The 48,776-nt window shown below is 38.1% G+C and carries 41 protein-coding genes and 8 tRNA genes; 16 read left to right on the top strand and 33 right to left on the bottom strand.

All coding sequences use genetic code 11. The features are described 5' to 3' along the window. Nucleotides 1–113: 113 nt before the first annotated feature. The 24 genes from BUA76_RS19420 to BUA76_RS18105 form a co-directional block, all read right to left on the bottom strand. On the bottom strand, nt 114–776 hold the full coding sequence (locus BUA76_RS19420) for a slipin family protein (protein WP_262484284.1): 663 nt from the start codon (nt 774–776) through the stop codon (nt 114–116). A 95-nt stretch (nt 777–871) separates the two neighbouring features. Then, complete coding sequence (locus BUA76_RS19425; protein ID WP_228408506.1) at nt 872–1,210, bottom strand: hypothetical protein; 339 nt, start codon at nt 1,208–1,210, stop codon at nt 872–874. A 135-nt stretch (nt 1,211–1,345) separates the two neighbouring features. Further along, nucleotides 1,346–1,564 (bottom strand): hypothetical protein, encoded by a 219-nt coding sequence (locus tag BUA76_RS18005; RefSeq protein ID WP_143149942.1) that lies wholly within the window; start codon nt 1,562–1,564, stop codon nt 1,346–1,348. 143 nt (nt 1,565–1,707) lie between these two features. After that, nucleotides 1,708–1,774: transfer RNA gene (locus tag BUA76_RS19325), tRNA-OTHER, on the bottom strand. A gap of 445 nt (nt 1,775–2,219) precedes the next feature. Then, entirely contained in the window at nt 2,220–2,672 is a 453-nt protein-coding gene (locus BUA76_RS18010) for a metallophosphoesterase family protein (protein WP_228408507.1), read from the bottom strand. Nucleotides 2,673–2,728: 56 nt separating this feature from the next. Then, nucleotides 2,729–3,745: an RNA ligase, Rnl2 family gene (locus BUA76_RS18015; protein ID WP_072886198.1), complete on the bottom strand. Its 1,017-nt coding sequence runs from the start codon at nt 3,743–3,745 to the stop codon at nt 2,729–2,731. A gap of 76 nt (nt 3,746–3,821) precedes the next feature. Next, nucleotides 3,822–4,379, bottom strand: coding sequence for a DinB family protein (locus tag BUA76_RS18020; protein WP_072886199.1), 558 nt, complete (start codon nt 4,377–4,379; stop codon nt 3,822–3,824). Beyond that, nucleotides 4,380–4,481 carry a hypothetical protein gene (locus BUA76_RS19520; RefSeq protein ID WP_317041302.1) on the bottom strand — a complete coding sequence of 34 codons (102 nt, stop codon included), beginning with the start codon at nt 4,479–4,481 and terminating at the stop codon, nt 4,380–4,382. A gap of 8 nt (nt 4,482–4,489) precedes the next feature. Further along, nucleotides 4,490–4,750: a cyclic-phosphate processing receiver domain-containing protein gene (locus BUA76_RS18025; protein WP_317041303.1), complete on the bottom strand. Its 261-nt coding sequence runs from the start codon at nt 4,748–4,750 to the stop codon at nt 4,490–4,492. A gap of 115 nt (nt 4,751–4,865) precedes the next feature. Then, nucleotides 4,866–5,351, bottom strand: coding sequence for a ribonuclease H-like YkuK family protein (locus BUA76_RS18030; RefSeq protein WP_072886200.1), 486 nt, complete (start codon nt 5,349–5,351; stop codon nt 4,866–4,868). A 129-nt stretch (nt 5,352–5,480) separates the two neighbouring features. Further along, nucleotides 5,481–5,551: transfer RNA gene (locus BUA76_RS18035), tRNA-Trp, on the bottom strand. 5 nt (nt 5,552–5,556) lie between these two features. Further along, nucleotides 5,557–5,628 (bottom strand) — tRNA-Gln (locus BUA76_RS18040). A 118-nt stretch (nt 5,629–5,746) separates the two neighbouring features. Next, nucleotides 5,747–5,819, bottom strand: a tRNA-Leu gene (locus tag BUA76_RS18045). Nucleotides 5,820–6,478: 659 nt separating this feature from the next. Continuing rightward, nucleotides 6,479–6,550, bottom strand: a tRNA-Glu gene (locus BUA76_RS18050). 6 nt (nt 6,551–6,556) lie between these two features. Further along, nucleotides 6,557–6,628 (bottom strand) — tRNA-Pro (locus tag BUA76_RS18055). Between the two features lie 112 nt (nt 6,629–6,740). Beyond that, nucleotides 6,741–6,814, bottom strand: a tRNA-Lys gene (locus tag BUA76_RS18060). Between the two features lie 94 nt (nt 6,815–6,908). Further along, a tRNA-His gene (locus BUA76_RS18065) sits at nt 6,909–6,981 on the bottom strand. Between the two features lie 739 nt (nt 6,982–7,720). Further along, the gene (locus BUA76_RS18075; RefSeq protein ID WP_072886202.1) at nt 7,721–8,743 is read right to left on the bottom strand and encodes a tetratricopeptide repeat protein; all 1,023 of its coding nucleotides are present in this window, start codon (nt 8,741–8,743) and stop codon (nt 7,721–7,723) included. Next, nucleotides 8,736–10,430, bottom strand: a complete 1,695-nt coding sequence (locus BUA76_RS18080; RefSeq protein WP_072886229.1) for a hypothetical protein — start codon at nt 10,428–10,430, stop codon at nt 8,736–8,738. The genes BUA76_RS18075 and BUA76_RS18080 overlap by 8 nt, the downstream gene beginning before the upstream one ends. Next, nucleotides 10,420–12,807, bottom strand: coding sequence for a hypothetical protein (locus BUA76_RS18085; RefSeq protein WP_072886203.1), 2,388 nt, complete (start codon nt 12,805–12,807; stop codon nt 10,420–10,422). Before BUA76_RS18085 ends, BUA76_RS18080 begins: the two co-directional genes overlap by 11 nt. Beyond that, entirely contained in the window at nt 12,798–13,541 is a 744-nt protein-coding gene (locus BUA76_RS18090) for a hypothetical protein (RefSeq protein WP_072886204.1), read from the bottom strand. Before BUA76_RS18090 ends, BUA76_RS18085 begins: the two co-directional genes overlap by 10 nt. Further along, the gene (locus BUA76_RS18095; RefSeq protein WP_072886205.1) at nt 13,514–14,647 is read right to left on the bottom strand and encodes an AAA family ATPase; all 1,134 of its coding nucleotides are present in this window, start codon (nt 14,645–14,647) and stop codon (nt 13,514–13,516) included. The genes BUA76_RS18090 and BUA76_RS18095 overlap by 28 nt, the downstream gene beginning before the upstream one ends. A gap of 171 nt (nt 14,648–14,818) precedes the next feature. Further along, complete coding sequence (locus tag BUA76_RS18100) at nt 14,819–15,460, bottom strand: hypothetical protein (RefSeq protein ID WP_228408508.1); 642 nt, start codon at nt 15,458–15,460, stop codon at nt 14,819–14,821. 35 nt (nt 15,461–15,495) lie between these two features. Then, complete coding sequence (locus tag BUA76_RS18105) at nt 15,496–16,524, bottom strand: LacI family DNA-binding transcriptional regulator (protein ID WP_072886207.1); 1,029 nt, start codon at nt 16,522–16,524, stop codon at nt 15,496–15,498. Between the two features lie 106 nt (nt 16,525–16,630). On the opposite strand from BUA76_RS18105, the gene BUA76_RS18110 reads away from it, so the two are divergent. Further along, nucleotides 16,631–17,350: a DUF434 domain-containing protein gene (locus BUA76_RS18110; protein WP_072886208.1), complete on the top strand. Its 720-nt coding sequence runs from the start codon at nt 16,631–16,633 to the stop codon at nt 17,348–17,350. 143 nt (nt 17,351–17,493) lie between these two features. On the opposite strand, the gene deoD is transcribed toward BUA76_RS18110, so the two are convergent. Beyond that, nucleotides 17,494–18,204 carry a purine-nucleoside phosphorylase gene (gene deoD, locus BUA76_RS18115; protein ID WP_072886209.1) on the bottom strand — a complete coding sequence of 237 codons (711 nt, stop codon included), beginning with the start codon at nt 18,202–18,204 and terminating at the stop codon, nt 17,494–17,496. Nucleotides 18,205–18,589: 385 nt separating this feature from the next. Between deoD and BUA76_RS18120 the strand changes: the two genes are divergently transcribed. After that, nucleotides 18,590–18,916: a hypothetical protein gene (locus BUA76_RS18120; RefSeq protein ID WP_072886210.1), complete on the top strand. Its 327-nt coding sequence runs from the start codon at nt 18,590–18,592 to the stop codon at nt 18,914–18,916. A gap of 356 nt (nt 18,917–19,272) precedes the next feature. Then, nucleotides 19,273–19,716, top strand: coding sequence for a hypothetical protein (locus BUA76_RS18125; protein ID WP_083573261.1), 444 nt, complete (start codon nt 19,273–19,275; stop codon nt 19,714–19,716). 181 nt (nt 19,717–19,897) lie between these two features. On the opposite strand, the gene BUA76_RS18130 is transcribed toward BUA76_RS18125, so the two are convergent. The 8 genes from BUA76_RS18130 to kduI all read right to left on the bottom strand — a co-directional run bounded on the left by BUA76_RS18130 (nt 19,898) and on the right by kduI (nt 29,948). Further along, nucleotides 19,898–21,514 carry a UxaA family hydrolase gene (locus BUA76_RS18130; RefSeq protein WP_072886211.1) on the bottom strand — a complete coding sequence of 539 codons (1,617 nt, stop codon included), beginning with the start codon at nt 21,512–21,514 and terminating at the stop codon, nt 19,898–19,900. Between the two features lie 5 nt (nt 21,515–21,519). Further along, nucleotides 21,520–22,983: a tagaturonate reductase gene (locus tag BUA76_RS18135; RefSeq protein ID WP_072886212.1), complete on the bottom strand. Its 1,464-nt coding sequence runs from the start codon at nt 22,981–22,983 to the stop codon at nt 21,520–21,522. A 156-nt stretch (nt 22,984–23,139) separates the two neighbouring features. Continuing rightward, entirely contained in the window at nt 23,140–24,672 is a 1,533-nt protein-coding gene (locus tag BUA76_RS18140) for an MFS transporter (RefSeq protein ID WP_072886213.1), read from the bottom strand. Between the two features lie 153 nt (nt 24,673–24,825). Next, nucleotides 24,826–25,485 carry a beta/alpha barrel domain-containing protein gene (locus tag BUA76_RS18145; protein WP_072886214.1) on the bottom strand — a complete coding sequence of 220 codons (660 nt, stop codon included), beginning with the start codon at nt 25,483–25,485 and terminating at the stop codon, nt 24,826–24,828. Nucleotides 25,486–25,554: 69 nt separating this feature from the next. After that, nucleotides 25,555–26,559: a sugar kinase gene (locus tag BUA76_RS18150; RefSeq protein WP_072886215.1), complete on the bottom strand. Its 1,005-nt coding sequence runs from the start codon at nt 26,557–26,559 to the stop codon at nt 25,555–25,557. 345 nt (nt 26,560–26,904) lie between these two features. Then, nucleotides 26,905–28,302 (bottom strand): glucuronate isomerase, encoded by a 1,398-nt coding sequence (uxaC, locus tag BUA76_RS18155; protein WP_072886216.1) that lies wholly within the window; start codon nt 28,300–28,302, stop codon nt 26,905–26,907. Nucleotides 28,303–28,320: 18 nt separating this feature from the next. After that, a complete protein-coding gene (locus tag BUA76_RS18160) occupies nt 28,321–29,103 on the bottom strand; it encodes a gluconate 5-dehydrogenase (RefSeq protein ID WP_072886217.1) in 783 nt (260 codons plus the stop codon). A gap of 8 nt (nt 29,104–29,111) precedes the next feature. Continuing rightward, a complete protein-coding gene (gene kduI, locus BUA76_RS18165) occupies nt 29,112–29,948 on the bottom strand; it encodes a 5-dehydro-4-deoxy-D-glucuronate isomerase (RefSeq protein ID WP_072886218.1) in 837 nt (278 codons plus the stop codon). 848 nt (nt 29,949–30,796) lie between these two features. Between kduI and BUA76_RS18170 the strand changes: the two genes are divergently transcribed. From BUA76_RS18170 to BUA76_RS18230, 13 genes are all read left to right on the top strand, one after another. After that, nucleotides 30,797–33,814: a SusC/RagA family TonB-linked outer membrane protein gene (locus BUA76_RS18170; protein WP_072886219.1), complete on the top strand. Its 3,018-nt coding sequence runs from the start codon at nt 30,797–30,799 to the stop codon at nt 33,812–33,814. Nucleotides 33,815–33,824: 10 nt separating this feature from the next. After that, nucleotides 33,825–35,660 (top strand): RagB/SusD family nutrient uptake outer membrane protein, encoded by a 1,836-nt coding sequence (locus BUA76_RS18175; protein ID WP_072886231.1) that lies wholly within the window; start codon nt 33,825–33,827, stop codon nt 35,658–35,660. Between the two features lie 75 nt (nt 35,661–35,735). Then, nucleotides 35,736–36,755: a pectinesterase family protein gene (locus BUA76_RS18180; protein ID WP_072886220.1), complete on the top strand. Its 1,020-nt coding sequence runs from the start codon at nt 35,736–35,738 to the stop codon at nt 36,753–36,755. A 31-nt stretch (nt 36,756–36,786) separates the two neighbouring features. Then, a complete protein-coding gene (locus BUA76_RS18185; RefSeq protein ID WP_072886221.1) occupies nt 36,787–38,199 on the top strand; it encodes a pectate lyase family protein in 1,413 nt (470 codons plus the stop codon). Between the two features lie 113 nt (nt 38,200–38,312). Beyond that, the gene (locus tag BUA76_RS18190) at nt 38,313–39,566 is read left to right on the top strand and encodes a glycoside hydrolase family 88/105 protein (protein WP_072886222.1); all 1,254 of its coding nucleotides are present in this window, start codon (nt 38,313–38,315) and stop codon (nt 39,564–39,566) included. A 59-nt stretch (nt 39,567–39,625) separates the two neighbouring features. Continuing rightward, nucleotides 39,626–41,269 (top strand): glycoside hydrolase family 43 protein, encoded by a 1,644-nt coding sequence (locus BUA76_RS18195; protein WP_072886232.1) that lies wholly within the window; start codon nt 39,626–39,628, stop codon nt 41,267–41,269. Nucleotides 41,270–41,448: 179 nt separating this feature from the next. Beyond that, nucleotides 41,449–42,294 (top strand): rhamnogalacturonan acetylesterase, encoded by an 846-nt coding sequence (locus BUA76_RS18200; RefSeq protein WP_072886223.1) that lies wholly within the window; start codon nt 41,449–41,451, stop codon nt 42,292–42,294. Nucleotide 42,295: 1 nt separating this feature from the next. Continuing rightward, nucleotides 42,296–43,963 (top strand): glycoside hydrolase family 28 protein, encoded by a 1,668-nt coding sequence (locus BUA76_RS18205; RefSeq protein WP_072886224.1) that lies wholly within the window; start codon nt 42,296–42,298, stop codon nt 43,961–43,963. A 145-nt stretch (nt 43,964–44,108) separates the two neighbouring features. Beyond that, a complete protein-coding gene (locus BUA76_RS18210) occupies nt 44,109–45,017 on the top strand; it encodes an alpha/beta hydrolase (protein WP_072886225.1) in 909 nt (302 codons plus the stop codon). Between the two features lie 179 nt (nt 45,018–45,196). After that, complete coding sequence (locus BUA76_RS18215; RefSeq protein ID WP_072886233.1) at nt 45,197–46,168, top strand: pectinesterase family protein; 972 nt, start codon at nt 45,197–45,199, stop codon at nt 46,166–46,168. A 45-nt stretch (nt 46,169–46,213) separates the two neighbouring features. Beyond that, entirely contained in the window at nt 46,214–46,951 is a 738-nt protein-coding gene (locus BUA76_RS18220) for a rhamnogalacturonan acetylesterase (protein WP_072886226.1), read from the top strand. 24 nt (nt 46,952–46,975) lie between these two features. Further along, a complete protein-coding gene (locus tag BUA76_RS18225) occupies nt 46,976–47,314 on the top strand; it encodes a cupin domain-containing protein (RefSeq protein WP_072886227.1) in 339 nt (112 codons plus the stop codon). A 233-nt stretch (nt 47,315–47,547) separates the two neighbouring features. Then, entirely contained in the window at nt 47,548–48,657 is a 1,110-nt protein-coding gene (locus BUA76_RS18230; RefSeq protein ID WP_072886228.1) for a pectate lyase family protein, read from the top strand. Nucleotides 48,658–48,776 lie beyond the last annotated feature (119 nt).

Genomic DNA, 48,776 nt, shown 5'->3' on the forward strand with positions numbered 1-48,776 from the left:
AGCCATTTTCAATGATCGCAAAGAAAATTTCCAAAATAATTTGAATAACAATAATATCAAAAAATGAAGCCGACTCGTGAAATGAGACGGCTTCTATGAAGACAGGTATTAGTTTATTTGGTAAAGATATCTTTCAGTTGGGAAACAATATTATGGTTTCGGGATACGGTGATATCTCCGATTTTATCCGCAATCTTCTCCATATATTCCATTTCTTTCAGCTTCCAGAGTACTTCATTTTCTTCCATCAGCTTGGCAGTGTTCAACAAACTTCTTGTGGAAGCCGTTTCTTCACGTCTCATGATGGTGTTGGCCTGGGCTTTCTTCTCCGCAATTAGAACCTGGTTCATGATTTCTTTCATTTCCCCTGTTAAAATGACATCCCGAATTCCGGCGTCGGCAGCTTTCAGGCCTAGATCTTCAGCCTTATTTCCCAGATTCTCCAGGATTTCTTTTCCTACGGAATCTTTTTTCACCAGCAGCTCATCAAGGGTTAACGCGCCTACGAATTCTCTCAACGCCAACTGCATTAGAATGTACAATTGCTTGTCGTATTCTTTATTCTCCATGAGCGCTTTTACAATATTTCCCACCTGGAAACGAACGTAAAAATTAATTCTGAGCATCGCTTTATCCTTTGTAAGCAACTCCTGCCCTGCAATTTCCATTTGCTGCATTCTGGTATCGATGGCTTTCACCTCTACAGAAGTTTCATTGTTCCAGAAATAGTATGTTCCGGCTTCCAGGACGCGGTCCAACTTTCCGTCAATCAGCAAAAGACCTTTATACTGGTTGGTGATGGTAAATTTTCTTACAAAACTTTTAAGCTTTGCATTTTCCAGAATACTCTTGGAAATATGTTCGGTTATCTCTACTTCGTTAAATCGATTTTTTGAAATTCTCTGTTGAACATACCTTTCCAGAAAGCATACTGTCCTACATTCAATACTTCTTTGAAAATCCCGTTTTCGTAAACAAGGACGATTTCACCGTCTTTTACTTCAACCAGATCCAGCATTGCTTTCAACGCTTCGTTTTTCAGCAAAAGAGTTAGGTCTGTATTGCTTTTAAAAGAATATTTCATATCGTAGATTTCTACAAATTTATTCCCGAAAATCCAGAAGCTTCCTTCTTTCAGGATGTCGATCAGGTTTCCGTTTCTGAAAACAAGACCTCTCTCGTATGCTTTAATGTGTACATTTTTTATCATGATTTTTATTTTTTAACTGTTATTATTTAATAAAAAGGAAATCCGTGATCTCTTCTTCTGAAAAATGCGGAAGTAAGGTGTTTTACAAAAAATTCACAGGTTTTTACAACTCAATTTTCAGATTTATCCTGAATTTCAGATCTTGGGCGTGTCCCTCGCTGCCGCATTCCCTGCGGCCCGGGTCGCTACGTTCACTTCTATCTTTTTTGCAAGCAAAAAAGGATATCCGTTACCATCGCTCACGTGGAAAACCGTCCTTTCAGCATTTGTCTGAAGATAATAAGCTCTTCCATACCGTTTCAATTTTAGAAAATCTCTTTTCTTGCAGGCTTTTTCAGAGTGTTGATTCAACAACCGAAAACATCCCGGATTTTCCAGTGCGGATATTTTTATTGAGAATACCCAAAACTCGCGAAAAAAATAGATTTTGAGTCTATTTCAAATTTAACTACAACCTTAATGTAGTGCGTATACCATTTCCGCCATACCATCTTAATTGGTAGTGGGACTCGAACCCACACGTTAAATAATGCTATTACTCTAACCGGACTGAGTTATATCCCCTTTTAGGAAATAGGAGGATTCGAACCTCCGACCCATAGCGCATGGTAGAAGTTTTTGGAAACTCCTGAAACCTTCAGGTCAAGCTGAACAGAACGAAATCATGTTTCTCAACAAATCATTCTGCAATGGTGATATACCGAAACACCCAACAAGACCTGCCTGATATTTTGACTAAAATCTGTTTTTCAAAATTTTAGTTGTTGCCATTTTGATGAAGCAAAATAAAATCCTGATTGCGCAGTGTTTTTGCGCAGAAAAAAATTATTTTTAAACTTAAGGAAGAAAAGCTTTAACACAGGCCTTACTTCACGTTTCATCCTCCTTCCTCCATCGCTTTAATTTCTCGGCGCAAAAGGCGGTGTCCATTTTTTCTTCTTCATAAGTTCCTTTACTTCTTCGTAGGAAACCGGATAGAAATTATGACAGTCCACCCCTACATCGAAACTTAATGCCATTCATCATCCGGCAATGTTCCGTGCGAATGGCCGTATAACTGCCAGGTTCCGCGATGGGAGCCGTTCCATGTTCTAAGGGAGTAATGAAAAAGAATGATTTTTTGTTTGCCGTTGCTGTTTTCGGCCTCATCAATTCTTAACTCGTGGTAATCCCTGATTGATGCAAATCGTTTGGGATATGTTAATGCCGCACCCTCATGATTCCCTTTTATCAGATGGATATTTCCGTTTAGTCGATCCAGGGTTTCTTTCGTGAAATCCGGTTTGCCTAAACTGAAGTCTCCTAAATGGTAAACGGTATCCTCTTTTTCTATTTTCTCGTTCCATCGTTTGATGAGTTCTTCATTCATATGCTCCAACGACTCAAAAGGCCTTTCGGAGAATTTTATAATATTGGCATGACCGAAATGATGGTCTGCCGTAAAAAATATATTTTGTTTCATTATTTCTTTAACTACAAAGTTTATTATTTTAATTGTCGTTAAAATATTCCGGTAATCTATACCTTCGGAATTATTAACTTTTCTTTTATCAAGTCAATGACTAAAGAATTTAGTTTTTTGTTGATTCTCTTCTGTTCTTCTTTTTCTATGATGGTGAAGCCTTTAGGGAAATCTTTTTCAAAATCTTCTAAAATATCCTTAGCAAAAAGACCTATCACTTTTCCAACCTTGTGGTGTTCAAATTCTCCAAGTTTGCTGACAACATTGTTTAGCCTGTTTACAGTTGCATATTTCTGAATTTCGTTCCAGATATTCTGAGCTTTTTCGCTAAAGTTGATTTGTTTTTGAAAAGCCTTATCCTGTTTCCTCATCACTTTAGATTTTTCGAGCCATTTTTCATTTTTGTTTTTTAGAATAACTCTTGAGCCATTGCCAAAATATCTGGTTTTTAAAGTTTTTACAATCGTTCCTTCACACATATTATTCTCAATTTCAGGAAGTCCTAACCATCCCGGAATTTTAGAATCGAAAGCATTTGGAAATTTTAAAGCCTCTTCCAAAGTTCCCTGAAAAAGGATTTTTGCGTAGAAAAAACCGGTTTCTGAAAAAATTTGGTTCACTAAATCTGTATCCAGATAAGTAGTTCCGTTCAGTTTGATGTCGAAAGCATAATATTCGTTTTGTGGAGCATATTCAATACCCTTCTGCACTTTTATCGCATCTTTTACCGGCTCTACTTGTTTGTGTTTATAACCGCCACCAAACAATTCACCGTAAATAATTATCGTTTCTACATCCGGATGAATATTTTTAACTTTTTCAAATACTTCAATAACATTCTTTCTGTAGTTTTCTAAAACTTGATGTGCATTAAAGAATTTTTCATTCTTTTCTATGAAAGCGGTTCTCTTGCCTATTTTAATCTCTTTTCCGTCGGTAAAAAAAGAGAAATTCGCACCATGAACTTTCTCTTGTACAATGAAAACCTCATCCACAAAACCCTGAATTCTGATCTGATCAATAATGCGGGTGTGGTATGCATTTTCTATAGAGTTATATGTTTTGAAAATCATTTTTTTAATTTTTAATTTCTATTTAAACCTCACAGGTTTTGAAAACCTGCGAGGTTTCCTTACCTACATGAAGGGATTAAACTATTTGTAATTCATTATTTTTCATCTGAGTAAGATGTCTCTGAGCATGAAGTGAAAGGAAGTAAATGTATTCATACACATTAATCTTTCCCAATTCATTCACTGTCATTGTTGTTTTGCAGAGAAGACCTTCACCATTTTTCATTAAATCCAAATAATGTAAACATTGCTGATATTGCTGAGCAATTAACCCTCTGATTTCATCTGAATTTAAACTTCCTTTCGGATCCATGTGCTCCGGTCTTATCCACTCAAAAGCGCTATATTCTCCTACTTTTTCAAACTTTCCCTGATTGAAACTGTAATTTTTTATCTCCAGATTCAAGTCAAGATTCAGATAATTCCGCATTGCTTTTTTTGATCCTTTTTCAATAAGTATCAACAGATAAAAGTTCGTGAGATAAATATGTTCTAAAATCTGCTGAACGGTCCAACCTCTGTTTGCAGGCTGATAATTCAACGTTTTATTATCTTTATCAAACCATCGGTCAACCTGATCGAAAGTGAGTTTCAAATGCGTTTGTATAAATTGTATACATCTAAATATGTCCATTTACAATTTTTTAAAGTTTTTTAAAAGGCTTTCAATATTTTCCTTTCCTACAGGATTCATGGAATGACAGTAAGATTCCGGTAAATCGGCACCATTATCCATGCAGTATTCTACAAGCCACTTCGCACAGTCGTACCCTGTTCTTTCGACAATTCCTGAGAGTCCGGTTTCAAATAATGTTCGTCTGCAAGGTCATGGTCAAAAGAAATCATATTCGGTAAGCCGTTTTCCAAAATTCTTTCGATAAACTGTTTGTAATTCCGAACGATATACCAATCGTTTCTTAGGAAAATATCCTGTTTGGTGTAGTGATACGCTTCAATAGGATATCGTATATCGTCCAGAAACAATAATCTTTTTGTCAATTCCATTTTTTAAATTTTATTCTTTTGTTTAAACCTCACAGGTTTTGAAAACCTGTGAGGTTTCCGTACTAAAACGTAAGTTGAAATTATTTGTACTGTCTTATTGCTTTGCTTCCGACTATCACACCATGATATCCGCACAATTGGAGCTTGCAAATGCATAAGGTTTTGCTTTAAATACATAACCCATTCCGAGAATATATCCCATTGCGTCTCTTAAGGCAACGTTGGATTTGAAATCCGGGTCGGTGTTTATGTCTGCGTGTACCTCCATTTCTACTCCGTAAGCATCAAGTACTGCGCAGATGGCATAGGCGATTTCTACGGATTTGTTTACCTCGTTCAGCATTCGTTCTTTGATACTGATCGTCTGTATTTCCCTTTCTTTTCTGATAAAGGTAAACGCTCCTTTTCCTTCACGAATAAAGACTACTGCCGTAGCATAATTAATGGCATCCCCGTAAACATGGGAATCTGATCCCACACATACTTTCAGTCGGTGTCCATTAGCCTGTTCGCGGATGATGGCTTCTTCTACCAGCTCTGTGATAGAATTCCGAAAGATTTTTCCGGTCATGTTCTGCCATGTTTGTTGTTGCGTTTCCATTTTTCTACATGTTTTTGTTTTGTTTAAATTTTAATAATTATGTCCTCAATTGTAAATCGTTAATCCATTGTATTGTCAATTTAAAACTCACTTGCGAAGCAAATTCACCATTGACCATTAACATTCTTGCACTCCGAACCGGATTCGAACCAGTACCATCAGTTTTGGAGACTGAGATGCTGCCATTACATCATCGGAGTATTTGCTGATTCATCAGGGTTTGAACCTGAACAACAAGAGTCAAAGTCTTGTGAGCTGCCAATTACACCATGAATCAGTTTAATTAGTATTGATAAGTGATGATTGATAATTGATTCTATTTCCCGGATTATTCATTTATTATTTATTATTGATGATTTATCAATTATCATTCATATTTCATCACTCATATTTTGTACGGGAAGAGGGATTCGAACCCCCAAAATCTTGAGCCTAAATCAAGTGTGTCTGCCATTCCACCATTCCCGCAGATTAAGCAATCGGTAATGAGTAATTCACCAGCGCTTATTATTTGAAGAAAACAAAGCCTGTCTTAATTTTTAGTTTGATGTAAGAACTTCTGCGCTCGACAAACTTTTTTTTCTTCGGAACAACCTCATTTTAGTTATTTGAGATGGTTATGGGGTTGTTCATAACCGTTTTTATTCTTTTTTTATCTGAATTCACGAATGCTTCGCATTTTGAACCCACTCAGCTTACGCAACGGTTTTGCAGATCGCCCCGACTCTCCTGCTTCGGCGAACCATCGTTTTTATGAGTAATCAGTAATGGGCAATGAGTGCTTTTCCTATATTGTGATTATTCTTTCAATTTAAATTTTATAAAAAAATAAAGTCTGTCTTAATTTTTGTTTGATATAAGAACTTCTGCGCTTTGACAGACTTTATTTGATCTAAAATTTATATTATGTTTAAAACTTTCATTATCGCGCTTCAAACCGAGTTGAGAAAAAGCCTGTCTATTTAATATCGTGTTTTTGGCTAAAGATCTTCTGCTCTCGACAAGCCTTTTCTTTTCTCTTTTGAAACAATTTTTTAATGTGAATTGTGAATGGTCAATTCGCTTTGCTGTCAACTTTTAAAAATTCACTTATAAAATAAAATTCACTCTTGACCATTCACTTTTTGTACTCCATAAGGGAATCGAACCCTTGTCGTTCGGTAGAAAGCCGAATGCACTAACCGCTATGCTAATGGAGCAAATCGTCTGGAAAGCAGGACTTGAACCTGCGACCTCCCGCGTCCAAGGCGGGTAAACAACCACCGTTATCTTTCCAGTTTTAGATTCACTTCAATTTTCTTTTCCGAGAGACAGTCGGATTGGAAATTTCCGTGAATCTTGTGTTGTATGCGAAATTCTTTATGATCGCATAAATTCTTTTATTTTTTGTAATCCCAGAAGGACTCGAACCTTCAACCTCCGGTTTAAAAGACCGGAGCTCTAACCTGTTGAGCTATGAGATTGTTTTTTAGTGTGAATGGTCAGCGGTCAATTCGCTTTGCTGTCAATTTTAATTCACTTATGAAATAAATTCACTATTGACCCTTCACATTTTTTGGGTATCTCCGGGGATCGAACCCTGTTCTCCGGTGCCACAAACCGGTGCTTTACCAAATAAGCTAGAGAAACCATACATAAAAAAGCGCCTCTTTTCGGGAGGCGCTCTATATTTCGGGACGTGTCATTACATTAGCTGACCCATTTATATAAGCACCTTTTTATCACAAATTCACTATCAAGCAGATTCATACAAGCATATCCTTTCTCCATCGGTTTTGCACCGCATTGTCCTGAATGTAAATCTGATATGTTATGTAATTGTTTCATTTTATTTTTTGTTTAATATTTTGAAAAGCTGAAAACCTGTTACTTTCAATTTTCGGTTGCAAAGTAAATATGATTTTTTCAAACTCACAAATTTATTTTTCATTTAACTATTTGAAAATCAATTAATTAAAATTAAAATTTAGAATAGAAAATCTCTGTCCGCAATAACTTGCAGATACCTATATACCTAAATGACTGTCTCTCACCGGCTTATCGATCACCTTTTATTTTCTTATTAATTGTTCATTGCTGATTAAAAAATTTTCACTTTTATGGTTATTTTTTTTCATTCTAAATAATTTCTCTCTAAAAACACAAAAAACGCCCCGAAAATCGAGGCGTTCCTACACTATTTTGATAAAATTTTTACGGGTTTACGGTAAACAATTTTCAAAGAAAGCACATTTCGCCTCATTCAACATCATCCATTCATATCCAAACGATCCCTTTGCTATAGGGAGATCGCATAGATTTAAACTGATATGTGCTCTTTGTATTGTCATAATTTTTGTGGTGCAAAGATAATTGTTTTTTTGAAAAGTTTAGTTCATGAACATTTTATTCCTGCCCGTTTTATATCGTGAAATATCTTTTAAAATGACCTCATCATCGGGATTGAAATGTTTTAGTTCATTCACGATTTCCGAATGGGTAACCACTTTTTCCGCAATGATTTCATAAGCAATATTTCTTATGATGTCTTGAAGTAACGGATCTTTTTTAAATTCATATTTCATCGCTTCCAGATAGATGATCTTTTTATCGGAAGGTGTTTTTTGATATAATTCCTGGATTTTATGTTCAAGATTTTTAGCATCAAAGATATTTGCAAAATAATTATTCAGACAATTAAAGGCATCTTTACCTTCTTCCCATCCTTTCAGCAAAATTTTCTGGGCTTGTTCAGGCATATCCATTTTTTTCCGGCAGATCAGCGAGCCTTTTACCATCTGATTGTTATTGATATAATCATCCACTACCATCTGATAATAAATATTTGCATTTTTAGGATCATTTATTTTCCTGTACAAATCTCCTACTTTTTCTTTGTGCTCCAGTTCTTTATAGAGTTCTATTGCTTTGCGATACTGCTTTGCATTTTCATAACAATGGGCTGCCTCGGATTTGTTATTCAGTTTTTTAAGGTAAATAACTGCAGCTTCATTGTAAAGTCCGCCCTCTTCCAGTGTTTTTGCTCCACGGTAATGATCGCGAAGGAGGTTGATATACACTTTGGCAGCTTTCTGATAATTGTTTTCACGGATATAACTTTTAGCAAGTTCTTCATATTTATTCCTGATTTTATCAAAAAGAGAACTTTCAACATAAAAATTCCCGCCGGCTGCCGCACCTCTTCTTCCGTTCGCATTCTTTTCTTTTTCTTTATCTTCCAGTCTGGTGATAACAATAAAAATGATAAAAGCAACAATAATGAAGATAACGAGAGTTCCCACAACATTCCAGAAACTCTTATGAAACAGCTGTGCTAATATGGCGATGATTTTAATGATCACTAGAATAAAAAACGCCGCACTGAATTTGTTGATAAACTTCTGGCTATTCATCTTTATCTGATTTTAAAATGGTTTTATCTTCACTGAACAAACGATACAGCAGCAATACAACGCCGATAATAAGAATCCATACAAACCAGTTGTACCCGAACATTTCGATCAGCGGATAGAAAATATACGCCAACATGCCCATCAGAACAATCATTAAGAAGATCTTGGTTCCAGCCGGAATATTGTCTCCACCTACATTCAGCGATTTCCTTTTAACAAAGAAAGAATACAATCCTACCGCTCCCGTCATAGAGACAATCAGCCAAAAAATCTCAGCAAAAGAGGTGCTTTTTTCTTCTGTATTTTTTTCCGCATTTAGTGGAGCCATAACCGGCGGAGTTTGTGGAAATTCTTTCGTTCCATACAGTCTTCCCAGAGAATCTTCCACCAAAATGGCTTTCTTATTCATAATGGTTTTCACAATTCCTTCATCTGCAGGTTTCCCTGAACCTGATTTTTGAATAGAATCTTTAATTTTCTCTCTGATTTTCCCTTCATTCTGAGCCAGGTATTTTACGATTTTCTTTCGGTACACTCTCTTTAATGAATCCGTTGCCGCATCTGTTTTTTCATTCAGCTTAAAAATATCATTCTGAATTTTATCAATGGGTCTTCCTCCTTTGTTGAGATATTCCTGATAACTTTCTTCACCCGTTTTGCTCATACTTAAAGAGGCACTCATCTGTTCTTTCATCAGTTCTCTCCGCTTTTTCCCGTAAATGGAATCGATCTTCATATCAATATCGGTAACTCCTGATTTATATGCCACTACAGGAGCCATCATTGTTTTATCCGGAGTCTGAACTTTACCCGAAGAAATTGGTTGCGACTCTTGGGTTTTATCTTTATTAAGATTCATAAAAACTCTGGTTAATCCCATCATTAAAAGAACCACCCAGAATACCCAACGGTAATTTCTACCGGAAGTTTTTCCATCCAAACGATCTTCCTCTTTTTTACCAAAGAGTTTTTCGAGCCATGAATTTTTAAATTTGAAAATCCCGAAACCATCACCTCTCGAAGTTCCCATCACGTCCAGTGGAACACCGAGATCTACAGCTCTGTCAGGATATTTTTCAATGTATTTTAAATATTTTTCAACTTCTTTTTTATTGCCTTTCATAACTTTCTGAAGATCGAAAGGCAGTTTTTTCATCCATTCTTCTTCGGTTTGCGGCTTCTGCAGAGCTTCAAGGATCTTTTCATCATCCATTTCTACCGTGTAGCTCTCAATTTTCTGAGGAATTTCTACTCCGTTTAATGGCTTTCTGATGGTATTTCCTGATGATTTCGGAGTCCGGATAATGGAAAGCCAGTCAATTTCTTCCTTGAGTTTCACCAATCCGAATTCCGGATGTATAATTAAAAATTCAGAATCAATATTTTGCCAGTCTTCGGAAGTTATTTTGGGATAAAAGTCGGTATTTTCAGGAATAAAAAGCTTATTATCAACACACTGGAAATAAGAATTTTTTCCAATTTCACCCGGAGCCTCATGCTGAAAAATCAAAAAGCATCCGTATATGACATTCGGTTGTGCAGATGGAATGGGAAAAGACCGGACTTCATTTAGATCTATACCTAATAATTCCATTTCATAAAGCCATACGAATGGTGAAGCACCTTTAATCAAAAGTCCTTTTTTAGGATAATTATTTTTCGGAAAAGGTTTTATTCTAAGTTCCATATTCCAGAACATGTTTTATGAAAGCTTCCATATATTGAGTATACATTTCCTCCATTTCCCTTATTTTCAGTTTGTTTTCTTTGGGCAGATAATATTCCGAGCCTCCGAAATCCGTTTCTGTTCCTAAAGCCAGATATCCGTATTCTGTAGAAGGCATGTAAAAAACAGGTATATTTTTGTTGCTGCTTTTGAAGGTAAGCATTCCGCGGGAATCGGTGATAATTTCACTTCCGTCTTCGAAGCTGAATACATTTTTATTCTGGCTGGCCATAACTTCGATATCCGAAAAGTTTTTGTCAAAAGCATAAAGATTATTGTTATATCTTCTGAATGCAATTTTTGAAATGACCAGCTCTTCAGCCTTGTTTATTCCTATTTTGTTGAAATTATTAAGAATTTTAATTTCACTGTTATACAATTTTTTAATTTCAGATTCTACTTTTCCATGACTTTTATAAATTAATCTGTCATTTAAAACATATTCTAACGAAATAGCGCCTTCTATATTGATGAAAGGAATCATCTCACTTTCTTCATGAAATAAATAAAAATATTTTCCAAAATAAATCAGTCTGTGTCCATCCGGAATATTTTTCCCTGTAACATTCAGCTCAGAATATTCTTTTGTATTTAAATTTAATTTAGAGATCAGTTTTTTATCCGGCTGATACTGGCAAAGGATAAATTCCTGCTGTTTATTTTTCGCCAAAGCAAACTGCCCTTTCGGTTTTATAGAAATATCTTCAATGAGAACTTCAGATCCATGCTGGATTTTATGATTATTATAATGTTCTCTGTTGTAATAATTATCAGACAAATAAGTTCTTAGCAATTGTTTTTTATTGCTTAAAATAAAAAATTCCCCTTCATAAAGAAAAGTGGCAATTCTATTGCCCGGCGTTGGAAACAGAATCGGATAATTTAAAGGAACATCAGCTTTTTTACCGCCTGACGAAAAATTGTTCTGCCTGCCTTTCTTTCCCAGTGGCGGATTGGCCCATAATTCCTTCAGCGGAAGCATAATTTTCTGAATATGCTTTCGTGTTCCTTTATGATGCTTATAGAAGTTCAGTTCACCATTAGCCGAAGTTGTCACCAGAAACTTGAGGCGGTCACGATTTTCATTAATAACTTTCTGAAGATTCTGATTTTTTATATGATCTTCATGAGTAATGAAAAAGACCTCCAGATCTTTCCCGGTATGTTCTTCATTAAAAAACTTTTCCAGCGCTCTGGAAGCTTCCAGAACGGGGCTCACGAAATTCAGATTTTCAATGATGTGTTCCACTTTATTCAGTGATAAGGGAACGCTATGTTCTCCTAATGCATAAACTTTACATTCAGAATGCGCTTTCGGGTGTTTGATGATGGCAATGGCAGAAGCAAAAGCCAATACCTTAGGAGTTCCCCAGTTTTTAAGGGAAGTATCAATGAGAATAATTCTTTCAAATATATTTTCTTCAGGCGGAATTTCCCTCTGGATATACAATGCTTCATTGTTGGCGACGCGGTTCATAAAAACTTCATCATCATGGGCAAATTCCGACAGCAGCATTCTGTGAAGTTCGCCTTTATTGGTCATATCAGAAATCCCACCGATGGGCTGATCTCCCGGCGAAAGGTGGCGCATTGGGATTTTCAGTCCGCTCCAGATTCTTTTAATAAGGCTTCCGACCTGAAAGGTTTTAGGCTCATCAATTAATTCCTGTATAAAATCTTTGTCCGTTTCTACCGTAGTCTCTTCTTCCAAAACCTCATCTTCCAGATCCGGAACTTCCGCAATCCCCTTCATTGCCTGAATGATAGACTCTGTGGAAGGAAATTTCTCGCTTATATTAATTAAATTCCCAATGTCATCCACCGCAAAAAGCATTGAGCGATAAGTTATTTTCTGGGCACATTCTGTAATTTTATACGGTCTTTTGGCAAATCTTTTCAATATTAAATCTGCACTTCCGGATGAAGTCTGATTGTGGGAACTTTTAAAAAGCGTCTGAAGGAGATTGATTTTATTCTGCCCTGTTTTATAAATTCGCGGTAATCTATTGATATTTTCTAAAAGCTCTATAACCTGATCCGTATTTCTGAGCCTTGAGTTTTTTTCTATCTTTTTTAAATAATAGGAAATGCCATCGAGGTTAAGATAACCGTCCTGCGAAGCATACAACACCAGAAGCAGTGACCCGAAGGGAGGAAAACCGTACGGCTGCAGTTCTTTGAGTACCTCAATAACATATGGCCTGTAAGCGATTGCACCTACATTTGGAATTGAAATAAGATTGTATTCATTATAACCCGAAGGATCCGGGACGTCCTCATCGGTCGTCCATTCCCAAAAATAGTTTTCGTATGATTGGAAGTATTCGTTCAGTTCCATTCTTTTGCTTTTTCAGTCAGACGAAATGAGCTTACGGACAATTTCCGGAAATTGCTTTTGTTTATTACGGTAACCGTTGCGTCTTCCTTCCACAAAAGCCATTGATCAAAGGCTGCATTGTATTTTCTTTGCAATAAAGAGCTCAAATTTTTAAATTCAAAATCAAAACCTGCAGGCAGCAGATGACCGTCTTTTTCCCAAAAAGCTTTTCCGGGAAAGCTCAGCAATGGACTCCCCAAGAATAATGCCTTATCATCAATGATAATCCAGTTTATTCCTTCAAGTCTGAATTTCGGCTGGGTAATCATGCTCTCTTTAATTTCTGCTATCGAACTTAATAATGCAATTGCAGGATGTTCTTCTTCACTGACTTTTAATTTAACTTCAATTTTTTCATCAATTCCGAAGAAATTATGGTTTGTTGGAGGAAAAGTTAACCGCAATGCTTTGTCAATTGGGATCCATAGCAAAGCTGTTCTTACTTTACTGCTGGGAACCAAAGCATCTTTTCTGAATAGAAGACCTTCCTTTAGTTCATACAATACAAAATTAGGCAACTGCCGTATCTCCGCTGAGGCAGCCTGCTCTCCGGTGAAGCCTCTCAGCCAGATCACATCTTCTTCCATTGCAATCTGAACATTCTTCCAGTCGCGGATGGAGCCTAAATATTCTTCATCCTTCCGCGGAATTTCTGCCCAGAATTCTTTTATAAACTCTGAAGGATCTTTTGCCATAGACTTTCGATTTCCTGTTGGATATACTGTTTTTGTTCCGGATTTCTGATCCATTCACATCGGCTCTGAAGGTATCTTAGCTTATCTTTAATCACATTCTGCTCTTCAAAGTTTAGGGTACCGCTGTTCCATTTTTCTATCAGGATCTTTACATCTTTCATCACTTCTTCCGGATTCGGGGTCTTGTTTTGCAACGCCTGCGGATGAGATTTCGGGTGATCATCTTTTTCAATGGTTCTGTTGATGATGCCTTCCAGAATTTCAATCTGCTCTTCCGTATCCCAGATGTGTTTCAGCACCCATAAATCTGATAGAATGGCTTCATTTCTTCCGCAAATAAGGGCACTGGCGGCTATAAGGTTCTGCAATTTTACGGCCCGACGGTCCGATATGGCAATTCCTGTATTGCGGAGACTGATGATGGTGTTTAAATAGACCTCATAAATGGGTCTTAGATCGACTGTCTTACAAAGATTCTGAAGTTCTTTTATTTCGTGGGAAAGAATTTCCGGCATTTCCGTTTCCGTATTGTTTTCGAGCTTTCTTCCTGCCAGAAGTACCTGATGAAGAAGATCCGGGTGTACATAATCTACATTAATCCTGATGAGAAAACGGTCAAACAATGCATTCAATGCTTCATCTTCCGGAAGAACATTGCTTGCTCCCACAAACATGAGCGCGGGAAGATGTTTTGTTTCTTTCCCTCTTTTGAATATTTTCTCATTCAGCGCCATCAGCAAGGAATTCAGAATAGCGGAATTGGCATTAAAAATTTCGTCCAGGAAAACCATGGATGCTTCGGGCATCATACCTTCCGTGTTGGTAAGCAGCTCCCCTTCTTTAAGTTTTCTGATATCAAAAGGCCCGAAAATCTCATTCGGTTCTGTAAATCGTGTGAGAAGGTATTCAAAGTTTTTCCCGTCTTTTACAGTTTGAGCCAATGTTCTTACGATTGCAGATTTCGCCGTTCCGGGAGGGCCGTACAAGAATGCATTTTCTTTTGCCAGCAAACAAATTCCCAATAAATCGATGACGTCATTTTTTCCGACAAAAGTATCTTTTACGTGGTTAAGAACGGTATTTAATTTTTCTATATTTTGAATCATTGATTATTATATTTTATCTATTGCAAGAAGTTTTGTCAACGTTGTGGTAATTAAAACGCAAAGAAAAACAAGAATTAATGAACCATTTGAAAACAAGGCAGACAAAGGCGTTTCACTTATTTTCGAAATACAAGAATTCAAAATCCGCAACAGCTTTTTAATTGTACTTTTTTAATTGTTTATTATTTTTAATTCTTTCCAGAAAAACCCTTTATATAAGCCAAATTCAGCAATCAGCAAGTTGTTGATATAAGGAATTTCAGCCAGTTTGTAGGATTTCTTTTCAACAGTCCTTTCAAGATATAATTTTCGGTAGGTTTTATCTTTCAATTCTTCTTCCCAATTGATTTCTTCGAGATCAAGATCAAATCCTACTGCTGAATAATGAAACTGCTTTAGAATATTTTTCAGCATTTTAATTAAGGGATCTTCAGAATCTGCATTTTGCAAAGCGGAAACAATCTGCGGTACAAACCGTAAGGACAAATCTGCGGATAATATCGACGAAACATCTTTTTTACCTTTATAATCCGGGATCAGTTTCTGGAGATCTCTGGAAGTACCTTTCCTGATAAGGTATAATTGAGCACTGTAATACAATACTTTTGCGGCCCATACCGCAGCTTCTTTATCGAAGTTTATTTCAAGGGATAAAAATTCCAGCCGTTCTTTTTCAAATTCAGATTCTAAATAGTCTGCCGTATCCTGAATTTCTTTTTCTGATATCTCATGAAGGTCTGTGAAAATCGTGATGCATTCTTCTTTCCGAAGAAGAAATAAAGTGTCTAAAAAAGAAAATCCGGATGGCATCATATCAATACAATTTGCAGAAATAAACAGCAGGAGAATTATTTTCTTTTAGAAGATTTCCTGATGTACAACTGAGGAGCCAGCACAACCTTTTTTTCCGTGGAAATACCGGAGCCGTTTTCCTTAACACTTTCTATAAAAACCTGGCCCGCCATTTTTCCCATCATTACCGGAGTCTGGTCAACAGAACTTATCGGCAGCTCCATAAACTGGGTAAAAGGTTCGTTGGAAAACCCAATTACCGCCACTTCCTGCGGAATTTTGATCTTTCTCTTCTTCAATTCCTGGCAGGCTCCCAATGCTGCAAAATCACTGGCAGAAAAGATCGCGTCCGGAACAGATTTTCTGTCCCAAAGTGTTTTAATTGCCTCGATTCCAGCTTCTATAGAACTGCCTGTCATGATGATATTTTCTTCTTTTACCTGAAAGTTATGATCCGTTAAAGCCTGCTTATATCCGTTTAAGCGGTTCTGGTAAATCTCAAGATTCAGGTCTCCTGAAAAATGGCAGATGTTCTTGTACCCTTCTTTGATGAGATGTTCAGTAGCCATATAGCCGCCACGGTAATCGTCGATGGTGACGGTACTGATTCCCGGAATATCTTTTTTACGGTCGAAAAAAATGATCGGCGTATTGGTGGTATCCAGTATACTCTGAATATGCGCCGTATCAATGGTTGTTCTTGAAACCGACATGAAAATCCCGTCCACCTGCGCATTCAGCAAGGTATTGAGATGTCTTTTTTCAATATTCACATCCTCATGGCTCTGGCAGATAATGACATGATAGCCGAAAGGAGAAAGCTCTTCTTCAATCCCCCGGATCACGGAGGAAAAGAAATTGGTATTCACAAACGGAACAATAATGCCGACGTTTTTGGTTTCCCCGCTCTTTAAAGCTTTGGCCAGATTGTTCTGCTTATAATTCATCTCCTTCGCCGTTTTGTTCACCAGGTCTTTTGTGGCCTGGCTTATTCTGGGATGGTTGTTCAGCGCTCTCGAAACAGTTGCCACACTTACGTTAAGCTTCTTCGAAATATCATAGATGGTGGCACTTTTTTTATTCATATATGTTTTTAGTTATATCTCTAAACAAATGTGCATTAGTGACGTAAATTTAATCAAATTATGTCTACCGGAAAGGAAATGTAAGCATTTTATATTACATTTGAACATGAACAACAGGAACCGCGGTAAAAATACTTCCGACGACAGCTTATTCGGATCGCAAAAACAGGTTGATCTGCTCAGAATGGCGGTTGAAGACATGCATTACCTGCTTTCGCGTGAGTATCCCGAAAAAGCGTCTTCCGAACTTGCCGGAAACCGATACAGGCTTAAGACCCGGCAAATCCAGGCGATACGGGGAGCATCGGCTTCGCAGCAACAGATGCTGAACAGAAAATCCAAGCAAGCTACCGCAGAAGATCTCAAAGGCAAAAATATTTATATAGACGGTTTCAATGTGCTTATTTTATTGGAAAGCATGCTTTCGGGCGCTTATATTTTTGAAGGGCTGGACGGATGTTTCCGTGATCTTTCCGGAGTTCACGGCACTTATAAAAGAGTCAGCCAAACGCTTCCTTCTCTGGAACTGGTGGCTGATTTCTTTGAACAATGCAATATTGGTAAGTTATGCTGGGTTTTTGACAGGCCTGTTTCCAACAGCGGAAGAATCTGCCAATTGATTTCAGAATTTGCTAAGGAACGTGAGCTAGACTGGGAAACTTCACTGGAATTTAATCCCGATCAGTTTTTAGCGGAACATGGAGAGTGTATTATTTCTTCCGATGCATGGATTCTGGATCATTGTAAAAAATGGTTCAATCTGATCCGCTACCTGATTGACACAAAGAACCTCAATGCCCATATCATTCAGTTTTCTTTAACCTAAAAAAATGTCATTCCGAATGCAATGAAGAATCTTAATAAACTCATTTAAGATTCTTCGTTCATCAGAATGACAACATTCAATATTTTAACTTTGAGACTGCTTCCCTACTTGTCAGCCATTGTCTCAGAATATTTCGTTTATTTCTACAGACTTTTCAATGCAGATTCCAAAGCGAGCTCCATCATCGGCTTCAGTGCTCTTTCTCTTTCGTCAGCGGAGATTTTTTCGTGGGTTGGGATAATGTCTGTTACCGTAAGGATAGTTGCCGCATTTTTCCCAAGATGTTTTGCATTGGCAAATAACCCGAAAGCTTCCATTTCCACGGCCGGACAGTTGTATTTTGTGGCAATGGCCGGTACTGCAGGATCTTTTCTGTAGAAAATATCGCTACTGTGTACATTGATGGATTTTGTTTTCAGGGAAAGTTCTTCTGCCGTCTGATTAATGGTATTGTATATGCTTCCCTGATGCGGAAGGATCTCATCTTCTATTTCCCAGGCATATTTCGCATAAGTACTTTCACTGGCAGCATTATCCACATTTAAAATATCAAAAAGCTGAAGATCGGTGCTGTACGCGCCGCAGGTTCCGATTCGGATGATGGTATCCACTTCATATTCCGTGAACAGCTCAAAAGAATAGATCCCGATGCTCGGAAAACCCATTCCGCTCGCTCCAACGGTGATTTCCTTCCCTTTATATAAACCCGTATAATAAAATATGCCTCTCGTTTTGCTTACCAATTCTGCATTTTCAAGATATTTTTCGGCGATAAACTGCGCACGAAGCGGATCTCCCGGCTGTAACACGACTTTGGCAATTTGTCCTTTTTCTGCACTGATGTGAATACTCATATTTTTATTTTCAATGGGACAAAGATACAAATCCGCGAACGATTTAAGAATGAAATCTTTGATGATTCTAGTGAACCACCCCGTCTTAATTTTCCCTGAAAATTAATCCACCCCTCCGAGGGAGGGGAATGAATGCGTATACAATGTTGTGGATCTCTTTCTTACAATTGCCCACTTGTAATAGGTACATCCTGTTTTTCTTCTTTCAGCACGGATTACAAATCCGCGCTATCGAGTAAATGGGTTAATTAATGATTATTGTTATAATCAAGAACGAGAGGCTTGGTTCAGTTTAGAGATATATTTTTTAGATGATGATTTACGTATTATAAGATTAAAAGTGTATATTAGTAATATATTTTAAATATTAACTTACCTAATAATCATGGCTATTTTATCGACAACTCTACGAGGAACGAATTCAACCTACTGGCAAGCAGAGGCTAAATTTGATACTAAAATACTTACATCATCACCTCTCAATATTATAATTGAATTACAAGTTTTAATTGGTGGTCAAACATTTAACAATGCTTTTTTATTAGCCTCAGACGATCCTATTTGCCAAATAAAAATAGTTAATGGGAAATCGGAAATGAAAGGGTTACTTAAACTTATTGAAGCAGAAAAAGCAGTGGTTTTCGAAGGAACAATTGTAAGCAACAATTATGTAAGAATTAATTCAGAACCAAGTATTGTTGCTACTTGGTAGAAGTTTAAAAGAAGTTAACCGATGTCGCGGATTTGCAATCAGTGACTTTCTAAAAACAAAATATTGTAAGCACTGATTGCAAATCCGTGCTATCTGTTTAGCATGAAGTCTTATCATGATTCTATTTAACCACCCCGTCTTAATTTTCCTTGAAAATTAATCCACCCCTCCAAAGGAGGGGAATTCCCATACGTTTATATACGAGAGATTCCCCTCCCATGGAGGGGTGGCGAAAATTCGGATAGAATTTTTGACGGGGTGGTTTATTTTTATAGCTTTATAAAATTATAGCCTACCCGCCATTGTCTGCATAAACATGATGCTTGTGCTAATACCAGATACAAAAAAATATAGAAATGGATAACATACCAACAACCATCCCTGAACTTGAACACTGGATGAAAGAACACTGTTTCAATTTTAACAGCTATTCTATCAACGGAAACCACATTTATGAAGGATTGGGAATTGAGCAGTCAGGCGGTGTTTTTACCTGGTATTATACGGAACGTGGACAAAAACAGGTTCTTAAAACCTTCAACACGGAAGCAGAAATCACAGCGTATGCTTTTAACCAAATTAAGTGCGACAAATGGGCGAAGACGCATTGTATCGGTTTTTCAGCGGACATTGGAAAAATCACCGATCTGAAAAATAAATTAGACTCCATGAACATCGAATACTTTGAAGACAAGATTCCCTATTACGGCATTGAAAGACCAGTGTACCGGGTATTTGTTTTAGGCTGTGATATCCTGAAAACGGAACATTTGAAAAAGAAATATTGGACAGAGAAATAAAGTGCTCTTTTCAACTTTAACATCTTTTTGTTATTCCATAGGAATCTCAACCCAATATTTTCGGCATGTCGAGATCTTACAGAATGACAAAGTTCACGTGCTATTATCAAAAAACAAAAGAAAATGCTCCCCACCGAAGCAGGAAGCATTTTCAACCCTAATATTTAATATAACTAACCCATTACAAGGAGACCCCACGTCTCCATGGAATGAAATCATTCTGATTTAAAAGATCGGCTTTTGTTTTGACTTCACCGCTGGCTACTTTAATGATGTATTCCAACAGCTCGTCTGCCGCTTCGGGAATGGTTTTATCCCCGCTGATGACGGTTCCTGCATTAAAATCAATAATATCCGGCATTTTTTCTGCCAACGCCGTGTTGGAAGCAATCTTTACCACCGGGGCAATAGGATTTCCCATCGGTGTTCCAAGACCTGTAGTAAAAAGTACCACTGTTGCTCCCGATCCTACTAACGCGGTTGTACATTCGGCATCATTTCCGGGCGTACAAAGGAGATTAAGACCTGGCTTTGTGGCGTATTCCGTAAAATCCAACACTTCTACGATGGGTGCGGCACCGCCTTTTTTGGCTGCACCTGCCGATTTCATGGCATCGGTAATCAATCCGTCTTTGATATTTCCGGGTGACGGGTTCATATCAAAACCGGAACCTGCCGCCACGACTGATTTTTCAAAATCTTTCATGAGCTGAAGGAACTTTACCCCGTCTTCATCATTGATGCAACGGTTGACCAGTTCCTGCTCTACGCCGCACAGTTCAGGAAATTCTGCCAACATCGTGGTTCCGCCTACAGCGGCCATAATATCGGAAACCTGCCCTAAAACAGGATTGGCTGAAATTCCGGAGAAACCATCTGAACCGCCACATTCCAAACCGATGTTCAACTTCGTGATAGAAGTCGGTTTTCTTTCAATATCATTGGCTTTTTTTATTCCTTCGTAAGAATCTTTAATCACGCCGGTCAGCATTTCATCAATCGTTCCCGATTTCTGCTGTTCGTAAACAACGATCGGCTTTTTGTTGTTGGGAGCCAGCGCATGAAGGGCCTCCATAAAGATCTGTACCTGGAGATTCTGACATCCCAGACTTAAAACGGTTGCTCCTGCAACATTAGGATTATTGACATATCCTGCGAACAATCTTCCCAATGCTTCGGCATCCTGACGGATTCCGCCGCAGCCGCCCTGGTGCGTGATGAACCGTACGTCTATATTTTTAAACACTCTTGTGTCTTCTTCGTTTTCTACCGCAATATCAGCAGTTTCGCTGCCATTTAGCAATGATCTTAATAGCAGCTGATGTTTGCTTGCTTTTTCATGCAGCAGTTCTTTTTCAAAAATATCTTTTAATGTTTCGATATTCTTATTTTCGCAGAATACCAACGGGAAGAACAGCCATACATTTTCCGTTCCTACCTGTCCGTCTTCACGGTGGTAGCCCATGAAAGTTCGGTTTTTCCATTGATCAACATTCGGAGGAATCCAGCCTAAAGTTTCGGTTTTGCCTTCTACTTTTGCACTTTGGTGTTTTACGTTTTCCGTGGTAATAACTTCCCCTTTTTTGATGGATTGATTTGCCTTTCCCACAATTACCCCATACATGATGATATGGTCGCCATCCTCAAAATCTACCGCTGCAAATTTATGTTTGGCTTTAATATCTTTCACTACCGTATAATCTGTTCCGTCAAGATGTACCGATTCTCCGGCAGGCAAATCCATCAACGCTACAATTACGTTGTCTTTAGGATTTACTTTCAGTACTTTCTTTTGCATGATATTTACGAATTGAATTGTACAAAATGGTTATATGCCGTTTCCATATCATGATGATCGATTTCATACAATGCTTTGGCAACTGCTGTTTTCAATCCTTCCACCTGAGTAAGATCTGTGTCCCAGAACAACGTTTCGGAAAGAGCCAGTTCAGCTACTTTTTCGTAATCTTCATTTTTCCAGATTTCTTTGAATTTAGCAACCACTCCTTCTTCGTCATTCAATGGAAGGGTCTTTTCTCCAAAATTCCCCTGATAAAACCGGATTAAGCTTGCTAAAGAAAAGGTAAGATTAACCGGTAATTTTCCATTGGTTTCAACGTAAGTTAATAAGCTAGGCAATACTCTTACTTTAAATTTGGAAACAAAATATAAAGCGATACTTGCTAAATAATGTTTGATGAAAGGATTTCTGAAACGGTCGAACACTTCTTCTGCGAATTCTTTCAGTTCAGCTTCATCTAAACCTAAGGTTGGATTCACTTCATTAAAAATGGCATCACTTAAAAACTTCCCGATAAACGGATTGTCGATGGATTCTTTTACCGTCTCTTGTCCTGATAAAATTGCAGGAGCCAGCATCAGCGTATGGCCGCCATTCAGGATTCTGACTTTTCTTAAACGGTACGGCTGAATATCTTCCACCACTAAAATCTGTTCATTGATTTTGTTAAAAGGAATTCTTTCATTTAAATTTCCGGCTTCCTGAATGACAAAAAGCAGAAAACATTCAGAAACCACCATCATCTGATCCTCATAATTCAACTGATCTTCGTATGTTTCAACATCATCTTTCGGATATCCCGGAACGATTCTGTCAACCAATGTATTATGGAAATAATTATATTGGTTAATCCATTGCACAAATTCTTCTTCCAAACTCCAAAGCTGTGCGTATTTCACGATGATCTCTCTTAATGCAAATGCATTGTCTTCAATTAATTCGCAGGGAATAATTCTTAATCCCTTATCTGCCGCTCCATTGAAATGCTTAAATCTTTCATGAAGTAAAACCGTTATTTTTGCAGGAAAGTTCCTGTGCGGACCTTCGTAAGAAACTTCTGTTTCGTCGTAAGCAATTCCTGTTTCCGTAGTGTTTGAAAATATAAATTCCAGTTCTTCTTCTTTAGCCAGCGCTAAGAATTCATTATAATTGGCATACGGATTTACCGACTTTTGAATGGCAGAAATAACCTGTTTTGCATCAATAATCTCTCCTTTTTTAATTCCTCTTGTGAAAAGAGTATATAAGTTATCCTGCTCTTCCATTTTCTGAATGGAACCGGTAGGTGTTGCCTGCAAATTGACAATTCCGCCTTTCCATTCTGTTTCTTTATTTAATTTATCAATGATATAATCCGTGAATCCTCTCATAAAATTCCCGCCACCGAACTGAACGATTTTAATGGGAAGTTTTTCCTGAGCATTGCTTAATTCACGATTTAATTTTTGTTTTATTTGATTTTCCATCTTTTCTAATATTGTTGCGCTGGCTTTGGTTTTTATTTAAACGCAAAGGGCGCTAAGATTTTTTTGAATACTATTCGTTTCTAAGTTCGCAAAGGCGTTTCACTCAGCGAAGAACTCAAAGTTATTTTCAAACCTTAAAGGTTTAGAATGAATATATTATTTTATCACTTTATATTTCGGGACTAATGTTTTCATTACTGCCCAGGCTATGAGATAAGCAACCGCGCAGATTGAGAAAATGATCATATATCCTTTATCAATTCCGTCGACTACAACTGCCCCTGATTTTTCCAGTTTCTCGAAGAATCCGTCTGGTAATCTTTCGTTAATATACTGCGGATATTTTTCCAGTAAAGGAATGCCGTCTACAGTTGACCATGCTTTATGAGCATGATCGAACAAAAGTCCGGATGATTTATTAATTAAAAATGAACCGATTCCACCTGCCATTCCGCCAATTCCCGTGATGGTTGCAATTGCTTTTTTCGGGAACATATCGCCGACTGTCGAGAAGATATTCGCAGACCAAGCCTGATGCGCTGCTCCTGCAACTCCGATAATGAGAACCGGAATCCAATAGGTTATAGAACCCAAAGGCTGAGCCAGTAAAGCCAGCAACGGGAAAAATGCAAAGATCAGCATGGCTTTCATTCTTCCATTGTAGGCATTCATCCCTCTTTTTTCCACAAAATATTTGGGAAGCCATCCTCCTATAATAGATAACAGGGTAATCATGTACAGTATAAATAACGGAAATGCACTTTGTGTGGAATCCATTTGGTATACCGAACTTAAGTAAGCCGGAGTCCAGAATAAAAAGAACCACCAAACACCGTCAGTCATAAATTTACCAAAAGCAAATGCCCAGGTCTGTCTGTAGCTGAAGCATTCTTTAAAAGTGAATTTTTTTTCTTCGGTTTGAGGTTCTGCTTCGTCAGCAATAATTTCTTCATGATCCTGATTGATATAGGTCAGCTCATGTTCGTTTACTTTATGATGCTCGTGAGGTTTTTTGTAATAAAATACCCAAAGTCCCATCCATACAAACCCTAAGGCACCAATAATGATGAATGCCCATTCCCAGCCCATTGATTTTGCAATAAAAGGAATGGTAATCGGCGCTGCCAACGCACCTACCGTTGCACCTGCATTCCAGATACTTGTGGATAGAGCCCTGTCTTTTTTGGGAAAATATTCTGCCGTGGTTTTGATAGCTGCCGGGAAATTTCCTGCTTCACCGATAGCCAGCACGAAACGGGCAAATATAAACAGCGAAACGCTGGTACTGATAATTGCAGATGTATTGGAAACCGTTGCGATCAGTTCTTTAGATCCGTGGAAACCGGCCGTCCAGTTTCCGGTGAGGATTCCTGATGTGGCAACACCGCAGAAGGCATGTAATACGGCGCCTACAGACCAAATACCGATTGCCCAGAGAAATCCCTTTTTGGTATCCATCCAATCAACAAATTTACCTGCGAACAGCATTCCTACTGCATAAAAAATAGAAAATAAGGCGGTTATATTTCCATAATCATTATTATTCCAGTGGAATTCCGGAGCAATAAAATCTTTCCACGTTAAAGATAAAACCTGACGATCCAGATAGTTGATTGTTGTGGCTATAAACAGCAGGACGCAGATAGTCCACCTGAAATTCGTTGGTTTAAGTAATTTAACTGAACTCATATTGTTTTTTTGAATTAGTTATTTTTTGTTTTTTTATTAATAATGATATTTGTTTTAACACAAAGTCCGCGAAGTTTTTTTGAATAATAACTATTTTTAAGATCGCAAAGGCTCTGCTCAACTAAGATTGCAAAGTGTTTAGCTTATTAATCATTATTTTAAAGCCTGAATAATATCCAGAACTTTCTTTGTTTCATTTTCAATGGTTGTGTAATCTTTCGCTGCCATAAGCTCTTTGCTTATCAGCTTGCTTCCCATTCCCACTGCAGAAACTCCGGCGCTGAACCAACTTTCAATACTTTCTTTGGTAGTATCTACTCCACCTGTCGGCATAAATTTCAGATTTGGAAAAACATCTCTAATGGCACTCATAAATCCTGTTCCCAATGCATTTCCGGGGAATAGTTTTATGAAAGTTACCCCTGCATTCTCCGCACCGATAATTTCTGTCGGTGTCATACAACCGGGACTGTATAACAGATCTTTCGGAATTAAAAATTCTGCAACCTCCGCTACAAATCCCGGACTGATAAAGAAATCTGCCCCAATCTTATAATATGATTCAGCCTGCTGCAAATTTTTAATCGTTCCGATTCCCAAAAGCATTTCCGGCATTTCCGTATTACGGATTTCTATCATCTTTGTAAAATTACTCAACGCTGCTTCGCCACGGCTTGTGTATTCCACGGCACGGATTCCCGCTTTGTAAAGTGATCTCAATATTTCTATGGTTACCGTTTCATCAGTATTATAATACAGCGGTAAAATGCCCTGATTAATGATGGCGTTGGTAACGGTTTGAATTTTTGTCATTTTGTTTTGTTTTAAATGCAAGAACGCGGAAGCAGCGTTAGAGCTTAAAGCTCTAACACTGCTGGGCTCTTATCTTTTTATTCTTCCTCCTGAATTTCCGGCCATTACTTCAAGGATATCTTCGGCACTGCTGTAATTGATATCTCCTAAAATGGTATGTTTGATAGCGCACGCTGCATTGGCAAAGTTCAGTGCTTTTTCGTCGTCGAAATTTTGTAAGCCATAAATTAACCCTGCCGCAAAAGCGTCACCCGTTCCGATTCTGTCGACTACAGGATTTACTTCCAGCAAGTCTGTTTCAAAATATTTTCCATTAACCAAAGCTCTTCCCTGCGTTTGCTGAGAACTTGCCGTAACACCAATTCTTATTTTATCAAAAATTTTATGAATGGAAGGACACTGTTTCTTTAATTCTTCACATGCTTCCAGGAATCCGTTTTTATGTGATGAAAACTGAGTTCCCAGAATTTCGTTGATTTCATTGGTTCCTCCGATGAAAATTGTTGACATGGAAACCAGTTCTTTCAACACTTCATTTCCGTTTTTTCCATATTTCCATAGGTTGGAACGGTAAGCGGGATCGGTGGTTACTTCAATACCCATGTCACGGGCAGTCTGAAGACCTTTCTTCAATGCTTCATAGGCTGCTTCTGAAATTCCGGGACTAATACCGGTCCAGTGAAAATAAATACAACCTTCCAAAGCTTTTTTCCAGTCGATTTTTTCTGCTTCAATATTGGCAAAAGAGCCGTTCAATCTGTTATATGCGATTCTGCTTGGACGAACTGCTGAACCTACTTCTAAGAAGTACAAACCCAAAGGATGTTCGTTTTTAGAAATAAAATTGGTGTCAATTCCGAAGCTTTTTACAAAAGCAAGTGCTGATTCCCCGACAAAATCATCGGAAACGCTGCTGATATGTCTTACCTCGCAACCCATCGTTGCCAATGAAGAGGCAACATTAAGTTCTGTTCCTCCGAAAAAGAATTCCATTTCGTGGCTTTGCTTCATGGTTCTGTTTCCGGGTGGCGAAAGCCGCATGATGATTTCACCGAAAGTAAGTATTTTACCCATAAGTTTTTACTAACCTTAATTTTTTGAATATCTGTTTTGGTTTAACGCAAATTCCGCAAAGCTTCGATTTCACTTAAATAAGACAACAAAGAGTTTTTGATATTCAATTATTTTTATCTAAACCATTAAGATTTTATTAAGGAGTTTAGAAAAATTAAGTTGAGCCTTGCTTTAAATGTTTTTGCTGAATTAAAATCTTTGATTTTGCCTTAATCAAAACTTAACTTCTTAATTCTTTTTAATGGTTCAAAATTCTTTTTTGCCTCTCGCGATTGAGCAGATTACGCAGATTTTTTTAAGAAAATCATCTGCCAGATTTGTTCATCATTGAGGATCTTATTTAATTTAAAAATCGAAATAATTTTTGGCATTATGGTAACAAATATCGGAAATTATTTTACCGACATGCTCCATATCATCCGGCAATTCACCGTTTTTCATTTCTTCACCGAAAAGGTTACACAATACTCTTCTGAAATATTCGTGTCTCGGGTAAGAAAGGAAGCTTCTTGAATCCGTAAGCATTCCTACAAAGCAGCTTATCAATCCCATATTGGAAAGTGCATTCATCTGTTTGATCATTCCGTCTTTCTGGTCCAGAAACCACCATCCTGAACCGAACTGCACTTTTCCTTTAATGCTTCCATCATTAAAGTTCCCGATCATGGTTGCGAAAATCTCGTTGTCTGCAGGATTTAAATTATATAAAATGGTTTTCGTAAGCTTATCTTTTCCGTCCAGCGCATTTAAAAATTTAGATAAATTTTCTGCCTGCACGAAATCTCCGATAGAATCCCAGCCTGTGTCCGGGCCAAGGATTCTGTGCATTCTTTCGTTGTTGTTTCTCAATGCTCCCAAATGGAACTGCTGAACCCAACCAAATGTATGATAGGTTTCACCCAAAAATAATAAAATCGCAGTCTTGAATTGATTAACCTGCTTTTCAGCGATCACTTTTCCGTTCAACTTATCATTAAAGATGGCATTCACCTCTGCTTCTGTCGATTCTTCGTAAGAGATATTGTTTAATCCGTGGTCACAAAGCCTGCATCCGTTTTCGTGGAAATATTGAATTCTTTTTAATAAAGCGTCACACAATGTCTGATACGAACTGATTTCAATTCCGGCAGCTTCACCTAATTTTGAAATATAATCTGCAAAATTGTGGTTTTCTATTAAAATGGCTTTATCCGGACGGAAAGCAGTACTGACTTTAATAGAGAAATCACTTTTTGCCAGATCCTGATGGTAATTGAGTGTGTCCGTAGGATCTTCCGTTGTACAAAGAGATTCCACATTCATCATTTTTAATAATCCTCTGGTGGATTTTTCAGGAGTCTGAAGTTGTGCGGTGATGTTATCGTAAATTTCCGAAGCATTGTGTTCGTTCAGCAATTCATCAATTCCGAAATATCTTTTTAATTCCAGATGCGTCCAGTGATACAAAGGATTTCTCAAGGTGAAAGGAACCGTTTTTGCCCACGCCTGAAATTTTTCCTTGTCTGAAGAATCTCCCGTAATAAATTTTTCGTTTACGCCTAAGGTACGCATGGCTCTCCATTTGTAATGATCGCCGGCAATCCATACTTTAGAAATATTTTCAAAAACAGTGTCTTCGGCAATATCTTTAGGGATCAGGTGATTGTGATAATCAATGATCGGTTGTTTTTCTGCAAATCTGAAATATAATTCTTCAGCGTGTTTACTTTGTAATAAAAATTGATCTGTTATAAAAGGTTTCATTCTCGTGTAAATTCTTTGTTATTCATTAGCAGGTTTTCCGATGGTTGCCAAAATTCCTCCATCAACATAGATGATTTGTCCGTTGATGAATCTGCTTGCTTCGGAGGCCAGAAAAATAGCTGTCCCTGCAAGATCTTCAGGATTTCCCCATCTTCCTTCCGGAGTTCTGCTGATGATAAAATCGTTGAACGGATTTCCATCCACTCTGATAGGTTCTGTTTGTGACGTTGCAAAATATCCGGGACCGATACCGTTTACCTGAATATTGTGTTTTGCCCATTCTGTTGCTAAATTTTTGGTAAGCATTTTCAAACCTCCTTTTGCGGAAGCATATGCCACCACATTATCGCGTCCCAGCTCACTCATCATCGAGCAGATATTGATGATCTTTCCGGATCTTCTTTTGATCATGTATTTTCCAACCAACTTGGACATGATAAAAGGACCTGTAAGATCTACGTCGATTACTTTTCTAAAGTCTTCTACTTCCATATCAATTGCCGGAATACGCTTGATGATTCCTGCATTATTGACAAGGATGTCTATTTTTCCATGGGTGGCTTCCATCAGGGCTACTTTCTGTGCAGCTTCCAGTTCGTCCGTTACATCAAAGATATAACCGGTTGCTTTGTATCCTTTTGAATGATAATAGTCTAAAGCTTCTTCCAATTTGGACGGTGTTGTACTTGTAATTGCCAGTTCGGCACCTGCAGCGGCCAGACCTTCTGCCATTGCCATTCCCAATCCGTGAGTTCCGCCGGTAACGACTGCTACTTTACCGGATAAATCAAATAAATTCATTTGAAAAATTACTTTAGTTCGTTTGTTTTGATACCGTCCATATCACCATAATCCATATTTTCTCCGGCCATTCCCCAGATAAAAGTATAATTGGAAGTTCCCACTCCTGAGTGGATCGACCATTCCGGAGATAATACCGCCTGCCTGTTGGTCATAAAAATATGACGCGTTTCATGAGGTTGGCCCATAAAGTGGCTGACAGTCTGCCCTTCTTCAAGATCAAAGTAGAAATATGCTTCCATTCTTCTGGTGTGGGTGTGTGCAGGCATGGTGTTCCATACACTTCCCGGATGAAGTTCCGTCATCCCCATCTGCAGCTGGCAGGTTTCCAACACAGAATTTACAATGAGTTTATTAATGGTGCGTTTGTTAGCGTACTTCTCTTCACCTAATTCTACGATTTCGGCTTCATTTTTTGTAATCTTTTTATTGGGATAACTGTGATGTGCCGGAGCGGAATTGATGTAAAAGTAGGACTGTTCATCCCCAGCCTTTTCAAAAATCACTTCTCTTGCACCTTTGCCAATATATAAAGCTTCTTTGTTATTCAGTTCATATACTTCACCATCTACCGTTACTTTCCCTTTTCCTCCAACGTTGATTATTCCCAGCTCTCTTCGGTCAAGAAAATTTTGCGCTTTCAGGTCGTCGGTAGGCTCCAGTTTTAAAGCTTTTCTAGAAGGCATAATTCCTCCAACAATCAGCCTGTCGTACATTGAATAGACTAATTTGATCTGGTCTTCATTAAATAAATCATTGATCAGAAACTCCCTCCTGAGATCTTCTGTGGTATAATTTTTTACATCTTCAGGATGATGGGCGTAGCGAAATTCTGATTTTTCCATACTTCTTATTTTTTGCGGTTTTATCAAAACCAGTTAAACATTGCGTAATCGATTGCATAAATTACACTAAAATATTTAGAAATACTTATGGGGATAAATATATAACTATTCTTCAAATCCTTAACAAAAATTTAATTTAAATTTATAAAAAACTGATTATAAACTAATAAAGTATATTGATTTAGAAAAATTTCAGGATAAAAACACTTTTTAAAATTGCGATATTTACCCAAAATATTAAGCAGCAAAACATATAATTTAAAAGTCTGATATATCTAATGCGGTTTTGTAAATTTATTTTAAAAGAAAGAAATGCATACAATATCCATATCTGAGTTCAAATTCCAGGCAAATAATTGATTAAATAAAGCACATAAAAAAGATGACAAAAATCAGTAAAAAATCTCAAATCTTATTTCTTGCGCCCGGTTTTGGTAAATATTTTACTTGAAAAAATCGTCAATTTTAATTAAATTTTAAGCTTAAAATTAATGAGCAGAATTTTTTTTTCATTATTTTTTGATTGACACCATTCTTTTGCACAACCGACATAAACGTCTATTTTACAGCATTTTAATCAATTTATTTCAATTGGTATTTCTTTAAAATGAATAAGTTTCAAACATGAATTAATGAAAAAATAATATTTTTTTCTTTGCATATTGGAAAATAATATTAGTTTAGAAGCCAAGATATTTATTATGAAAAATTACGCAATCGATTGCACAGTGATATGCGTTAATTTTTAAAAAATATTTTCCACTAAAAAATAGAATACTTAAAAATCCACCACAAAACAAAAATTGAAAAAAAACTTTCAACCAAAATTAAAACTATAAGGATACAAAATGGATAAAAAAGTACAATCAGTAAAGTGGTTATACCTAACTGCCTTTCTACTTCCTGTCCTTGCTATGGCTCAAGAAAAAGAAACCAAAAAGGACAAAGAAACCAATATTGATGAGGTAGTTCTGGTAGGATACACTAAGGTTTCTAAAAAGGATGTTACCAATGCCGTTTCTTCAGTAAAGGCGGAAGCTATAAAGGATATGCCATCCAACAATGCTGCAGAAGCCATCCAGGGAAGACTTGCCGGTGTGCAGGTTTCCCTGAGTGAAGGATCTCCGGGAGCAGATGTAGATATCGTGATCAGAGGAGGAAACTCCATTACCGGCAGCAATGCTCCGCTGTATATTGTAGACGGAGTTCAGATGGACAATGCTCTGACGATATTATCTCCGAAAGAAATTGAATCTATTGAAGTTCTGAAAGATGCTTCTTCTACCAGTATTTATGGAGCCAGAGGTGCAAATGGGGTTGTCCTGATCACCACGAAAGGAGGCCGTAAAAGAGCAAAAACTTCTATCAATTACAATGGCTTCTTAGGAGTGAGGTCGATTCAGAATACAATTAACGTGCTGGATCCGTATCAGTATGTCCTCTATCAGTATGAAATCTATAACAAGGGCGGCGTACAAACGGACATCGATGCCTTCAATACGAGATACGGAAGTTTTCAGGACATTGGAAAAAACTATGGAAATATTAAGAAGATAGACTGGCAGGATGAGGTCTTCGGTAGAGAAGCTTTCAACTTCACGCATAATATTGCTGTTACCGGTGGGTCTGAGAATTCTTCTTTTTCTTTGTCATTAAACAATGTTCAGGAAGACGGAATCATGATTGGTTCGGGTTTTAAAAGAAACATGGCCAATTTCAAATATGATTATGATCTTTCTAAAAAGCTGAGCATGACGCTTAATGCGAGATACAGCAGACAGACCATTTATGGGGCCGGAACTTCTGCAACAGGATCACAAAGTACCAACCGATTGAGAAATGCCGTAAGATACCAACCGTTTGAAGGAGGACCCGCTCAAAACATTGACGAGTTTGATCCTTTATTTGCGAATGAAACCAATCTTGTAAATCCTCTGATCCTTGCTGATAATGAAGTGAAAGAAAACGGCAGAAATGATCTTTTATTGAATGGTGTCATTGAATACAAGATCAATAAAAATTTCACCTTCCGGAGTGTTATAGGATACGTGCAGCGAGACGAATTCGTCAATCAGTTTTCGGGTGTGGTTACCAGTCTTGCAAGACAGAATAATGATCAGCCTGTCGTATTTTTAAGCAAAGCTCAATCAAGGAGAATTACCAATACCAATACTTTAAATTTCAGGAAAACGTACGGCAGTCATAAAGTAGATTTTCTTTTAGGACAGGAAACCGTAAAAACTGACGCCGAATCGTTAACCATGAATATCAAATGGCTTCCGAAGTCCATCAGTCCTCAGGAAGCATTTGCCAACATCCAGTCGGCCAGCCCACCTTCAGGATTAGTTCAGGATAATCCCAGAACAGAATTGCTGCCAGACAGAATCGTATCATTTTTCGGAAGAGCCAATTATATCTTCAAAAACAAATATATTGTAACAGCCTCCATGAGAGCAGACGGATCCAGTGTATTTGGCCCCGGAAACAGATGGGGATATTTTCCCGCAGCTTCCGTTGCATGGAAGATCAATGAAGAAAATTTCCTGAAAGAAAGCCGTGTTATCAGTGAACTAAAGCTGAGAGCGGGATATGGCCTTTCCGGAAACAACAGGATTAAAGCTTTCCTGTATGATACTTTTTTTACCACGTCATCTGACTACGGGTATGCTTTCGGAACCAATGTAACCCCCGGAGCAACGACAGGTAATATCATGGCTAATAAAAATGTTAAATGGGAATCGGCAACTTCAAAAAATGCAGGATTGGATTTTGGCTTGTTTAAAGGCAGGGTGTACGGTTCCGTTGATGTTTACCAAACCGACACGAAAGATCTTCTTTTACTGGCGAAAATTCCGCAGACAACAGGTTACGAATACCAATACCAGAATTCCGGGAGCACAACCAATAAAGGAATTGAAGTTTCAGTAGGTAGTACCATCATCAGCAATGATAATTTTACCTGGAAAATTGATGCTAACATTTCATCCAATAGAAACACCATCAAAAGCTTAGGAAGCAGTGCTTCTGCAAGTTCCAATTACTATTTGTTTCCTTCCGGATGGCAGAACAACCTGAATGATTTCTTAGTGCAGGTAGGTAAGCCCGTAGGTACTTACTGGGGATATGTAACCGCCGGAAGATATGAAATAAATGATTTTGATTATAACCCGACAACCCAGGCTTATACCCTGAAAGCAGGAATCGCAAGTTCTGCTGCAGCAGCTAACGGAGCAAGACCGGTACAGCCGGGAGATCTGAAACTGGAAGACCTCAACGGAGATGGAGTGATTGATAATAATGATATGACCGACCTGGGAAGTGCCCAGCCAAAATTTTATGGTGGATTTAACCAGACGTTCCGTTATAAAAATTGGGATATGAGTGTAATGTTCAATTTCTCGGTTGGAAACAAAGTGTATAATGCCAATAAAATCGAATATTCCACACAATATCTTTACAGGGATAACAATATGCTCGCTGAAGTCGCTGACCGCTGGAGATGGTTTGATGACAACGGCGTAAAAGTAAATGATCCTACCGCTCTGGCAGCACTTAATGCCAATACCACAATGTGGACTCCGCCGGCGGGTGCTTATTTCCTTCATTCGTATGCTATTGAGGATGGCTCTTTTCTTCGTCTGAATAACCTGACCATAGGATATTCTCTTGGAAAAGACTTTACCAAACAGCTCGGGCTTTCAAATTTCAGATTATATTTTACCATGAATAATGTATTTACCATTACAGGGTATTCAGGCTATGATCCGGAAGCCAATACAAGAAGAAATCCTTTAACACCTGGTGTAGATTATGCTGCTTATCCGCGAAGCAGATTCATTTTATCAGGAGTTGATATCACTTTTTAATCTTACTATTATGAAAAAAAATACATTTTTAATAATCGTTTTTTCCATTGCAGGACTTTTATCCTTTAATTCCTGCGAAGAGTATCTGGACGTAGAAAGCTTATCCAATACTGCTGAAAAACAACAGTTTGATTCCGTTTCCGATACGTTCTCTGCATTGGTAGGAGTGTACAACAGTACCATGGGAGACAATACATACGGACAGAGAATGAACCTTATCCTTTCACAATCGGGAGATGATCTCAGGACTTCCGGAGATTATAATGCCAACGACAGAAGAGGTGTTAGCTGTTTCGGGGCAATTCCTACGAATACTGAACTTTTAAGACCTTTTCTGGATACCTATGCGGGTATTGAAAGAGCGAATCTTGTCATCAAAAACATTCCGCTTTCTCCGGTTTTCCAGACAGGTTCTGAAGCGGATAAAAAAATGATGAACAGATACCTGGGGGAAGCACTTACCTTAAGAGCTCATTTTTATCACGATCTTATTAAAAACTGGGGTGATGTTCCTTTTCAGGATGTTCCTTCAGCAGATCTTCCCGACCTTTATCTGGCTAAAACAGACAGAGACATTATCTATGATAAAATTCTGGATGATTTACTAAAAGCGGAAAGCCTGGTTCCGTGGAGATCCGAAGGCGGTACTACTCCACAAAGAATTTCTAAGGCTGCCGTAAAAGGATTAAGAGCAAGAATTGCTTTGGCAAGAGGCGGATATTCATTAAGAAGAAACCCTCAGATGATGATGCAGGGATCCAATCCTCAAAAATATTACCAGATCGCTTATGACGAATGTAAAGACATCATCAATTCCGGGCAGCACCAGCTTAATCCGAGCTATGAAGGATTATTCAGATCATTGCATACCAACAGTCCGGATACCACCAATGAAATCATTTATGCTATCGGCGCGTTCGGAGGAAATTCAAGAACAGACAGTAAAATAGGATATTATAATGGTTTAAGACATGATGATACCGACTGGAAATCTTCAGGTGGTATCAATGCGATCCCGGTTTATTTTTATGAGTTTACCAAATATGATGTAAGAAGAGATGTTAATATTGCTATTTTCAGGGTAAGTACTTCAAAACAGGAAGAACTTCAGACATCCATCAACTGGAACGACGGTAAATTCAGAAAATCTTGGACTTCCATTACAGGAACTTCACAAAACCTGGGAATCGACTGGCCTCTGTTACGATATTCCGATATTCTTCTCATGTTCGCTGAGGCTGATAATGAACTGCATAACGGTCCGTCTCAGGAAGCAATCAATGCTGTGATGGCCGTAAGACAAAGAGCTTATGCGGGGAATTTAGGGCAGGTTGGAACTATTCCTACAGACAAGCCTGGTTTTTTCAATTTCATCGTAAAAGAAAGAATGCTGGAATTCGGTGGTGAAGGATTGAGAAAATACGACCTCATCCGTTGGAATCTCCTGGAAACAAAAATCAATGAAACCAGACAGAAGCTTACCCAATTCATGAACGGAACGGGAGCTTACACCAATGTGCCGGAGTATATTTTCTATAAAAAGCCTGCCACAGGCGTTGCCAATTATGCTCCTTCAAAAACAGCACAGCAAAATGTGTTGGATATTGATTTCTATCTCAACGGAATTGCAAAAGCCGACGTATTTTACAGTCCTAACCAAAGTGTTGCAACTCCATCAGGATATACAAAAGTAAACTGGAGGCTGGCCATGACACAATCCTACATCAGCGGAGATCCCGTGAAAAGTTATGCTTACTATTTTCAGCCAAACAGGAAAGAACTCTTGCCTATTGCCGCAGATATAATTAACTCTAATTATAATCTTACCCAAGATTACGGATACTAGAAAAAGTTTCACATTCATATCAGAATACAGGCTTCTGCCAAATCGGAAGTCTGTATTTTATCCAAAAATGATGTAATGAAAAGCTCCTTATATTTTAAAGATCTGAAAGTATTGTTGATCATTTTCACAGCATTCAATTTTCTTTCTTTTAAAACTGCCGACAGAGTGATCGTGGTTTCAAAAGACGGGAAAGGTAATTTTAATACCATTCAAAAAGCTGTGGATGCCATTGAAAACAATTCCTCCCAAAGAACAAAAATCATCATTAAAAAAGGTGTTTATAAAGAAAAAATCACCATTCCTGAAACAAAAGGACCCATTATTTTAGAAGGTGAAAATCCTGAAAATACCATTATCACCTTTGATGATTTTGCTGCTAAAAAAAATCAGGATGGAAAAGAGATCGGAACAACAGGTTCAGCAACGGTATTTATTTATGCTAATGATTTCACAGCCAAGAACATTTCCTTTGAAAACAGTGCCGGAAAAGTGGGACAAGCAGTAGCCGTGTTGACGGCAGGTGACAGAATTGCTTTTGAAAACTGCCGGTTCCTCGGAAACCAGGACACTTTATATTTAAAAGGAGAACAGGATCTTGAAGACAAAACAAAACCTTCCAGAAATTATTTCAAAAATTGTTACGTTGAAGGAACAACCGATTATATTTTCGGAGCAGGAACCGCGGTTTTTGAGAACTGTACTATTTACTCTAAAGAAACAGCAAGCTATATAACCGCAGCATCAACGCCAAAGGAAAACAATTTCGGATTCGTTTTCATTAACTGTAATATTGAAGGCAATGCAAAAGAGCATTCCGTATACTTGGGAAGACCATGGAGGCCTTTCGCCAAAACGGTTTATATCAACTGTACACTCAATCCAACCATAAAACCGGAAGGATGGCACAACTGGAATAAACCGGATGCCGAAAAAACAGCTTTTTACGCAGAATTTAATTCAAAGGGATCAGGAGCTGATAATACTTCAAGAGTCAGTTGGTCACACCAGCTCACACAGATCAAAGCAAAAGAATATACCTCTGGCAATATCCTAAAAGGAAAAGACAACTGGAATTTCAAAAAAAATTTAAAATAATTCGGCCACTCATCAGCAAATATGCTCAGTTATGAAAAAAAACTTCTGCATACTTTTACGAACAGCTATTTTTTGTGGCATTTCAAATGTTGCAGAAGCCCAGAATATCGTCAGCTTTCCGGGTGCTGAAGGTTTTGGAAGATACACCACCGGAGGACGCGGCGGTAAGGTTTATTTCGTAACAAAATTAGCGGATGACGGCTCCGAAGGAACTTTAAGATATGCCCTGGATCAGAAAGGGCCAAGATATATTGTTTTCAAAACAGGAGGAACAATCTATTTGGAATCTCCGTTAAAAATACATGAAGGAAATGTAACCATTGCCGGACAAACCGCCCCGGGAGACGGTATTACAGTGGCCAATTATGAAACTTTTGTAGCAGCAGATAATGTGATGATCCGCTATATGCGCTTCAGAATGGGTGATCTTAAAAACTATGAAGGAGACGCGCTGGGCGCAAGATTTATAAAAAATTTAATTGTTGATCACTGCTCTATGAGCTGGTCTACAGATGAGACGGTTTCCATTTATGCCAATGAAAATACAACGCTTCAATGGTGCATTATTGCAGAAAGCCTGAGAAATTCAGTTCATCAGAAAGGGGCTCACGGATATGGCGGTATTGCAGGCGGGAGGTTTGCCTCTTTTCATCATAATACTTATTCCCATCACGACAGCAGAAATCCAAGATTAGGCGAATATGCCGGAAGCAAATTTGCCCTGACCGACCTTACGGATTTCAGAAACAATGTCATTTACAATTGGGGACACAATAGCATATATGGCGGTGAAGCGATGAATGTAAATATCGTCAATAATTATTATAAGCCAGGTCCGGCCACGATGACGCGAAAAAGAATTGCCGCTATCGACAAAAATGAAAAGCCGGATGCCGAAGTGTATAATATCTGGGGAAAATACTACATCAGCGGAAATGTAATGGAAGGATGTCCGGAAGTCACCGGAGACAACTGGGCGGAAGGCGTATTCAGCCAGATGAAACGTTATAACTTAACAGATGAAGACAAAAGTACAATCAGAATAAACCGTCCGCATCATATCTACAACAATATAAAAACCCATTCAGCTGAAGAAGCCTACGAGTTAGTTCTGAAAAGTGCCGGGACAAGTCTTAGAAGGGATATCGTCGATCAGCAGATTTTAAAAGATATTAAAAACGGAAGTTTTACGCACAATGGATCAAAAGGAAGTAAAAACGGAATCATCGATTCCCAGGAAGATGCAGGCGGATTTCCGCAACTGAAAGCAGGACAGCCTCTCCCCGATTCAGATAACGACGGAATGCCCGATGAATGGGAAATAAAAAACAATTTAGATCCCAAAATATACAATGCCAACGGAAGGGATTTAGATGAAAACTATGATAATATTGAACTGTATTTAAATGACATCGTACAAAGCATAACTGAATCACAAAACTAATATCCATGAAAACCTAAAACGGTTATCAGATTAAAAGTATGATGAAATTGAATTTGTTAAAATGATAATAAAAAATGCTGGGCAAAAACAATCAACCTTAAAATGTGGAAAAAATGAATTCTATTCAAAATCATATTAAAATTTACGCGATTACCGCTTTATGTTCAGGGATTTTTTTCTCGTGTGCTCAAAAAGTTTTACCTCATTCAGGTGTAGAAAAAACAGTATCCGCAAAAGAGAAAATTCCGGTTAATCTCCCATGGTCGCAACGAATGCTTCTTTCCGAAATGAAAAGATTTCCTGAAGCCTGGATGCTGGATTACAACAAAACTCCGAAATGGAGCTATCCTACTGCGATTGTCCTGGAAGGTGCCGAAAGACTATTTGAACAGACCGGTAATCAAGAATATTACCAGTACATTTCTACGTTTGGCGAAACCATGATAAAAGAAGACGGAAGCATTGTTTCTTACGATCTTGCAAAATATAATATTGATATGCTGAACTGCGGCAACGTTCTTCTTTATTTGTATCAGAAAGAGAAAAAAGATAAATATCTGAAAGCACTGCAAACACTCCGTTCACAGATCGACGGACAGCCAAGAACTTCAGAAGGTGGCTTCTGGCACAAAAAAATTTACCCTAATCAGATGTGGCTGGATGGATTGTACATGGGTGAGCCATTCTATGCCCATTATACCAGTGTCTTCAGTAACGGTGCAGAAGCAGAAAAAGCGTACAATGACATCATCAATCAGTTTGATCTTATCCAGAAACATCTGCTCGACAAAAAAACAGGACTACTCTATCATGCCTGGGACGAAAGCAAAGAACAACAGTGGGCCGACAAAAAAACCGGACTTTCCCCGAACTTCTGGTCAAGAGCCATGGGCTGGTACGGAATGGCAATGGTAGATGTGTTGGATTACCTACCGCAAAATCACCCAGGAAGAGCAAGATTGCTTTCTTATCTGAAATCATATTGTGATGCGGTGGTTAAAGTTCAGGATCATGACACAGGACTTTGGTACCAGGTATTGGATAAAGGCGGCGAAAAAGGAAATTATCTGGAAGCTACCGGCTCATCGATGTTTGTGTATACCATAATGAAATCTGTTAACAAAAATTATCTTCCTAAATCTTACGAAGCTTATGCTAAAAAAGGGTACAACGGAATTATTAAGCACTTAATCACGGTTGATGAAAACGGAATGGTAAACCTAAATCGATGCTGCGCTGTCGCGGGTCTCGGAGGAAATCCGTACAGAAGCGGCTCTTACGAGTACTACATCAACGAAGAAATTCGTTCCAACGATCCGAAAGGAACCGGGCCTTTCATTCTGGCAAGCCTGGAATTTGAAAAATAATTTGTAAACAATTTTTCGGGCATTACCTTGAAAATCAAATACAGATGAAAAATCTGAATATGAAAACAAAAAAACTTTTAAATATACTTTCAGTCACCCTTTTTTCTGTTGCAACAAGTTATCTGTGTGCACAGGAGAAAAACTATGTTTCTGAAGTCTGGACGGCTGATTTCGGAAAAAACTATAAAAACCCGATTCTTTACGCAGATTATTCAGATCCGGATGTGATTCGTGTCGGGAATGATTATTACATGACCGCATCAAGCTTCAATGAAGCTCCGGGATTGCCCATTCTTCATTCTAAAGATATGGTAAATTGGAGTCTGGTAAATTATGCTGTTGAAGATATTCTTCCTTCCGATTACTTTTCCGTTCCGAAAAGAGGCGACGGAATCTGGGCGCCGAGCATCCGTTTTCATAAAGGTGAATTTTATATTTACTGGGGCGATCCGGATTTCGGAATTTATATGGTAAAAACCAAAGATCCGCTGAAAAAATGGGAAAAACCTGTTTTGGTGATGGAAGGAAAAGGACTTATTGATGCCTGTCCGTTCTGGGATGAAGACGGCAACACCTACCTGGTTCATGGATGGGCAGGAAGCCGCGCCGGAGTAAAAAGCATATTAACCCTTAACAAAATGAATCCGGAAGGAACAAAAGTACTGGATAAAGGCATTCATATCTTCGACGGCCACGAAAACCATCCAACCGTAGAAGGCCCGAAAATGTACAAAAGAAACGGTTATTACTACGTTTTTGCTCCGGCTGGTGGAGTGGCTACCGGATGGCAATTGGTACTAAGATCGAAAAATATTTACGGCCCTTACGAAGAAAAAATCGTTCTTGAACAGGGTTCTACCAAAATCAACGGGCCTCATCAGGGAGCCTGGGTAGATACGCCTTTCGGAGAAGACTGGTTTTATCATTTTCAGGATATTGACACCTATGGAAGAATCGTTCATCTCCAGCCGATGAAATGGGAAAAAGACTGGCCTGTAATGGGAACAGATACCAATAAAAACGGAATCGGAGAACCTGTTTTAACCTATAAAAAACCCAATGTAGGACAATCCTACCCTATTGTTACCCCACCCGAAACCGATGAATTTGATGGAGAAAAGCTGGGTATCCAATGGCAATGGAGTGCCAATGAAAATATGGTGTGGTCATCTAAGCTGCCGGGACAGAAATTCTTAAGATTATTTTCCATAAAAGTTCCCGAAGGTGAAAAAAATCTCTGGAATGTACCTAATTTATTAACTCAAAAATTCCCAGCTCCCAATTTTACGGCATCAACAAAAGTGAAATTAGTTCCGGAAGAAGCTAAAGAAGGAAAAACCGCAGGGCTATTGATAATGGGAACCGATCATGCTTCCCTAGTCATTACAAACAAACCGGACGGATTTTACATCCAACTTAGAAAAGCAGAAAAAGCAGAAAAAGGCGGCGAGGAAAAAATTATAGCTGAAACAAAATTAAAGGGAAACGAAGCTTATTTAAAAGTACATGTGAGCGAACCGAATGGTTTATGCCAGTTCAGCTATAGTGAAAACGGAAAAAGCTTTATGAAAATAGGAGATGTTTTCCAGGCAAAACCCGGGAAATGGATCGGTGCTAAAGTCGGACTATATAGCGTAAGTACATCAAAAGCACCACGTGGCGGTTATGCCGATTTCGACTGGTTCAGGATTACTAAAAATTAAAATGATTAATCACAAAATATTAGAAGTTAAATGGTTAAAACGTAAAGATTTATCTTCGATAAATTGATTAACATGAAAAATTGCCAAAAATCTTTGATTTTCTTGCGTCTTAAAAAATTATAAGACATTAAAAACTTTTGCGCCTCTGTTTACAATAAAAAGGATTTGAAATACATCAAATGAACAACAATTTTTTTTATATAGTTTCATTTTTATCGGTCGTTTTGCTGTTGTCAGGATGTGGTTCACAAGACAACATTCAGAAGACAATGGCAAAACGCGATAAAAAAGTTACGCGTATTTACCTCATCGGAGATTCCACCATGGCAGATTATACGGGAGATTACGAACCGGGAAAAGACTATATGAAAAACCGTTACCCGATCACAGGTTGGGGACAGGTTTTTCAGCCGTTTTTTGCAAAAGACAGCCTGGTATTTTTAAAATTTGCCATTAAAACAGATTCCGTAGCCATAATCGACAGAGCGCATGGCGGAAGAAGCACAAGAACTTTTTTCCAGGAAGGAAGATGGAGATCCGTTTATGAAAACCTGAAACCCGGAGATTATGTACTTATGCAGTTTGGCCATAACGACAGTTCGGAAAAACATCCTGAACGATATGTTGACATTCAGGGATATAAAGAATTTCTAAGATTATTTGTTACCCAGACCAAACAAAATGGAGCAAGTCCTATTATTCTGACACCGGTTGCCAGAAATTATCCATGGAAAGACGGAAAACTGCAGAATGTTCATGGGGAATATGCAAAAGCTCCGATTGATGTAGCATTGGAAATGAATATTCCGTACATCGATTTAAATACATTATCCATGGAATACTTTGCAAACAAAGGACAGGATTTCACAACGAATCATTACTTTATGAATATCCCTGAAAATACCTATGAAGCTTATCCGAAAGGACAGAAAGACAACACCCATTTTCAGCCCGAAGGCGCAAAAGCGGTTGCTTCAATGGTTTACCAGGAATTTAAAAAAATAATTACAACTCAAAAAAAATAAAATGAAGAAGTCTTTAAAAATGATCGGTTTGGCGGCAGCCTTACTATTTTCAGGCCAGATATATGCCCAGAACCTGGATATTTATAAAAATATTGAGTTTAAAATGCCTCAGGTAACGGAAACCTCATTTCCTGCCAATACGGTTTCTATTACGCAGTTCGGAGGAATTTCCGGAGGCAATGTAAAAAATACGGAGGCTTTCAGGAAAGCGATTGATGAATTAAGCAAAAAAGGCGGCGGAAAATTGCTTGTGCCGAGAGGAATGTGGCTCACCGGACCCATTGTGCTTAAAAGCAATATCAACCTTCATGTTGAAGACGGAGCATTCATCGTTTTCAGTAAAGACAAAGACGATTATCCTTTGGTGGACGTAAGCTTCGAAGGGCTTAACACCATACGTTGCCAGTCTCCTATTTCAGCAAAAAATGCAACGAATATAGCTATTACCGGAAAAGGGGTGATTGACGGAAGCGGTGACGCATGGAGAGCCATTAAAAAAAGTAAAGTTTCCGAATCGCAATGGAAAGAAATTATAAAATCCGGTGGCGTTTTGTCTGCAGACGGCAAAAACTGGTACCCTTCAGAAAGCTATAAAAAAGGACTGGAAAGCAGCTCTAATTTTAATGTTCCGGATAAAATCTCCAAAGACGAATTAGTTACCGTAAAAGATTTCCTTCGCCCGGTAATGGTAAGTTTAGTCGGATGCGATAAAGTTTTGCTGGACGGGCCAACGTTCCAGAACTCTCCCGCATGGAACCTCCATCCGCTGATGTGCTCCAATGTCATTTTAAGAAACCTTACGGTAAGAAACCCGTGGTATTCGCAGAATGGAGATGGTGTGGATTTAGAATCCTGTAAAAATGTTTTGATTTACGATAATACGTTTGATGTTGGCGACGACGCAATCTGCATCAAATCCGGAAAGGATGAGGACGGAAGAAAAAGAGGAATGCCTACTGAAAATATTATTATTAAAAATAATGTGGTGTATCATGGTCACGGAGGGTTTGTGATTGGAAGCGAGATGTCAGGCGGCGCAAGGAATATTCATGTTTCCGACTGTACTTTCATCGGAACCGATATCGGACTGCGTTTCAAAACAACCCGCGGAAGAGGCGGAGTTGTAGAGAATATTTACATTAAAAACATCGATATGATCAATATTCCTACTCAAACCATCGGATTCAATATGTTCTACGAAGGCGCATCTCCTGTGCTGGAAGACGGACAGAAAAAGGAAGGCAACAAAGCCCCCGAAAAAGTTTTCCCGGTAACGGAAAAAACACCGGTATTCAGAAATATTTTCTTTAAAAACATTAATGCCGTCAATTCCGATGAAGCCATAACTTTATTCGGACTTGCAGAGATGAACCTTAAAAATATTGTGATTGAAGATTCACAGTTTGACACCCGGAAAGCATTAACCATTGCAGATGCAGATGGGATTCAACTTAAAAATGTAAAGCTGAAATATACCGAAGGAACGGGAGCAACGATTTACAACAGTAAAAATATCAACCTTTCAACGGTGAAATTTGAATCAGCAAACAAACCTTATGTAAAAGTTTTAGGAAATAAAACCGGAGCAGTTCTGCTGCCGAAAGAAATTGGGTCTGACAGGAGTTTACTTTCTGTGGGTGCAGATGTAGCGAAAAATGCAGTTAAATAATGTATCAATAATTTAAACCATTAAGATTAATTAAGCTGTTAAAAATATGTAAGACAGCTTTATATTAAGATAAAATCATCTGATTTTCTTAATAAAACTTAACCTCTTCAATCTTCTTAATGGTTTAAAATTTAAATTTGGCAACATGATTTTTAACAGAAAACATACTTATATTTCTATTTTTTTAATGGGGACCATGGCATTCGGACAGGTAAAACGTCCGAATGCCACTCCTTATACCAACGAAATTACATTTGAAAAACTAAAAAAGAAACATCTTTTTATAACTCCGATTGACCGGCCATTTCCTCAAAACATCATCATTGATAAAGACGTAGAATACAAGAATATCAACGGAATTTCTTTAAAAGCAGACATTTATTATCCCAAAGATCCATCTAAGAAATATCCCGGAATTGCCATGGTTCACGGCGGCGGATGGATTTCCGGAAGCAAAGAAAACGAAAAATACATGGCCATGGAGCTCGCTTCAAAAGGATATGTTGTGATTGCGATCGGCTATCGTCTGGCAGATGTTGCCAAATTTCCTGCCGGAGTGGAAGATCTTGAAACCGGAATCCAATGGCTGAAGAAAAATCATAAAAAATATGCTTTAGATAAAAAGAAAATAGCAGTGTACGGAGAATCTGCCGGTGCACAGATGGCCACTTTGGTAGGAGTAAAATCCAACAATAAAATCAAAGCGATTATCAATGTAGACGGAATTGTTTCCTTTATCCATCCTGAAGCGGAAGAAAGCACCTATGCAGCCTACTGGCTAAACGGTGACCGCAATGTTAATTTGAAAAACTGGACAGCCGCCTCACCTTTAGAGTATGTCAATAAAAATACACCACCTACTCTTTTCATTAACAGCTCACACCCGCGGTTTCATGCAGGAAGAGACGATATGATGAAGAAGCTGAGGCAATACAATATTCCGACGGAATTTTACGAAATTAAAGATTCGCCACACTCCTTCTGGTCGGCGGAGCCCTGGTTTACGGAAACCCTGAATCTTACCGTTGCTTTTTTAAATAAAGTTTTGAAATGATAATTTTAACGCAAAGGAATTAATTTAATTAAAAAATATTTTAGTGCGCAAAGAAGAATCAAAAAGTTGGTTTGATGAAGCTATCGTCATAGCTTTGCGAAGCAATTTATTTGCCTTTGCTATCTGAAAATCACGTAATATGAAACAAATCTTTGCGTCAGAAAATAATGAATCAGTTTATGAAAAAAATAGTATTAATTGTCTTCATTTCGATGGCAAATTTTCTTTTTGCAGGAAATGATCCTTATGTAAAAATTACTGTTGCCAAAAACGGAGAAGGCGATTTTACCTCCATTCAAAAGGCTATTAATTCTGTGAGAGATTTGGGTCCGGCGGAAGCATTGATCTACATAAAATCAGGAACTTATAATGAGAAAGTGGTGATTCCATCTTCAAAACATAAAATAACGCTTGAAGGAGAAAATAAAGACAATACGGTGATCACCAACAATGATTTCTCGGGAAAACAGGATTTATTCAATGAAAAAATGACAACATTCAATTCTTATACGTTGCTGGTGATGGGTGATGATATACAAATCAGCAATATAACGGTTCAAAACTCCTCCTGTAATGAAGGACAGGCAGTAGCGCTGCATGTGGAAGGCGACCGGTTTATTATTAAAAACTCAAATATTCTGGGATGTCAGGATACGATTTACTGTGCAACGAACCATAGCAGACAATATTTTGAAAACTGCTTTATACAAGGTACAACCGATTTTATTTTCGGGCAGGCAACAGCGGTTTTTAAAAACTGCATTATTAAAAGCCTGGCTGACTCTTATATCACCGCTGCTGCAACGGAAAAAGACAAAAAATATGGTTTTGTTTTCTTTGATTGCAAATTGATCGCAAAAGAAGGCGTCACAAAAGTTTTTTTGGGTAGACCCTGGAGACCTTACGCCAAAACGGTTTTCATCAATACCGAAATGGGAGATCATATTTTTCCGGAAGGCTGGAATCCGTGGAAAGGAGACAAGATGTTTCCTGATAAAGAAAAAACGGCTTATTATGCTGAATTCGGAAGCAAAGGAACCGGTGGTAATACTTCAAAAAGGGTAAGCTGGTCGCATCAGCTGACTAAGAACGATATGAAGAGCTATACACTGGAGAAAATTTTCGTTGGCTGGAAGCCTCATCATGAGTAATGAAATATATTGCTTAATTGCCTTAACAATTAAATTTATCTTAAAATGAAAAAAATACTTTTACTATTCAGCATCGTAATTTCAACATTCATGATGGCACAGAAAAAGCCGACTTTATTCCTGATAGGCGATTCCACAATGGCTAATAAGGAAAATCCGGACAAGAATCCGGAACATGGATGGGGACAGGTTTTAAATCAGTTTTTTACAACAGGAATTGAGATTCAGAATCATGCGATGAATGGAAGAAGTTCTAAAAGTTTCAGGACGGAAGGACGATGGGATGTCATTGAAAAACAGCTGAAAAAAGGAGATTTTGTCATCATTCAGTTTGGTCATAATGATCAGAAGGTGAAAGACTCTACCAAATTTACCAATCCGTACACGCAGTACAGGGCCAATCTGGAAAGATATGTTAAGGACACAAGAGCAAAAGGAGCAATTCCTATTTTAATGACTTCTATTGTACGGAGAAATTTTAACGAAAATGGTGTATTGATAGATACTCACAAAGAATATCCTCTGGTTGTAAGAATGGTTGCCGATGATCTCAATGTTCCTTTTGTAGACATGCAGCTGCTTACCGAACAGCTTGAAATTGCCTACGGTCCTGAAAATTCAAAAAAACTGCATCTTCATTTTAAAGAAGGTGAAGAGCCGTATTATCCTAAAGGAAAAGATGACGACACCCATTTGTCCAAACTTGGAGCAGACCTGGAAGCGAAACTTGCTGCTGCGTCTTTGAAAAAAATGAAAACCGGACTGGAAAAGTTTATCAAATAAAAATGTAACTAAAAAATATCTGAAATGAATTTTAAAAAAGAGGCTTTTTTTGATGGAAATTCTGATTGGGAAGATCTGGGAGCAGGTGTTTCACGGCAGTTTGTGGGATACAATTCACAGATTATGATGGTGATTGTGAAATTTGAAAAAGATGCGGTGGGAGCTTTACATCAGCATTTTCATTCACAGATCACGTATGTTGCTTCAGGGAGTTTTGAAGTGACAGTTGACGGAGAGACCAGATTACTGGAAGCCGGTGACGGATTTTTTGCCCAGCCTAATATTTTTCACGGGGTAAAATGTCTTGAAGAAGGAAAGCTGATTGATGCTTTTGCGCCCTTCAGAGAAGATTTTATTAAATAAAAATCACCGCGCATTGCTAATAGTTTATAGAGTAGTTCATCTGTTAATTCAACACTATTTTTTATATCGTTTCAATCATAATAAATATTATTTTTGAATAAATAATATGCAACCGATTGAACAATGAAAATAATCAACATTATAATTATATAAATACTGATAGTTTAAAATATAAAACATATTAATATTAAAATCGTAATTTTGATTTGAATTAACAACAAATAATTATTACTATGAAAACAAAAACAAAAGCTGCCATTCTCACGGTGGCCCTGAGTTCAATTTTTGCTTTAACAGGCTGCGGACAGGAAGACCTAAAAACCGATTTTGCCAATACTGCGAATGAAACAAAAAATGAAATGGCCGTAAATGCCATTGTTCCATTGGCAAACTGTGTCGCTCCGGGTTGGGCCTCACAGAACGGCGGAACAACCGGTGGAGGTACAGCTTCAGAAACCACCGTTTCTACCTATGCTCAGCTAAAATCCGCCATTGAAAATACGGCCGTAAAAGTTATTAAAGTAACCGGAACCATCACGATTACCTCCAGATTATCTTTTCAGGATCAGAGCGGCAAAACCATCTACGGAGCCAGCGGCGCCAAACTGGTTTCCACCAACCAGACCAAAGACGGATCAGGGATCATCAACATTAAAAGATGTAACAATATCATCATCCGAAACCTTATTTTTGAAGGTCCGGGAGCGTATGATACCGACGGATGGGACAACGCGATTCTCGATGACTGCCGAAATGTATGGATCGACCACTGTGAATTCCGAGACGGTGTAGACGGAAATTTTGACATCAAAAACAAATCTGATTTTGTTACGGTTTCCTATACTAAATTTCATTACCTGAAAGCCCCTAAACCCGGAGGATCAGGAGGAACAGACGATCACCGGTTTTCCAATCTGATTGGCTCCAGTGACGGTGCCACTGCAGATGCCGGAAAACTGAACGTGACCTTTGTAAGATGCTGGTGGGGACCTGGATGCAGAGAACGTATGCCGAGGGTAAGATACGGAAAGATCCATATCCTTAACAGCTACTTCAACAGCTCGGTAAGCAATAAATGCATTGCTGCGGGTGTTCAGGCCAATATTCTGGTGGAAAGAAATGCATTTGAAAACGTAAAAGAACCCATCAATCTCATGAGTGGCTATACCGCAGTTACCCAAACCGGAAACAGCTTTGTGAATGTAACCGGAAATACATCCGGAAGCGGGACTGCATTTACGCCGCCTTATTCTATCAGCAAGCTTAACGCTTCTGATGTAAAATCTGATGTAACGGCAAAAGCCGGCGCTACGTTAAGTGGAAACATCTGCGATACTTTTTAGGAATTTAAACGCTGATTATAAAACGAAGCCGTCTCATTTCACGAGTCGGCTTCATTTTTTGATATTATTGTTATTCAAATTATTTTGGAAATTTTCTTTGCGATCATTGAAAATGGCTT

The organism is Chryseobacterium takakiae, from assembly GCF_900129385.1.
Lineage (GTDB): Bacteria > Bacteroidota > Bacteroidia > Flavobacteriales > Weeksellaceae > Chryseobacterium > Chryseobacterium takakiae.

What these genes read in the sequence shown, in the direction of transcription:
- BUA76_RS18170 (WP_072886219.1), top strand. Translation starts at nt 30,797, where the DNA reads ATGGATAAAAAAGTACAATCAGTAAAGTGGTTATACCTAACTGCCTTT.
- BUA76_RS18215 (WP_072886233.1), top strand. Translation starts at nt 45,197, where the DNA reads ATGAAAAAAATAGTATTAATTGTCTTCATTTCGATGGCAAATTTTCTT.
- BUA76_RS18220 (WP_072886226.1), top strand. Translation starts at nt 46,214, where the DNA reads ATGAAAAAAATACTTTTACTATTCAGCATCGTAATTTCAACATTCATG.
- BUA76_RS19520 (WP_317041302.1), bottom strand. Translation starts at nt 4,481, where the DNA reads ATGGATAATGGTGCCGATTTACCGGAATCTTACTGTCATTCCATGAAT.
- BUA76_RS18160 (WP_072886217.1), bottom strand. Translation starts at nt 29,103, where the DNA reads ATGAATTTATTTGATTTATCCGGTAAAGTAGCAGTCGTTACCGGCGGA.
- BUA76_RS18190 (WP_072886222.1), top strand. Translation starts at nt 38,313, where the DNA reads ATGAATTCTATTCAAAATCATATTAAAATTTACGCGATTACCGCTTTA.
- BUA76_RS18195 (WP_072886232.1), top strand. Translation starts at nt 39,626, where the DNA reads ATGAAAACAAAAAAACTTTTAAATATACTTTCAGTCACCCTTTTTTCT.
- uxaC (WP_072886216.1), bottom strand. Translation starts at nt 28,302, where the DNA reads ATGAAACCTTTTATAACAGATCAATTTTTATTACAAAGTAAACACGCT.
- BUA76_RS18020 (WP_072886199.1), bottom strand. Translation starts at nt 4,379, where the DNA reads ATGGACATATTTAGATGTATACAATTTATACAAACGCATTTGAAACTC.
- BUA76_RS18210 (WP_072886225.1), top strand. Translation starts at nt 44,109, where the DNA reads ATGATTTTTAACAGAAAACATACTTATATTTCTATTTTTTTAATGGGG.
- BUA76_RS18105 (WP_072886207.1), bottom strand. Translation starts at nt 16,524, where the DNA reads ATGAATAAAAAAAGTGCCACCATCTATGATATTTCGAAGAAGCTTAAC.
- deoD (WP_072886209.1), bottom strand. Translation starts at nt 18,204, where the DNA reads ATGAGTATTCACATCAGTGCAGAAAAAGGACAAATTGCCAAAGTCGTG.
- BUA76_RS18100 (WP_228408508.1), bottom strand. Translation starts at nt 15,460, where the DNA reads ATGATGCCATCCGGATTTTCTTTTTTAGACACTTTATTTCTTCTTCGG.
- BUA76_RS18025 (WP_317041303.1), bottom strand. Translation starts at nt 4,750, where the DNA reads ATGGAATTGACAAAAAGATTATTGTTTCTGGACGATATACGATATCCT.
- BUA76_RS18015 (WP_072886198.1), bottom strand. Translation starts at nt 3,745, where the DNA reads ATGATTTTCAAAACATATAACTCTATAGAAAATGCATACCACACCCGC.
- BUA76_RS18180 (WP_072886220.1), top strand. Translation starts at nt 35,736, where the DNA reads ATGAAAAGCTCCTTATATTTTAAAGATCTGAAAGTATTGTTGATCATT.
- BUA76_RS18125 (WP_083573261.1), top strand. Translation starts at nt 19,273, where the DNA reads ATGGATAACATACCAACAACCATCCCTGAACTTGAACACTGGATGAAA.
- BUA76_RS18090 (WP_072886204.1), bottom strand. Translation starts at nt 13,541, where the DNA reads ATGGCAAAAGATCCTTCAGAGTTTATAAAAGAATTCTGGGCAGAAATT.
- BUA76_RS18175 (WP_072886231.1), top strand. Translation starts at nt 33,825, where the DNA reads ATGAAAAAAAATACATTTTTAATAATCGTTTTTTCCATTGCAGGACTT.
- BUA76_RS18075 (WP_072886202.1), bottom strand. Translation starts at nt 8,743, where the DNA reads ATGAATAGCCAGAAGTTTATCAACAAATTCAGTGCGGCGTTTTTTATT.
- BUA76_RS18130 (WP_072886211.1), bottom strand. Translation starts at nt 21,514, where the DNA reads ATGCAAAAGAAAGTACTGAAAGTAAATCCTAAAGACAACGTAATTGTA.
- BUA76_RS18120 (WP_072886210.1), top strand. Translation starts at nt 18,590, where the DNA reads ATGGCTATTTTATCGACAACTCTACGAGGAACGAATTCAACCTACTGG.
- BUA76_RS18095 (WP_072886205.1), bottom strand. Translation starts at nt 14,647, where the DNA reads ATGATTCAAAATATAGAAAAATTAAATACCGTTCTTAACCACGTAAAA.
- BUA76_RS18010 (WP_228408507.1), bottom strand. Translation starts at nt 2,672, where the DNA reads ATGAAACAAAATATATTTTTTACGGCAGACCATCATTTCGGTCATGCC.
- BUA76_RS18140 (WP_072886213.1), bottom strand. Translation starts at nt 24,672, where the DNA reads ATGAGTTCAGTTAAATTACTTAAACCAACGAATTTCAGGTGGACTATC.
- BUA76_RS18205 (WP_072886224.1), top strand. Translation starts at nt 42,296, where the DNA reads ATGAAGAAGTCTTTAAAAATGATCGGTTTGGCGGCAGCCTTACTATTT.
- BUA76_RS18135 (WP_072886212.1), bottom strand. Translation starts at nt 22,983, where the DNA reads ATGGAAAATCAAATAAAACAAAAATTAAATCGTGAATTAAGCAATGCT.
- BUA76_RS18185 (WP_072886221.1), top strand. Translation starts at nt 36,787, where the DNA reads ATGAAAAAAAACTTCTGCATACTTTTACGAACAGCTATTTTTTGTGGC.
- BUA76_RS18200 (WP_072886223.1), top strand. Translation starts at nt 41,449, where the DNA reads ATGAACAACAATTTTTTTTATATAGTTTCATTTTTATCGGTCGTTTTG.
- BUA76_RS19425 (WP_228408506.1), bottom strand. Translation starts at nt 1,210, where the DNA reads ATGATAAAAAATGTACACATTAAAGCATACGAGAGAGGTCTTGTTTTC.
- BUA76_RS18225 (WP_072886227.1), top strand. Translation starts at nt 46,976, where the DNA reads ATGAATTTTAAAAAAGAGGCTTTTTTTGATGGAAATTCTGATTGGGAA.
- BUA76_RS18030 (WP_072886200.1), bottom strand. Translation starts at nt 5,351, where the DNA reads ATGGAAACGCAACAACAAACATGGCAGAACATGACCGGAAAAATCTTT.
- BUA76_RS18085 (WP_072886203.1), bottom strand. Translation starts at nt 12,807, where the DNA reads ATGGAACTGAACGAATACTTCCAATCATACGAAAACTATTTTTGGGAA.
- kduI (WP_072886218.1), bottom strand. Translation starts at nt 29,948, where the DNA reads ATGGAAAAATCAGAATTTCGCTACGCCCATCATCCTGAAGATGTAAAA.
- BUA76_RS18080 (WP_072886229.1), bottom strand. Translation starts at nt 10,430, where the DNA reads ATGGAACTTAGAATAAAACCTTTTCCGAAAAATAATTATCCTAAAAAA.
- BUA76_RS18110 (WP_072886208.1), top strand. Translation starts at nt 16,631, where the DNA reads ATGAACAACAGGAACCGCGGTAAAAATACTTCCGACGACAGCTTATTC.
- BUA76_RS18230 (WP_072886228.1), top strand. Translation starts at nt 47,548, where the DNA reads ATGAAAACAAAAACAAAAGCTGCCATTCTCACGGTGGCCCTGAGTTCA.
- BUA76_RS18145 (WP_072886214.1), bottom strand. Translation starts at nt 25,485, where the DNA reads ATGACAAAAATTCAAACCGTTACCAACGCCATCATTAATCAGGGCATT.
- BUA76_RS18150 (WP_072886215.1), bottom strand. Translation starts at nt 26,559, where the DNA reads ATGGGTAAAATACTTACTTTCGGTGAAATCATCATGCGGCTTTCGCCA.